Below are 56,025 nucleotides of genomic sequence, written 5' to 3'. Positions count from 1 at the left end.
ACTTCGGACGGTGCCAGCCCGGCCAGGTCCACCTTCGCCCGGACGCGGACCTCGTCGCCGACCACCAGGCGTTCCTGCGCCTCCACGGTCAGCTCGGTGTCCAGCACCCGCACCTGCCGCCACACCGCGTCGGCCCGGCGCCGGTACTCCGCCAGCGACCGGGCGCCGGCGTAGCCGTCCGCGGCCGCGGGCGCGCTGGTCACCGCCGCCGGGTGGTAGGCCGTCTCCACGTACTCGCGCACCATCCGCGACGCCTGCACCCGCGGCCCCAGCACGTCCAGCGTGTGCCACACCATCGACATCCACCCGCGCGGCACGCCCGCGGAGTCCCGCTCGTAGAACAGCGGCGCCACCTGCTGCCCCAGCAGGTCGTACAACGCGGCCGACTCCAGCTCGTCCCGGCGCAGCGGGTCGGTGATCCCGTCCGCGGTCGGGATGGCCCAGCCGTTGCTGCCGTCGTAGCACTCGTCCCACCAACCGTCCTTGATGGACAGGTTGAGCCCGCCGTTGAGCGCCGACTTCATGCCCGACGTGCCACACGCCTCCAGCGGCCGCGTCGGGTTGTTCAGCCACACGTCGCAACCGCGGTAGAGGTAGCGCGCCATCGACATGTCGTAGTCGGGCAGGAACACCATTCGTCGACGGATCGCAGTGTCATCAGTGAACCGCACGACCTGCTGGATCAGCGCCTTGCCGCCCTCGTCGGCGGGGTGCGACTTGCCCGCGACCACGATCTGCATCGGCCGCTCGTCGTCGAGCAGCAGCGCCCGCAGCCGTTCCGGATCGCGCAGCATCAACGTCAGCCGCTTGTACGTCGGCACGCGGCGGGCGAACACGCCGGCCAGCACGTCCGGGTCGAACACCTGGTTCACCCAGCCCAGCTCCAGAGCCGAGGCCCCGCGCTGGAGCCACGCGTTGCGCACCCGCCGCCGCACCTCGAGCACCAGCTTCTGCCGCAGGTCCCGCCGCAGCGCCCACAGTTCCTCGTCGGACACGCCCATCTGGCTGGGCAGCTTGCCCGATTCACCACTGCGCCCCCACACGCTGTTGTCACTGTGTTTGCCGTCGAGCAGCGCGGTCAGCTCCCGCGCCACCCACGTCGGGCCGTGCACGCCGTTGGTGACCGACGAGATCGGCACCTCGGCGTCGTCGAACCCGGGCCACAGCCGCGCGAACATCCGCCGCGACACCCGCCCGTGCAGCTGGGACACGCCGTTGGACCGCTGCGCCAGGCGCAGGCCCATGTGCGCCATGTTGAACATGCCCGGGTTGTCCTCGGCGCCGAGCGCGAGGATCCGCGGCAGCTCCAGCCCGGGCAGCAGGCGGCCGTCGCCGAAGTAGTGCTGCACCAGGTCCACCGGGAACCGGTCGATGCCCGCCGGCACCGGGGTGTGCGTGGTGAACACCGTGCCCGCGCGCACCGCGGACAGGGCCTCGTCGAACGCGAGCCCGTGCTCGCCGATCACCTCGCGGGCCCGCTCCAGGCCGAGGAACCCGGCGTGCCCCTCGTTGGTGTGGAACACCTCCGGCTGCGGGTGGCCGGTCAGCTCGCAGTAGCGCCGCACCGCGCGCATGCCGCCGATGCCGGCCAGGATCTCCTGGCGGATGCGGTGGTCGGCGTCGCCGCCGTAGAGCCGGTCGGTGACGCGGCGCAGGTCCTCGTCGTTGGCCTCCACGTCGGTGTCCAGCAACAGCAACGGCACCCGCCCGACCTGCGCCTGCCACACCTGCGCGTACAGGTCGCGCCCGCGGGGCATCGCGACGTGCACCAGCACCGGTTCGGAGTCCTCGCCGGTCAGCAGTTCCAGTGGCAGCGCGCTCGGCTCGATCACCGGGTAGTGCTCGACCTGCCAGCCGTCCAGCGACAGCGACTGCCGGAAGTACCCCGACCGGTACAGCGGGCCGACGCCGGCCGCCGGCACGCCCAGGTCGGAGGCGGCCTTGAGGTGGTCACCGGCGAGCACGCCGAGGCCGCCCGAGTAGTTCGGCAGCGCCTCGTGCACGCCGAACTCCATCGAGAAGTACGCGATCGCATCCGGCGACTGCTCCCCCTGCGGGCGCTGCTGGTACCACCGGTCCTCAGTGAGGTAGCGCTCCAGGTCCTCGCTCATCGCGCGGACGCGGGTGAGGAAGTCCTCGTCCCCGGCCAGCTCCTCCAGCCGCGCCGGCGGCACCGCGGTGAGCATCCGGAGCGGGTCCCGCACGCGCCGGAACAGGTCGTCGTCCATGGACGCGAACAGGTCGCGGGTCGGCGGGTGCCACGTCCAGCGCAGGTTGGTGGCCAGCGCGCGCAACCCGGCCAGCGGCTCGGGCAGGCTCGCGCGGACGGTGAACCGGCGGATTGCTCTCATGGGGATCGACGATATCGGTAAGGTGCGCTGCGACAAGCGTGACGAACATCGAGGGGGCCGGGGTGCGGCGATCGCTGGTGGCGCTGACCGGGGTGGTGGCGCTGGGGCTGGCCGGTTGCAGCGACGGGAAGAGCGCCTCGGTGTCCGAGGGTGACGTCGCCGGGCTGCCGATCACGCACTTCCAGAGCGGGCTCAAGCCGACCGCGCCCGAGCCGGACCTCGAAGTGACCAACGTCAGCAGCACCGAGGCGGACCGGGTGGCCGTCGCCACCATCGCCGACGTCGAGGACTACTGGGCCGACACCCTCCCGGCGAGCTTCGACATGCCGTTCGAACCGGTGAAGTCGCTGCTGTCCTACGACTCCGAGGGCGAGAACCAGGAGAACGGCTGCGGCGACACCAAGGGCAACGCGAACGCCTTCTACTGCAGCATGGACGACTCGGTGGCGTGGGACCGCGGCGTGCTGCTGCCCACGATGATGGACCAGTTCGGGCCGCTGTCGGTGGTCACCGTGCTGGCCCACGAGTTCGGCCACGCGGTGCAGTACCGGCTCGGCGACAAGGCAGGCATCAGCCGGAACACGCCCACGATCGTGAAGGAGCAGCAGGCCGACTGCTTCGCCGGCGCCTACTACCGCTGGGTCGCCGAGGGCAAGAGCAAGTACTTCGCGGTGTCCACCTCCGACGGGCTGAACTCCGCGCTGTCGTCGCTGTTCCTGGTGCGGGACAGCGCGGGCACCGCGGCGACCGACCGGTCCGCGCACGGCACCGGGTTCGACCGGACCTACGCCTTCCAGATCGGCTTCGAGCAGGGGCCCCGGGAGTGCGCGGGCATGACGCTGGACAACATCCAGCCGCGCCTGACCGAGCGGCCCTTCGACACCGGTGACCGGGACGGCGACATCGAGGTCGACCAGGACGCGATCGACCTGCTGGAGGACAGCCTCGACGCGGCCTTCGCCGGTGCCAAGGTGCAGGCGCCGGAGATCGTCGACGGCGGCGCGTCCTGCCCCGACGGCACGTCCACCCCGCCCGCGACGTACTGCACGAGCGACCACACGGTGCGGATCGACCTGCCCGCGCTGGCCGTGCTGGGGCAGCCGGTGGACCAGGAGGGCGAGTTCACCGGGTCCAGCAGCGGCGGGCATGGCGACTTCGCCGCGTTCTCCGAGGTCGCGTCCCGGTACGCGATGGGCATCCAGAAGGGTGTCGGCGCGTCGCTGGACAACGCCAACGCCGGGCTGCGCACCGCGTGCCTGGTCGGGGCGTGGGCCGCGGTGGCCGCGCAGGAGGGTCAGCAGATGCGGCTGTCGGCGGGCGACCTGGACGAGGCGATCTCGGACCTGCTGCGACCGGATTCGCTGGTCGCGGCCGACGTCGAGGGCAAGCCGGCGGCCAGCGGGTTCAACCGCGTCGAGGCCATGCGCACCGGGTACCTGCAGGGCTCGGGGCCGTGCAGCACCCAATACGGCTGAGCCGTCAGCCGATGAAGTCGCCGGTGGCCTTGCGCACCTTGGTGAGCAGCTCGGACAGCTGCTCGGTCTGCTTCGCGGTGAGGCCGACGAGCCCGAAGTCGATCGCGGTGACCGCCTTCGTCGCCTCCTCCAGCCGGGCGTGACCGTCGTCGGTGATCTCCACCAGCGTGGTGCGCCGGTCGGTCGGGTGCGGCACCCGCTTGACCAGGCCGTCCTTCTCCAGCCGGTCCACGATGTTGGTCACGCTGGTCGGGTGCAGCTGGAGCCGCTCGCCCATCACCCGCATCGGCAGCGCCCCGCGGCGGGCGAACGACAGCAGCACGAGCGCCTCGTAACGGGCGAAGGTCAGGCCGTGGGGCTTGAGCGCGCCGTCGACGGCCGACTGGACGATCTGCTGCACGCGCATCACGCCGGTGACCGCCGCCATCGTCGCGGACGGCCCGATCCGGTCCTCCCACAGCTGCGCGGCGCGGGCGATCGGGTCGAAAGGCAGCGGGCGGTTCATGGCAGGGAAGCTACCAGCGGGTTCTTGACCGAGGGGGCAGGGTAGTGCGCAAAGTGTCGCAAGCGTGAGGAGAGCCGATGATCGTCGCGTTCAGCGTGAGCCCGTCCGGCGGTGACCCGGACGGCGGGGTCAGCGAAGCGGTCGCCAGGGCGGTGAAGGTCGTCCGCGATTCGGGCCTGCCGAACTCCACCAACGCGATGTTCACCAACGTCGAGGGGTCCTGGGACGAGGTCATGGACGTGGTGAAGCGGGCGGTGGAGGCGGCCGGTGAGGGGGCGGCCCGGGTGTCGCTGGTGCTGAAGGCCGACATCCGGCCGGGCTTCGACAGCGGTCAGCTGGAGGCGAAAGTGGAGCGGCTGGAGGAGCACCTCCGGTGAACCGCCGGACAGTACATGCCAGGATGGAAGCGTGACAAATCCACGCGCATCAGCAGCGAAGTCAGCCGCCATGTCCGCCGCGCTGTCCGGCGCGGTGGATCTGTCCGCGCTCAAAGCCAGGGCCGAGGCCCAGCGCAACGCCCCGCCGCCGTCGAGTGGCGCCCCGGCCGGGGGTGGCGGCGCCGGTGCCGCGGTCATCGACGTCACCGAGGCCACGTTCCAGGCCGAGGTGGTCGAGCGGTCGCTGCAGCAGCTCGTCGTGGTGGACCTGTGGGCCGAGTGGTGCGGGCCGTGCAAGCAGCTGAGCCCGGTGCTGGAGCGGCTGGCCGAGCAGTCCGGCGGCGCCTGGGTGCTGGCGAAGGTCGACGTGGACGCCAACCCGCGGATCGCGCAGGTCTTCGGGGTCCAGTCGATCCCGACGGTGGTGGCGATCGCCGGTGGGCAGCCGGTCAACGCGTTCTCCGGCGCGCTGCCCGAGAACGAGATCCGGCAGTGGCTGGACCAGCTGCTGGAGGCGCTGAAGGGCAAGCTGCCGGGCATCCCGCCGTCGGGCGCCGGTGGCGCCGAGGAGGCCGAGGACCCGCGCTTCACCGAGGCCGAGGCCGCGTTCGAGCGCGGTGACTTCGCCGCCGCCGAGGCCGCCTACCAGCGGATCCTGGACACCGAGCCGGCCAACGAGCTGGCCAAGGCCGGTCTGGCGCAGGTGCGGTTCGCCGCCCGCGCCGCCGAGGCCGACCCGGCGGCGGTCGCCCGCGCCGACGCCTCCCCGGACGACCTGGAGGCCCAGTTCGCCGCGGCCGACTACGAGGTGGCGACGGGCAAGGTCGAGGACGGGTTCGCCCGGCTCATCGAGGCGGTGCGCCGCACCGCGGGCCCGGACCGCAACCGCGTGCGCGAGCACCTGGTGAGCCTGTTCGAGCTGTTCGACCCGGCGGACGAGCGCGTCGCGGCGGCACGCCGGAACCTCGCGTCGGCCCTGTTCTGAGACGAGGCGGGCTCCCCGCGCCGCGGGGAGCCCGCCTGACGACAGCACGAAGCGCCGCCGTCACATGTCGTGGCGGCGGCGCTTTCGCGTGGGAGATCAGGCGGAGACGGTGTCCCGCACGATGAGGCCGGTGCCGCCGTAGGTGAGGCGCTCCGGGCCGTCCAGCTTGCCCGTGCGCAGCGCCCACGTCTCGAACCACCAGGTGAACAGCGGCGGGATGCTGGCGAGCAGCGCGGTGATCACCACGCGCGGGCGCCAGCCCAGCGGCTTGAACACGGCCAGCGTGACGATCAGGTACACGACGAAGACGACGCCGTGGACCATGCCGAGCACCGGCACGCCGCCCTCGTTCGGGGCGTCGACGACGTACTTCAGGAACATCCCGATCAGCAAACCCGCCCAGGACAGCGCCTCGGCGACGGCGGCCACGCGGAACACGAGAGCGGCCTTGCTGGTCACTGCTTTCCTCCTTGTGAGAAGCACATGAGAAAACGTCCGACTCCGGTTACGTCAACCACGCTGTCGGACGCTTCGGTACCCAGTGTGAGGCGTGATGGTCCTCACTGGAACTCCGGGGGTCGTGATCATCATCACGAGCGGCCGTCCACAGAGGATTCCGGTAGCCACACCGTCACGTGGAGTCCGCCGGACGGCCGGGCTTCCAGCGTCACGCGTCCGCCGTGGGCGGTGGCGACGGCGTGCACGATCGACAACCCGAGCCCCGCGCCGGATTCGCCGCGCACGCGCGCGCCCGCGCCGCGGACGAACGGTTCCAGCAGCCGCTGCGCATCGTCCGGCGCCACGCTCCCGGTGTTCGAGACGCACAACACAACCTGCCCGTCGGCGCTGCCGGTGGTCACCTCGATCCGGCCGCCGGGGTGGTTGTAGCGGACGGCGTTGTCGACGAGGTTGCCCACCAGTCGTTCCAGCAGCACGGGTTCGCCGTCGGTGAGCGCGGGCGCCAGCTCGGACCGCACGTGCAGCGAGTGGGCGGCCGCCGCGCCGTCGAGCGCGGCGGCCGCCAGAGCGGCCAGGTCCACCCGCTGGCGCGAGTTCGAACCGGTCTGGCTGCGTGCCAGCACCAGGAGGCCGTCGAGGGTGCGCCGGCTGTGCTCGACCGCGGTGGCGATGTCGCCGGTCATCGCCAGCAGCTCGGCCCGGCTGGGGTCGCCGTCGAGTGTGACGTCGATCGCGGTGCGGACGGTGGTCAGCGGGGTGCGCAGCTCGTGCGCGGCGTTCGCGGTGAACATGCGCTGGCTGTGCAGCACCCGGTCGCGCTCGGCGATGCCCTGCTGGATGCGGTCGAGCATCCCGTTGATCGTGGTGGCCAGGCCGGCCACCTCGTCCGCGGGCGCGGAGACCGGGACGCGCTCGGCGAGGTTCTCCGCGGACAGGCGCCGCGCGGTCGCCGAGATGGCGCGGATCGGGCGCAGCACCCGGCCCGCCACCAGCCAGCCGAGCACCGCGGCCAGCAGGACCACCACGGTGAGCGCGATCGCGGCCTGGCCGAGGAACTCGGACAGCGCCACGTCCCGCACCTGGTCGGCGGTTCCGGTGAGGTCGGGCGGGGCCGGCGTGGGATCGTCGGGCGTGCGGATGATGAGCAGCGAGATCCGCCGCTCCAGCTTCGAGCGCAGCAGCAGGTAGGTCAGCGCGGTCAGCACGACACCGGCAGCCAGGACCAGCCCGGTGTAGAGGAGCGTGAGGCGGCCGCGAGCGCTCAGGTGCACCGGCTGATCCGGTAGCCGGCGCCGGTCACGGTCTCGACGACCGGCGGGTCGCCGAGCTTGCGGCGCAACGTGCCCACGGTGATACGGACGGCGTTGGTGAACGGGTCGGCGTGCTCGTCCCACACCTTGTCCAGCAGCGTCTCCGCGCTCACCACGTCCCCGCCCGCGGCCAGGAGCTGTTCGAGCACGCCGAACTCCTTGGGCGTGAGGTGCAGCAGCAGGCCGTCGCCGACGGCGGCGCGGCGCGCGGGGTCGAGGACCACGCCGGCGGCCCGCAGCACCGGCGGGCGGGCCGGGGTGCTGCGCCGGGCCAGCGCCTGGACGCGGGCGACCAGCTCGGCGAAGGCGAACGGCTTGCCCAGGTAGTCGTCGGCGCCGAGGCCGAGCCCGTCGACGCGGTCGGCGACCGAGCCGGAGGCGGTGAGCATCAGGATCCGCGCCGTGCCGTCCTGGGCCAGGCGGCGGCACACGGTGTCGCCGTGCACCACCGGCAGGTCGCGGTCCAGCACGACCACGTCGTAGGGCGTGACCGCGCACTTCTCCAGGGCGGCGGCGCCGTCCGCGGCGACGTCCACCGCGAAGCCGTGCCGGCGCAGGCCGGCGACGAGGTACTTGACCAGGGCCGCCTCGTCCTCGACCACCAGAACCCGCACCCGGCCATCTTGGCCGCGGGTGGATATGGATCGCGTATGGCTCGGGCATCGGCTGATCATCGGGTCCGCTCGGTAGGTGTTGCGGCATGACTCTCCGCCGACGCGATTTCCTGTGGCAGGCCGGTCTGGCCGCCGCGACCGTCCCCCTGATGACCTCCGGGCTCGCGAGCGCCGCCAGCGCCGATCCGGACCAGCTGTTCCGGGCCGGGTCGTTCGACGCCGCCGACCGCGGCTACGCCAAGCTGCTCCGCAAGGACCCCGCGAACGCCAGGGCGGCGGCCCAGCGCGGCTACATCGCCTTGCTGCACAACCGTTTCCCGGACGCCGAGCAGTTCCTCTCCCGCGCGCTGGAACTGAATCCCGGCGACGCCGACACCACCCGGAAGCTGGTGGAGTGCTTCGTGCGGCAGGACCGGCACGACCGCGCCGTGCCGCTGCTGGGTGGCTCACCGTTCGGCAAGCTCTACACGCAGCTGGCCGGCAAGCCGTGGGAAGTCCGCGGCGCGCAGGCGGTCCGGCTCCCGTTCCAGGACCTCGATCCGCTGCCGACGATCGACGCCTCGGTCAACGGCGGCGAGCCGCGCCGGTTCGTGCTCGACACCTACGGCACCCTCGACCTGGACCAGGCGGTCGCCGACGAGCTGGGTCTGCGCTCGGTCGCCACGGTGTCCGGTTTCGCCGGCGGCCAGCCGGTCACCCTCCACCTCGGCATCCTGGAGTCGATCCGCTTCGGCGATCTGGAGATCCGCAACATCCCTATGCAGTGGTCGAACCAGCGCAAGCCGCCGCGGCCGGACGGCACGACACCCGCGGGCGTGATCGGCACGACGGTCTTCTACCACCTGCTGACCACGATGGACTACGCAGGCCGCGCCCTGGTGCTGCGCCGGAAGGACACGGCGTTCCGGCCCCGGGGCGAGCGGCTGCCGCTGTGGCTGGCCGGTGACCACTACCCGTGCTCGATGGGCAGCCTGAACGACTACGGGCCGAAGATCGTCACGCTGGACACCGGCGGCATCGCCCACGGCCTGGACACCACGGTCGAGATCGCCGAGCGCGCGGGCATCGCGGTGGACCACGCCAACCCCGGCGAGCTCAACGGCAGGCCGGTCTACCCGATCGTCGCCGAGCGGGTCTCGATGGGCCGGGCCGTCGCCCACGACGTGCGCGGATCGGCGAGCGACGGTCCCGTCATGGGCACGCCCGGCCCCGGGCAGTCGGCGATGTTCGGGTTCGACATCGTCGCCAACTTCACCCACGAGTTCTTCAAGCCCTTCGCGCTCACCTTCGACTACACCGGCATGAACTGCTACCTGGAGCGGTGACCCCGGCCGGGCGGCGGTTGACACACCGCCGCCCGGTGGTGTGAAATCCACCCGCTATGACAACGTTGTCGCCGGGTCCGGGGAAGGCGTCGCGGCGCGCCACGATGAACGACGTCGCCCGGCTGGCCGGGGTGAGCATCAAGACGGTCTCCCGGGTGGTCAACGACGAGCCGGCGGTGCACCCGGAGACCGCCGAACGCGTGCTGGCCGCCATCGACGAGCTCGGGTTCCGGCGCAACCTCGGCGCCCGCAACCTGCGGCGCGGCTCGACCACCGGCACCATCGGCCTGGTCGTCGAGGACGTGGGCAACCCGTTCTACTCCGAACTCACCCGCGCGGCCGAGAAGGTCGCCACCGCCTTCGGCAGGCACGTGCTGTCCGGCTCGTCGGAGGAGGACTCCGACCGCGAACGCGAACTGACCCTCGAATTCTGCTCCCGCCGGGTCGACGGGCTGCTCATCGTCCCGGCCGGCACCCAGCACGGCTACCTGCTGCCGGAGATGCGCGCGGGCACGCCGGTGGTGTTCGTGGACCGCCCGGCCGGGGACATCGCCGCCGACACCGTGCTGGTCGACAACCTGGGCGGCACCGTCGAGGCGGTCGCCCACCTGGCCCGGCACGGGCACCGCCGCATCGCCTTCGTCGGCGACCGGCCGGACATCTACACCGCCGCCGAGCGCCTGCGCGGCTACCGCGAGGGGTGCGCCCGCGCCGGGCTGCGCTTCGACGAGCGCCTGGCGATCCTGCGCCCGCCCACCCGGCAGAGCGTCGCCGACGCGGTGGCCCGCCTGCTCGCCGATCCCGATCCGGCCACCGCGATCATCGCCGGCAACAACCGCGTCACCGTCCACCTGCTGCGGGCGCTGGCCCACGTCACGCCGCGCCCGGCCGTCGTCGGTTTCGACGACTTCGAACTGGCCGACCTGCTCGACCCGCCGGTGACCGTCGTCGCGCACGACGTGAGCCGTCTCGGGTCGGCGGCGGCCGAGCTGTTGTTCGCCCGCATCAACGGCGATGCCTCCGCACCGAGAAAGGTTGTCCTGCCCGTGCACCTCGTTCCCCGCGGCTCCGGTGAGGTGGCCCCGTGACCGCCCCGATCAAGCTCCCGGCCAACCAGCCGGCCCAGTTCTACCGCGGCGGCGCGGCCATCGCCGAACTCCGCGGAGCATCCACTCAGGACTCGGCGTTCGGTCCCGAAGACTGGGTCGCCTCGACCACGACCCGCTTCGGCCAGGAGGAGGCCGGGCTGACCCGGCTGCCCGACGGCCGCTGGCTGCGGGACGCCGTCCGCGACGACCCGAAGTCCTGGCTCGGCGCCGAGCACGTGGCCGCGTTCCACGACTCCACCGCGCTGCTGGTCAAGCTGCTCGACGCGGGCCAGCGGCTGCCGGTGCACTTCCACCCCACCGACGCCTTCGCGCGCGAGCACTTCGACTCGCACTTCGGCAAGACCGAGGCCTGGATCGTGGTCGGCACCAGCGGCGACGACCCGCGCGTCCACCCCGGCTTCCGGGACACCGTCAGCCCGGCCACGGTCGGCGAATGGGTGCGCGAGCAGGACACCGACGCGATGCTCAGCGCGCTGAACAGCGTCCCGGTCCGCCCCGGCGACACGGTCTACATCCCGGCCGGTCTGCCGCACGCGATCGGCGCGGGCGTGTTCGTCGTCGAACTCCAGCAGCCGACCGACTTCTCGCTGACCATCGAGTGGCGGAACTTCCTGGACGACCCGGACCAGGGGCACCTCGGCCTCGGGTTCGACACCGCGCTGCGGGCCCTGGACACCTCCGGCTGGGACGACGACCGGCTGGCGAGCATCGTCAAGCACACCGCGGACGAGCCCGGGTCCACTGTGGACCTGCTGGCCGCCGGGTCGGCGGAGTTCTTCCGCGCCGACCAGCTGCGCCCGTCCCCCGCCCTCGCGCTCGACCCGTCGTTCGCCGTGCTGGTGGCGCTCGACGGCCGGGGCACGCTGCGCACCGAGCACGGCGGGGAGATCGCCGTGGCGAAGGGCGAGACGCTGGTGGTGCCGCACGCCGCCGGGCAGCTCGAACTGGCCGGCGACCTGACCGTCATCCGCTGTCGTCCCCCGGCGCCCGGAGCGCGCTGATGAGCGACACCGTCCTGCTGGACGCGCGGAACCTGGTCAAGCACTACGGCTCGGTGGAGGCCCTGCGCGGCGCCTCCTTCCAGGCCCGCGCGGGTGAGGTGACCGCACTGATCGGGGACAACGGCGCGGGGAAGTCCACCCTCGTCAAGTGCCTGTCCGGTGCGGAGCAGCCGACCTCCGGCGAGATCCGGCTGGACGGCAGGACGGTGTCGCTCGACTCACCGGTGACCGCGCGGCGGCTGGGCATCGAGACGGTGTACCAGGACCTCGCGGTCGCCCCGGAACTCGATCCGGCGGCGAACCTGTTCCTCGGCCGGGAAATCCGCCGGAAAGGCATCCTCGGCCGGCTCGGCATGCTCGACAAGGCCGAGATGCGGCGGCGCGCGGTCGAGGAGTTCCAGCGGCTCGGGGTGACGTTGCAGAGCACCGACGTGCCGATCGGCTCGCTGTCCGGCGGGCAGCGGCAGAGCGTCGCGGTGGCGCGGTCGGTGGTGTGGGCGTCGAAGGTCGTGTTCATGGACGAGCCGACCGCCGCGCTCGGCGTGGTGCAGCGCGAACGGGTGCTGGACGTGATCCGGCGGGTCCGCGACGAGGGCATCGCGGTGGTGCTGATCAGCCACAACATGCCCGAGGTGCTGTCGGTGGCCGACCGGGTGGAGGTGCTGCGGCTGGGCACGCGCGTGGCCCGGTTCGTGGCGGCCGAGACCAAGCTCGAGGACCTGGTGGCGGCGATGACCGGCGCACTGACCCACGAGGAGGCGGCATGAGGACTGCTTGCAGGTCCGAATCATCGAACACCACGCTCGCCGACGCAGAAACACCGCCGCGGCTTGCCGCGTCCGCCAAGGAGGCGGCGTGAGCACGGCGGTGCAGACCGAGGTGAGCGGCGGGATCGGCAAGCGGTCCCTCGGGCAGCGGCTGATCGGCGCCAACACGTTCTGGATCGCGCTGGTGCTGCTCGCGCTGATCGCGGTGTTCACCGTGCTCGCGCCGAACGAGTTCGCCACCGTGTTCACGTTCCAGACGCTGCTGATCGAGACGTCGGTGCTGCTCGTGCTGTCGGTCGGGATGACGTTCGTGATCATCACCTCCGGCATCGACCTGTCCGTCGGCTCGGTGCTGATCTTCTCCGGCATGGTCTGCGGCAAGACGATGGAGGCGCTCTCCGGCGGCAACGCGAGCGCCGCCGGCTGGGGCGTGATCACCGTCGGGCTGATCGCCGCGGTGCTGGCCGGGACGGCGTGGGGGCTGATCAACGGGTTCCTCATCGCGGTGGCGAAGATCCCGCCGCTGATCGTGACGCTCGGCTCGATGGGCGCCGCGCTGGGTGCGGCGTACCTGCTCAACGGCGGTTCCGACGTGCGCAGCGTGCCCACCACGCTGAACCGCACGCTCGGCTACGGCACGTCGTTCGGCGGCATCCCGAACCTGGTGCTGGTGGCCGCGGTGATCACGCTGATCGGCGCGTGGCTGCTGCACACCACCCGCTTCGGCCGCTACACCTACGCCGTCGGGTCGAACGCCGAGGCCGCGCGCCGGGCCGGGATCGCGGTGACCGCGCACCTGCTCAAGGTGTACCTGCTGACCGGGTTCCTGGCCGGGGTCGCGGGCTTCCTGTCGCTGGCCTACTACGCCTCGACCACGATCACCGCGCACACCAACGACAACCTCAACGCGATCGCCGCGACCGTGATGGGCGGGACGAGCCTGTTCGGCGGGGTGGGATCGGTGCTGGGCACGGTGATCGGGGTGTTCATCCCGGCCGTGCTGAAGAAGGGCTTCAACATCACGCACGTCCAGGACTTCTGGCAGATGATCGCGGTCGGCGCGGTGCTGGTGGCCGCAGTGTGGTTCGACCAGCGGCGCCGCCGCGCACGCAATTCCCGGTGACATCCCAATACAGCGAGGTAGGGAGAGGGATCGGATGAGGTTCGCGAGGATCGCCGGACTGGCGGCGGCCGCGGTGTTGCTGGCCGCCTGCGGGTCCGGCCAGGTCGGCGGCTCCGGCGGCGCGCCGGTGGAGAACAACAAGCGGCTCACGCTCATCCCGGGCGTGCAGGCGGAGCCGTTCTACATCTCGATGCAGTGCGGCGCGCAGGCCGAGGCGCAGAAGCTGGGCTACACGCTGGACACCTCGGCGCCGCAGAAGTTCGACGCCGCGCTGCAGACGGAGAAGGTCAACGCGCTGGGGTCGAACCCACCGGCCGCGCTGCTCATCGCGCCGACCGACGACACGGCGATGCTCGCGCCGATCCAGCAGGTCGCCGCGCGCGGGGTGAAGATCATCGAGGTCGACACGTCGTTGAAGGACACCAGCGTGGCGCAGTCGTCGATCTCGTCGGACAACACGGCGGGCGGTCAGCTCGCGGCGGACACGCTGGCGCAGCTGGTCGGCGGGAAGTCCGGATCGGTGCTGGTGCTGGACACGATCGCGGGCACCTCGACGACGAACGCGCGCGCGGCCGGGTTCTCCGAGCAGCTGAAGAAGTACCCGAACCTGAAGTCGGTGGGCATCCAGTTCACGCAGAACGAGCCGGGGGAGGCCATGTCGAAGGTGACCGCGGCCCTGGCGTCCACTCCGGACCTGGTGGGGATCTTCGCGACCAACCTCAACACCGGCGAGGGCGCGGCGGCGGGCCTGCGCGGCGCCGGCAAGGCGGGCCAGGTCCAGCTGGTCGGGTTCGACGCGAGCCCGTCCGAAGTGGAGGGTCTGCGCAACGGCGAGTACCAGGCGCTGATCGCGCAGGACCCGGCGATGATCGGGCAGCAGGGCGTCCAGCAGGCGGTCGCCGCGCTGGAGGGCAGGCCGGTGACGCGCAACCTCACGGCGCCGCTGCACTCCCTCACCAAGGCGAACATGGACGCCCACAGCCAGTACTTCTACAAGCAGTCCTGCTGAGGGAGCCGGGGAGGTGCGCCCCTGGGGGTACGCACCTCCCCGGCGTCACCGCAGCGTCTTCAGGTGCTGGGTCAGCCACCCGCGGGTCGCGCGCCACAGCCCGGCGCCGAGCGAGACCCGCGCGACGCCGAGCCCGGCCAGTTCGGCGACGGGACCGTTGGCGTTGACCGCCGCCGGGCTCACCGCCCGCACGAACTCGCCCAGGACTTCGCGGTCCCGCAACAGGATCGGGTACACGCAGTCCGCACCCGCCGCGAGATACGCCCGCGCCCGCTCGATCGCCTCGGGCAGCACGGCACGCGGGTCGGCGGCGCCCAGGAACACGTCGATGCGGGCGTTGATCACCAGGTCCCGGCCCGCGGCCTCGCGCACCGCCGCCAGCCGGGCCGCCTGCTCGTCCACCGGTCGCAGGCCGCCGCGCGGGTGGTCGGTGTCCTCGTAGTTGCAGCCGACCGCGCCGGTGTCCAGCAGCCGCGCGGCGAACTCGGACCCGGACAGCCCGTAGCCGCTCTCGGCGTCCACCGTCACCGGCACCGACACCGCGCGGGCGATGCGCGCGGCGGCGGCGAACATCTCCCCGGCGGGCGCGGCCTCGCCGTCCGGATAGCCGAGCGCGGCGGCGACCGCGACCGAGGACGTGGCCACCACCGGGAACCCGGCCTCCTCGACCAGCCGCGCCGTGTCGGCGTCCCACGCGTTCGGCAGGATCAGCGGGTCGCCCGGGACGTGCAGCGCCCGCAGCGCCTCGGCGGTCACCGGGGGTTCGCCGGGAGCGGCTTGTGGCTGGTGACCCCGAGCCGGTTGAAGGCGTTGATCACCGTCGCCGCCCAGGCGACCGCGACGTACTGCTCCTGCGTGAACACGCTGGTCGCCTGCTGGTAGACGTCGTCGGGCACGTCCTGGTGCTGCGGCAGCCGGGTCATCGCGTCGGTCAGCGCGAGCGCGGCCCGCTCCTGCTCGGTGTAGAGGTCGGTCTCCCACCACGCGCTGAGCATGAGGATCCGCCGCTCGCTCTCCCCCAGCTTGCGGGCGTCCCGGGCGTGCAGGTCGAGGCAGTAGGCGCACCCGTTGAGCATCGACGCGCGGATCTTCACCAGCTCGATCAGCCGCTGGTCCAGTCCCGCGTCCGCGGCCGCCTTCTCGACGACGGTGTGCAGGTGGAGGATCGACTGGTAGGCCTCGGGCAGCGCGGCGGACAACTGGATTCGCTCGGTCATACGACCAAACTAACCCGCGCTGGCCCACGGGTATGGTCCAGTTTCGTGACAGGTTCGTGGTCCAGTTCCGATCTGCATCTCGACTGGTCGCCGTCCGAGGGGCGGCGCGGGCTGGCCGACGCGTTGCGGCGCGCCGTCCGCGAAGGCCGGCTCGCCCCCGGCACGGCGCTGCCGTCCACGCGCGCGCTCGCGGCCGACCTCGGCATCGCCCGCGGCACCGTCACGCGCGTCTACAACGACCTGACCGCCGAGGGGTACCTGCGCACCAGGCAGGGCGCGCCGACCCGGGTGGCCGCGGACACGCGCACCCCGGCCGAACCACGCGAGAAGTCCGGGCCGCCCACCTCCGCCTGGTTCCGGGACGCGCGCTGGGACCTGTTCCCCGGGCGGCCGGACCTGTCGGCGTTCCCGCGTGCGGCGTGGGCGTCCGCCACGCGCCGGGTCGTGCAGTCGATGCCCGCGGGCTCGTTCGACTACGGCGATCCGGCCGGGCCGGCCGCGCTGCGCGAAGCACTGGCCCGGTACCTCGCGCGCAGCCGCGGCGTGCTCGCGGAGCCGGACCGGATCGTGGTGTGCGGCGGCTACTCGCACGCGATCGGCGTGCTGGGCCACCTGTTCGACGAGATCGCCTTCGAGGACCCGTCGCTGCCGGAGTTCCGCGAGGGCGCGGCCCGGGGCGGCGCGAAGATCGTGCCGGTGCCGGTGGACGAGCGCGGGATCCGGGTGTCCGACCTGGACAGTCCGGTGGCGGTCGTGACGGCCGCGCACCAGTACCCGCTCGGGGTCACGCTCGCGCCGGAACGCCGCTCCGCGCTGGCCGGCTGGGCGGCGGCGGGCGGCCTGGTGATCGAGGACGACTACGACGGCGAGTTCCGGTTCGACCGCCAGCCGGTCGGGGCGGTGCAGTCGCTGGCGCCGGAGCGGATCGTCTACGCGGGCGGGGTCAGCAAGACGCTCGCGCCGGCGTTGCGGATCGGGTGGCTGGTCCTGCCGCGGCGCCTGGTCGGCCCGGTGCGCGACACGATGGCGGCGCTGGGCTGGCGGTCGCCGGTGGTGGACCACCTGGTCCTCGCCGACCTGCTGAACTCCGGCGCCTACGACCGGCACGTCCGGCAGCGCCGCGTCGCCTACCGCCGCCGCCGGGACCGGCTGCTCGCGGCACTGCCGCCGGAGTTCGTGCCGGAAGGCATCTCCGCCGGGCTGCACCTGGTGCTGCGCGTGCCCGGCGAGGCTGCGGTGCTGCGCGCGCTGCGCCGCCGGTCGGTGGCGGTGGACCACCTGAGCCGCTACTGGATGGGCTCCGGTCCCGGCGGGCTGGTGATCGGCTACGCGACCCCGGCCGAGCACGCGTTCGGCCCCGCGGTGGAGGCGCTGGTGGACGGGCTACGCGCGGTCGGACCGTAACGCGGCCAGCAGCTCGTCCGCGGCGGTGTAGGGGTCCAGCTCGCGGTCGACGACCTTCTTCGCCACCGACGGCAGGTGCCCGCCGCCGTGCAGGTCGGTCAGCCGCGCCTGCAGCTCGCGCAGGGCGATCGCGGCCACCGCGGCCGCGGCCCGCTCGGCGCGGCGGCGGGCCAGCTCCCCGTGCGCGGCGAGCCAGTCGTGGTGCTCGGACAGCGCCTTGACCAGGTCCGGCACGCCCTCGCCGCGGGCGGCGACCGTGCGCACGATCGGCTGCCGCCAGCTCTCGCCGCGGATCTCCCGGCGCGCGAAGGCGATCATCTGCTTCAGGTCGCGCACCACGATCTCCGCGCCGTCGCGGTCGGCCTTGTTCACCACGAACACGTCGGCGATCTCCAGCACCCCGGCCTTGGCCGCCTGGATCCCGTCGCCGAGCCCGGGCGCCAGCAGGACCACCGTGGTGTCGGCCAGCTTCACGACGTCCACTTCGGACTGTCCAACACCGACGGTCTCGATCAGCACGACGTCGAACCCGGCGGCGTCGAGCACCCGCACCGCCTGCGGCGTCGCCCAGGACAGCCCGCCCAGGTGCCCGCGGGTGGCCATCGACCGGATGAACACGCCCGGATCGGTCGCGTGCTCGGTCATCCGGATCCGGTCGCCGAGCAGCGCGCCGCCGGAGAACGGCGACGACGGGTCGATCGCCAGCACCCCGACCCGCTTGCCCTCCGCGCGCAACGCGGACAGCAGCATGGACGTCGAAGTCGACTTGCCGACCCCGGGCGGTCCGGTCAGGCCGATCACCCGCGCCCGCCCGGTGTGCGGCGTGAGCGCCGCGGCCACCTCGCGCAGGCGCGGGTGCGCGTCCTCGACCAGCGAGATCAGCCGGGCGACCGCGCGCGGCTGTCCCTCCCGCGCGCGGTCGACGAGCTCCCCGACGTCCAGTGGCACTACAGCGCGGGCACCTTGATCAGCAGCGCGTCACCCTGGCCACCGCCACCGCACAGCCCGGCCGCGCCGAGACCGCCACCGCGGCGGCGCAGCTCGTGCACCAGGTGCACGGCCAGCCGGGCGCCGGACGCGCCGATCGGGTGGCCGAGCGCGATGGCGCCGCCGTCGACGTTCACGATCTCCGGGTCGATGCCCAGCGCCTTGGTCGACACCAGGCCGACCGCGGCGAACGCCTCGTTGATCTCCACCAGGTCCAGCGCGCTCGCGTCCAGCTTCGCCTTCGCCAGCGCGGCCTTGATCGCGTTGGACGGCTGCTCGTGCAGGCTCGCGTCCGGCCCGGCGACCACGCCGTGCGCGCCGATCTCGGCCAGCGGCTCCAGACCCAGCTCCTCGGCCTTGGCCCGGCTGGCGACGATCACCGCGGCCGCGCCGTCGGAGATCTGCGACGCCGAACCCGCGGTGATGGTGCCGTCGGCGGCGAAGGCCGGGCGCAGCTTGGCCAGGCTCTCGGCCGTGGTGTCGGCACGCACGCCCTCGTCGGTGTCGAACACGACCGGGTCGCCCTTGCGCTGCGGGATCGACACCGGCGCCAGCTCGGCCTTGAACCGCCCGGCCTCGGTCGCGGCGACCGCGCGCTGGTGCGAGCGGGCCGCGAAGGCGTCCTGGTCCTCGCGGGTGATGCCGTAGCGGGAGTTGTACTTCTCCGTCGACGCGCCCATCGCGCACTGGTCGAAGGCGCAGAACAGGCCGTCGTAGGCCATGTGGTCGAGCAGCGTGGTGTCGCCGTACTTGAAGCCGGAGCGCGACTTGGGCAGCAGGTGCGGCGCCTGGGTCATCGACTCCTGGCCGCCCGCGACCACCAGGTCGAACTCGCCGGCGCGGATGAGCTGGTCGGCCAGCGCGATCGCGTCCAGGCCGGACAGGCACACCTTGTTGATGGTCAGCGCGGGCACGTCCATCGGGATGCCGGCGGCCACCGCGGCCTGCCGCGCCGGGATCTGGCCGGCGCCTGCGGTGAGCACCTGGCCCATGATCGTGTACTGCACCTGGTCCGGGGAGACCCCGGCCTGCTCGAGCGCGGCCTTGATGGCGATCCCGCCGAGCTGCGCCCCGGTGAAGTCCTTCAGTGAACCGAGCAGACGCCCGATCGGGGTACGCGCCGCACCCAGGATGACGGAACCGGACACAACAGCCTCCAACAGACGAACGACGGCGGTCGATCCGACGATACCCGGAGCGGCCGTCCAGTACAGGTGTGAGCCGCGGCACCCACGCACCGCGGTGCCAAGCCTTATCCTCACCACTATGAATGACGCGCTGAAGCCGTTCGTGACGACCATCGACCACGTCGGCATCGCCGTCGCCGATCTGGACGCCGCGATCGACTTCTACGCGGACAACTTCGGCATGATCGCCACGCACTCCGAGGTCAACGAGGAGCAGGGCGTGCGCGAGGCGATGCTGCACGCGCCGGGCGACGAGAACGGCCCCGCCGTCCAGCTGCTCGCGCCGCTGCGGCCGGACTCGACGATCGGGAAGTTCCTCGACACCAAGGGCCCCGGTCTGCAGCAGGTCGCCTACCGCGTCACCGACGTCGAGGCCGCCGCCGAGGCGCTGCGGGCCAAGGGGCTGCGCCTGCTGTACGACAAGGCCAAGCGCGGCACCGCGAACAGCAAGGTCAACTTCGTGCACCCGAAGGACGCCGGCGGCGTCCTGGTCGAGCTGGTCGAGCCCGCCGCGTCGCACTAACCCGGCGCGGGCCGGGCCATCAGCGCGTCGGCGATGAAGTTCAGCTCCCGCTCCATCAGGTCCGGCGGATCGTCCCCGCCGTGCCGCGCCACCGAGTGCCGGTAGCTGACCGCGAGCGCCAGCAGCCCGGCCGCGCTGTCCACGTCGGCCACCGGCAGTGCGCCGTCCCCGGCGGCGATGATCACCGTGCGCACCTGGCGGACCAGCTGCTGGAACCGGTCGTGCAGCGCGTCCCGCACCGCGCGGTGGGTGTCCGCCTCCCGCCACAGCAGGTGGGACAGCATCCGCGACCGGGCCAGGCGCGCGTCGAGCTCGGACACCAGCCGCCGCAGGCTCTCCGCGATGTCCCCGGGCACGACGACGCGGGTGGCGTCGATCTGCTCGTCGGGCAACCGCTTGATCAGCGCGCTCAGCAGGTCGGACTTGCGGCGGAAGTAGTAGTGCACCAGGCCCTTCGGCACGCCGGCGCGCTCGGCGATCCGGGAGGTCGGAGTGGCGTCGAAACCGCTTTCCGCGAACAGGTCCTCGGCCGCGCGGAGGATCCGCTCCTTGGCCGGGAGGTCGTCCCCGTGTTCGGTCCGCGCCACTCCGCCCGCCTCTCGTACAGCTCGCCGGCCCACAACGCTAACCGAAAACCGGCTCGTCGTGGGCCGACCGGTGTGACTGCCCTCAGTGCGCGGTCGTCATCCCACCGCGGTGCACCGCGTTCGCCACCGGCAGGGCCGCCAGCCCGGCGATCGCGGTCAGGGCGCCGATGATCCACGAGGACCACGCCGCCACGTCCAGTGCCGTGTAGGTCATCACCCACGGCGCGATGAACAGCAGCGCCCCGAGGATGACCTGGACCCCCTCGCCGTAGACGAGGCCCGGCATGGACAGCGAAAGCAGGCCGTCCAGCGCGATGAGGGCGCCCAGCACGATCATCGTCCACATGGTCGCGGTGTCGGTGTCGGCCCACAGTGGCGTCAGCACCGCCACCACCCCGAGCACGACCTCGGCCCAGTCGTGCGGACGGGTCCACGCCCGCTTCGAACGATCAGCCATTCGTGATCACCTCCGAACCCGATCCGGGAGACCACGCGGCGCGGTCTCCGCACTGCCATGGTGCGCCTTGATTGGCCGGCCGGTCAATCACACCCGGATTACGGTCAAATCGGACAGTGGCGGAGGACGTTACTGGCCAGTAATGTCATCTCCTCCGACCCAGCGCAGGGAGACCGACATGACGATCACGGACATCCGGGACGCGATCCTCACCGGCGAGACCGCCGAGGTGGGCGCCCTGCCGGTGCCCGAGGCCTACCGCGGCGTGACCGTGCACGCGGACGAGGTCGCCATGTTCGACGGGATCCCCTCCCGCGACAAGGACCCGCGCAAGTCGCTGCACGTGGACGAGGTGCCCACGCCCGAGCCGGGGCCCGGTGAGGCGCTGATCGCGGTGATGGCCAGCGCCATCAACTACAACACCGTGTGGACGTCGATCTTCGAGCCGATCCCGACGTTCAAGTTCCTGCAGCGCTACGGCAGGCTCTCGCCGCTGGCCAAGCGCCACGACCAGCCCTACCACGTGGTCGGCTCGGACGCGGCCGGCGAGGTGCTGCGCACCGGGCCGGGCGTGCACCGGTGGCAGCCGGGCGACGAGATCGTCGCGCACTGCCTCAACGTCGAGCTGGAGGGCCCGGACGGGCACAACGACACGATGCTCGACTCCGACCAGCGGATCTGGGGGTTCGAGACGAACTTCGGCGGGCTGGCCGAGCTGGCGCTGGTCAAGGCCAACCAGCTGATGCCCAAGCCGGACCACCTGACCTGGGAGGAGGCCGCCTGTCCCGGGCTGGTCAACTCCACCGCCTACCGGCAGCTGGTGACCACGAACGGCGCGAACCTGAAGCAGGGCGACGTCGTGCTGATCTGGGGCGCCTCCGGCGGGCTCGGGTCGTACGCGACGCAGTTCGCGCTCAACGGTGGCGCGATCCCGGTGTGCGTGGTGTCCAGCCCGGAGAAGGCGGCGATCGTCCGCCGGATGGGTGTCGAACTGGTGATCGACCGGACCGCGGAGGGTTACCGGTTCTGGCGGGACGAGAACACGCAGGACCCGAAGGAGTGGCAGCGCTTCGGTGCGCGGATCCGGGAGCTGACCGGCGGTGAGGATCCGGACATCGTGTTCGAGCACCCGGGCCGGGAGACGTTCGGCGCGTCGGTGTACGCGGCACGCAAGGGCGGCACGATCGTCACGTGCGCCTCCACCTCGGGATACCTGCACCAGTACGACAACCGGTACCTGTGGATGAACCTGAAACGGATCATCGGGTCGCATTTCGCGAATTACCGCGAGTCGTGGGAGGCCAACCGGTTGATCGCGAAAGGCCTGATCCACCCGACGCTGTCGAAGACGTATCCGATGACCGAGACCGGGCAGGCCGCGCTGGACGTGCACCGCAACGCCCACCAGGGCAAGGTCGGTGTGTTGTGTCTCGCCCCCGAGGAGGGTTTGGGCGTGCGCGACGCGGAGAAGCGGTCGAAGCACATCGACCGGATCAATTTGTTCCGCGGCGCCTAAGTAGTCTGGGCCGTATGAGCCTTGGCGACGAACGAGAGCTTGTACCGCTCGGCGCGGGTTTCGACCTGGCCAAGCGCGGTTACGACCGCCACCAGGTCGACGAGCACCTCGAACGGCTGGACAGCGACCTGAAAATGCTCGCCGCCGACCGGGATGCCGCCATCTCGCAGGCCGGCGACCTCGCCCGGCAGCTCGAGCAGGCTCGCGGGGAGATCGAGAACCTGCGCGGCCAGGTCGAGCGGCTGGGCCAGCCGCCGACGACGGTCGAGGGCCTGTCCGAGCGGTTGCAGCGCATGCTGCGGCTGGCGCAGGAGGAGGCGGCCGACACGCGGGCCCGCGCGGAGGCCGAGGCCGGGCACATCCGGGCGAAGGCCGAGTCGGACGCCAGCGCCATGCGCGCCCGCTACGAGCAGCTGCTGGCCGAGCTGGACGCGCGGCGCAAGGAGATGGAGGCCGAGCACCGCACGGTCCTGGAGACCGCGCGCGCCGAGGCCGAGTCGATCACGACCAAGGCCAAGGAGGAGCGCGACCGGCTGAATCGCGAGGCCGAGCAGCGCCGCACCCAGGTCGAGGAGGACTTCGAGATCGCGATGGCGGCGCGCCGCACCGAGGCGATGCGGGTGCTGGCGGAGCAGGAGGCGACGAGCAAGGCGGAAGCCGAGCGCCGCGTCCGCGAGGCGACGGACGAGGCCGCGGCGATCCGCAAGAAGGTCGCGGAGGAGGAGGCCGCCGCGAAGGCCGAGATCGAGCGCCGCCGCCGCGAGTCGATCGAGGACGCCAACCGGCGCAAGACGGAGTCGATCACCGAGGCGAACGCCCGCCTGGCGGAAGCGTCGGACGAGGCGGCCCGCCGCGTGCGGGAAGCCACGGAGGAGTCGACGCGCCGCATCAACGCGGCGGCCGACCGGGTCGAGGCGTTGCGGAAGCTGCGCGCCGCAATCGCCGAACAGGTCAAGGCAGCGCGCGAAGTGCTGGTAGAGGCCGACTCAGTCCTCGGCGAGGCCGAACCGGTGATCGAGCCGCTGCCGGAGGAACGCGAGGCCGCCCCAGCGGGAAAACCGTCGGGACGGCAGTGAAGCCCGGCGGAGGAGCCACTGCCGAGCGGCAGTGACACCTCGGCGACGAGCCACTCCCGAGCGGCAGTGACACCTCGGCAACGAGCCACTCCCGAGCGGCAGCGACACCTCGACAGGGATCCGGACGGGCGTCCCTCTTCGGCCGGAACCCCTCCCTCCCCGCAGGGAGTGAGGCCAGGCGGGGACTGAGCCACTGCCTGAGCCGGCCTGCCGTCATGCAGGTCCCGCCGGTGGTCAGGATGCGCCCCACTCGCAGCACAGCGCGGCCCGGAAGAGCTGGCGCCTCGGCCGGACCCACACAGCGCCCCGCTCCGGTCAGCACCGGACCAGCTGGACTGGCCCTCCGGCCCCGCCGCCCACCAGCCCTCCGCTGTCGAGCACCTGTCACCGGGGCGGTTGTCCCCAGGTGACGAGGCGCGCGGGGCATGCTGTCACGGCCCGCCGAAGAACGGGCAAACCTCACCGGTGGCGGGGCTGCGCAGAAACCGACTGGCGAGTAACCTAGGGCGCCACTTGCGAAAGCGCACAGGCGCGCACCCTTGCCGGAGGTATTGGGATGGCTGCATACCGGACCGTGGTTGTCGGTACGGACGGGTCTGATTCATCGTTCCGCGCGGTCGACCGGGCGGCGGCCGTGGCCGCGGACTCCGGCGCCACGCTCGTCATCGTGTGCGCCTACTACCCGGCGAGCAGGCAGGACGTGGAGAAGGCCCAGGACGTCCTGGGCGAGGAGGCCTACCAGGTGGTCGGCTCGGCGCCGGCCGAGGACACCCTCCGCAGCGCCCGCGACCGCGCCCTCAAGGCAGGCGCGGGCTCGACCGAGACCATCGCCGTGGTGGGCGAGCCGGTCGAGGCGCTGCGCAAGGTCGTCTCCGACAAGTCGGCCGACCTGCTGGTCGTCGGCAACCGCGGGCTGAACACGCTCACCGGGCGCCTGCTCGGGTCGGTGCCGTCCGAGGCGGCGCGCAAGTCGGGGGTCGACGTCCTGATCGTGCACACCACGTAGGCCGGCGTGGACTCCGAGCGCCTCGAGAGCATCCTGCTCGGCGGCAAGCGCCGCTACACCCGGCTCGAGGTGGCCGACAAGGCGGGTGTGCCCATCGAACGGGCCACCCGCCTCTGGCGTGCGCTGGGGTTCGCCACGGTCGGCGACGACGAAGTGGTCTTCACCGACGCCGACATCGACGCCGTGCGCACCGCCGACCAGCTGATCTCCTCCGGGCTGCTCGACCAGGGCCTGGAGGCGCCGGTGGCCCGCACGCTCGGCCTGCACCTGTCGCGGCTCGCGGAGTGGCAGGTGCGGATGCTGTGGACGCTGATCACCGAGAACGAGGGCCTCGGCCGGGACGACGCGCAGATCGTCACGCTCGTCGAGCGCCTGCTGCCGGAGTTGCAGCGGGTGCAGGACTTCGTGTGGCGGCGGCACCTGGCGGCCTTCGCCGGGCGGGCGCTGGCGTCGCCCGAGGAGGACCTGGAGGCGCGGACCGAGGTCGTCGGGTTCGTCGACATGGTCGGCTACACGCGGCTGACCCGGCGCCTGGCCGAGAGCGAACTCAGCGCCGTGCTGGAAAGCTTCGAGCTGCTCGCGACCGAGGTCATCGCCGACCACCACGGCCGCGTGGTGAAGATGATCGGCGACGAGGTGCTGTTCGTGGCCGACGCGCCGGCCGACGCGGCCGGGATCGCGCTGACGCTGACCGAGCGCACCGCGGCCGACGCCGAACTGCCGGAAGTGCGGGCCGGCCTGGCGGCCGGCCGGATCCTGAGCCGCTTCGGCGACGTGTACGGATCGGTCGTGAACGTGGCCGCGCGGCTCACGTCGGTAGCGCGCCCCGGAACGGTGCTGATCGACCGCGAACTGGCGGGCGAACTGGCCGACCTGCCGGGTTTCGCCGTGCGCTCCCGCCGCCCGGTGACCGTGCGCGGCTACACGCGGCTGCACCCATACGTGCTCCGGCGCGGCTAGCCAGGGCCGAAAGCCCGCACTTGCCAGCCGCGTAGAGCCGTCCTCGAATGCGAACAGCCGTGATCATGGATAACGGTTCGAGGACATCGTTCAATGATGCGTCACACCAGAGGCCCGACCACCGATACCGCCCGGGAGAACATCAGCGAGGAGTCACCGAATGACCCAGCCCTACGGCCAGTGGCCGCCGCAACAGCAGCAGCCCTACCAGGCGCCCTACCCACCACAGGGCTGGCAGCAGCAGTATCCCCAGTACCAGGTGTACCCGCAGCAAGCGCCGGTGTTCGTACCGCAGAACAGCATGGGTACCGCGGCGTTGGCGCTGGGCATCATCGGGTTGTTCGTGATGCCGTTCCTCGGTGTGCTGGCGATCGTGTTCGGCTCAATCGGAATCAGCCGGGCCAATCAGCGGCTCGCCACGAACGGTGGCGCCGCGACCTGGGGCTTGATTCTCGGAATCTTCGAGGTCGTGGTGCTCGTCGTCTACCTCGCCGTCTGGGTGTGAAGACCATGAACGACTGATCGGGTTCCTTGACGCCCGATTCACTGACGACAGCTTCGAGGCCCGCACGAAGATGCTCGTAGAGCTTGACGAGCCTCCCCGGTTGTCCGCCGTGAAGCCGGGGGACGGCCGTGGACCGCCCTCGACAACCAGCCGTCCTCAGACGCTCGGCCGATGTGCGGCGGATATCGCCTGAGCTGCGACAACAGTTCCGGAAGCCCCTTTGGCTCCCACGCCCCCCCCCCGATTCGGGTTTCCCGAGGTCAACGCCCGTCGGGCAGGACCGCGTACTGGCGCACGTACAGGTCGGTGTAGGTGACCGGCCCGCGGGGGCCCGGCACCCGGTCCAGGTTGATGCCGGTCTCCGGCACGGCGAGGAGCTTGAAGCCGTCGAGCAGGCGCGTCGGGGCGTTCCAGAACACGCCGGTTCCGGTGTAGCCGTCGAGGAAGGCCGTCGCGGTCTCGGCGTTCTCGGTGGCGATGCCCGCCGCCAGGCCGGAGGTCTGCTCGTTGGCGATCGAGACCGCCTCGGCCACGCCGCTGACCTGCGCGACGGTCACGGTGGCCTCGTGGTCGGAGTCGAGCGCCCACTCGTAGCCGATGGCGTGCTCGTGCGGCGGCAGGGACGGCGTCACCTTCCGCGCGGCCAGCGCCTCGGAGATGACCGGCCACAGCTGGTCGTGCACCGCGGAGTGGATGAGCAGCAGGTTCAGCCGGTTGCAGACGCCCAGCCGGTCCAGGCTGTTGAACACCAGGTCGCGGACCTTGTCGGCGTCGGCGGCCTCGTCGACGTACAGCACGCCACCGCCGTCGGCGTGGGCGAGCGTCCGGACGCCGTGCTGGGCGGCCTCCAGCGCGAGCGCGCGCGTGCTCTCCCCGCTGCCGCGCAGGATGACCAGCGGCACCAGGTCCGGGAACCGGACCAGGGCCGCGGCGGCCCCCCGCTCGACGCGCGGCACCAGCTGCACGACGGCGGGGTCGATACCCGCGTCGGACAGCGCCGGGGCGATGACCACCTCGAGCAGTCGCTGCGCGGAGCCCAGCGCGGCCGAACCGGTGCGCAGCACCCCGCCATTGCGGGACTTGACCAGCTGCGACGCGACGTCGACCGTCACGTTGGGCCGGGCCTCGTAGTTCGCGCCGATGACGCCCACCGGGCGGCGCCGCTCGACCAGCCGCAGGCCGTCGGGCAGCGCCTTCACCGGGATCGCGCGCTCCGGGTGGGGCGAGCCGGCCAGCAGGCGCAGCTGCTCGGCCATGCCGGTGAGCCGCTCCTCGGTGATCGTGAGACGGTCGAGCAGTCCGGCGCTCATGCCTTCCTGCTCCGCGCGCGCCACGTCGGCCCGGTTGGCCTCCAGGACGCTCTCGCGGGCGTCGAGGAGACGGCCGGCCATGGCGGTCAGCGCCGCGTCGATGGCCTCGTCCGACGCGGTGGCCAACGACGGGGCCGCCGCCTTGGCCGCCCGTGCGCACTCCTCAACAGCCTTCGCCACCTCGTCGGACACCGCTACCTCCACGCTGGAAACTGGGAGCCTCCAGTGTGCCGCACGGGCAGGTCAGGGCTGCAGTGCGGGTTCGAGCAGCCAGACGCCGCCGACGAACAGGCACGTGACCGCGATCACGCCGAGCATGAGCATCCACAGCGCGGCCGGGACGCCGGTCAGCCGGGCGAGCTGGTCCGCGTCGGAGTCCCGCGCCGCGCCGCGCCGCCGTTTCATCTGCAGCTCGATGACCGGCCGGAGCCCGCCCAGCAGCAGGAACCACGTGATCAGGTAGATGAACCACGCTTGCACCTGCGGCCCGGCGACCAGCGCGACCACCGCGAGCCCGCCGGCGGTGAGGACCACGGACAGCACGCCGTAGGCGTTACGGACCATGACCAGGACGCCGAGCAGCAGCAACGCGGCGAGCGCGAGCAGCACCGTGATGCGGCCCGCGGCCAGCAGGCTCGCGAAGGCCAGGCCGAGGATCCCGGGCGCCGGATAGCCCGCGAGGGCGGTCAGCACCATGCCCGGGCCCTCGGGCTTGCCCCGGGAGACCGTGACGCCCGAGGTGTCGGAGTGCAGCTTGATCCCCTGCAGACGACGCCCGGCCAGCACCGCGACCAGCGCGTGACCCGCCTCGTGCACGATCGTCACCACGTTGCGGGCCATCCGCCAGGGCGCGCCGGACAGCACCAGCAGGAGCGCCACACCGCCGGTCACCAGCGGCACCGGAATGGACGGATCCGGCTGCGCCCCGAAGAGACCCGCCAGCACGTCGAACTCTGCCGTCGCCTCGTTCACGCGCGAAGCTCACCACATGTGGGGTGCACTCCCTGTAATCACCCCCATCGCGTTCACAGCTCCTTCACTGGTAGTTGGGTGCGGGACCGGACCCGCCTCGCAACACGGCCGCACGCCGCAGCTCCGCCCGGCCGTGTTGACAGAGCGGCGCCCCATCAGACCCCGCGCGGCAGCTCCGCCCGGGCGTGTTGACAGAGCGACGCCCCGCCGGGCCGCGTGCGACGGCTCTCCGGGCCGAGGTGACAGAGCGAGGCCCCGTCAGGCCCCACGCGTCAGTTCCCCGCCCGAGGGGACAGAGCAAGGCCCCGCCACCTCACATGCAGCGGCTCCTCCCCAACCGAGGTGAGAGAGCGAGGCCCTGCCATCCCCGCACGCGGCGGCCCCTCTCACCGAGGTAGCAGCGTGGGCGCTCTGCCAGGCACGGTGGCAGCTCCCGCCCACGTGACGGTGCGGGCGATGTGTCAGGCGGCTTGCGTTGGCGCCTCCGTCGCTGCCCCGGCCGCGCTGGGCATCGGGTGGTGGGTGCGGTCCACTCGGAACAGGAGGGCTGCCCAGCTGCGGTACGGGGCCCACGCATCGGCGATCGAGGCGAGTTCCGTGGTCGATGCGGCGGGGCGGTCGTAGGCCCGGCGCATCTCCTCGAGCAGGTATCGCTCGTCCGTGGGGAAGACGTCCGGGTGGCCGGCGCCGCGGATCAGGATCAGCTGCGCCGAGAACGCCCCCACACCAGGCAGGGCGCGCAGTGCGTCCAGGGCATCCGCGGGATCCGCCGCGCGCAAGGCATCCGGGTCGAGGACGCCGGTCAGCGCGGCTTCGGCGACCACGCGCAGACGGTCCACTTTGATCTCCGGCAGCCACGACGGCGCGGGCATCTCCAGCAACTCCGCCGGCGCCGGGAACGACCACAACGGACGCCCGTCGACATCGAGCTGCTCACCGTGCCGTTCAGCGATGCGTTGTTTGAACAACGCCGCCTGCGTGAACCGGATCCGCTGGCCGATGATCGCCCAGCAGGCGGCCTCGTACGGCGACGTGAACAGCACCGGCCGCAACCCGGGATACCGCGCCTGCAACGCACCCACCACCGGATCTCGCTCACCGACCGCCGCGAAACCGGAGCCGTCCACGTCCAGTGACAGGATCCGCGCCACGTGCCGCGCCGCCTCCTCGACATCCGCTTGCCCCGCCACCACAGTGACTTCGACGGACCCCGGCGCCCGCTGCCGCACCCGCACCCCCGTATGCACCCACCTGCCCGGCAACGGGAAGGCCAGCCGGAGCGTGCCCGGCTCCTCCGCCGCGTCCGGGCGCGACGCCGGCGCGAACCCCTCCAGGAAACCGGCCGCCGCCGCGAGGTCGAACGGCCCCGGCACAGCGATCTCGACGGTGCCCGTCACACTGCTCGTCATCGTTGCTCTCCTTCGGTTCGACGATGATGGGATGACGGTAGCGGGACCCACCGACAATTCCGGGAAAACCAGTTGCCCGCCTCGCTACGGTGGGGCCATGGGTATGTTCTCGCAGTCCTGCATGGTGTTCGCCCGCTTGCGGCGCGCCTGACGCAGTGGCTGCCCTTCCACACCGAGTTCCCCACCGCCGGCCGCTGCGTCATGAGCTTCCTGCCCGCTCTCATGACGTGGAGTTCCCATGCCCTCGGCACCCCGTGCCGGGCGATCCGCCGGCGTGCATTTCCTTGCCACACCGGCGATCGCCGCACAACTCGTCCAATCCTGCACCGTCGGCGGTGACGATCTCGTCCTGGAGATCGGCGCCGGACAGGGCGCCCTCACCCGTCACCTCGCCGCCACCGGCGCGCGCATTCTCGCCGTCGAGCGAGATGACCACTTCGTGCGCCGCCTGACCACCCATTTCGGTGATCGGCCGAACGTTCGCGTCGTGCACGGCGACGCCCGCGACATTCCCCTGCCCCGAAGGAAGTTCCTGCTGGTGGCCAATCTCCCGTACGCGCTGTCGACCACGATCCTGCGTCGCATGCTCACCGCCCGCACCGCGCTCCACCGTGCCGCGGTGATCGTCGAATGGGGCTTCGCCAAACGGATCTGCGCGACCGTGCCCCGCCAGCTCGAACAGGCGTGGTGGGCCGCCCGCTTCGACCTCGAACTGGTGACCCGGATCGGCCCGCACCACTTCTCCCCGCCACCGCGCGTCGACTCCGCGCACCTGGCGATCCGCCGCAACTCGTTCCCCCGCTCGGCCGAACGAGCACTGTGGACAGTCCTGTCCAGCGCCTACCGCCACCCCACCGCACCGGCGGACCGGCTGTTCGACCGGCGCGCCCTGCGCCGCGCCGGAATCCAGCCGACCGAACCCGCCGCCACCGTCCCGCCCCACGCCTGGGCACGCCTGGCGCGCGACCTGTCCCCCGGCCGCACCTGGCCGGCCCTGCCGAAACGGCTCCGGGAGTGACGAACTCTCAGGAAAATCTTCTCAGGAGATTTCCGGGTCGCTCCACAGGATTCTCACAAGAACGCGGACCAACCTCATGAGCATGAACGAGAACGAGTTCCGGGCGAGCCAGGCCGGCGGGGTCCCGCCGACCTACAGCCACCCCCACTACCAGCAGCCGGTCGCGGCCGCGCCGGTGCTCACGCCCCCGCGGCCCAAGAAGAAGCGCGTCGCCGCACTCGTCACCGCCGGCACCCTCGCCGCGGCCGTGATCGGCGGCGCCAGCGGAGCCGCCGTCGTGGCCCTCGACAGCGGCACCTCCACGGGCACGGCCACGTCCGCGACCACGGTGTCCAGCACCACGAACACCGACGTCAGCGCCGTCGCCGCCAAGGTCCTGTCGAGCGTCGTGCAGGTCAACGTCACGACCCGCCAGGGCGAGGCCATCGGATCCGGCGTGATCCTGACCGCCGACGGCAAGATCCTCACCAACGCGCACGTTGTGTCCGACGCCGTCGGCGACGTCACCATCACCCTGTCCGACGGCACCGAGTACCAGGCCAGCGTCCTCGGCGCGGACACCAAGGCCGACATCGCCGTCCTGCAAGCCAAAGGCGCCAGCGGCCTCACCGCCGCCACCCTCGGCGACTCCGGCAAGGTGCAGGTCGGCGAACAGGTCGTCGCCATCGGCTCCCCCGGCGGACTGCAGAACACCGTCACCTCGGGCATCGTCAGCGCCGTCGACCGCGACCTCTCCGACATCTCCAGCGGCGAGCCGGACACCCCGTTCGGGCAGACCGCCAACACCGCCAGCGACAGCCCCAGCTACACCGCCATCCAAACCGACGCCTCCATCAACCAGGGCAACTCCGGCGGACCACTCGTCAACATGAACGGCGAGGTCATCGGCATCAACTCCGCCCTCTACAGCCCGTCGGCCACCTCCACCGGATCCGTCGGCATCGGCTTCGCCATCCCCATCGACGACGCCAAGACGATCATCGCGCAGATCGAGAACAGCTGACACACCCGGAACGGGCCGCGGTCGGGGCGGCCCGTTCCGCTGTGCCGGACGGTCCCCGCGCGCGGCCCGCGTTAGGGTTTCCCGGTGACCGACCGTCTTGTCTGGATCGACTGCGAGATGACAGGGCTGGACCTCGCGAAGGACGCCCTGATCGAAATCGCCGCCCTGGTGACCGACGCCGACCTCAACATCCTCGGCGACGGCCTCGACCTCGTCATCCACGCCGATGACGACGTGCTCGCCGGCATGCCCGACGTCGTGCGCGAAATGCACGCCAAATCCGGGCTCACCGACGAAGTCCGCCGCTCCGTCACCACCCTCGAGGAAGCCGAACAACGCGTCCTCGACTACATCCGGACCCACGTCCCCGAAGCCAACAGCGCCCCCCTCGCCGGCAACTCCATCGCCACCGACCGCGGATTCATCGCCCGCGACATGCCGGCCCTCGACGCCCACCTGCACTACCGCATGGTCGACGTGTCCTCGGTCAAGGAACTCGTGCGGCGCTGGTACCCCCGCATCTACTACGCCAAGCCCGAGAAGGGCCTCGCGCACCGGGCACTCGCCGACATCAAGGAATCCATCAGCGAACTCGACTACTACCGGCGCACCGCGTTCGTGCCCCTGCCCGGCCCCAGCACCGACGAAGCCCGCGCCGCGGCCGCCGAAGTGCAGCTCAAACACACCAAGTGACCCCCCGCGTGCCCCCGCTCGCGGGCACGCTACGATATCCCGGCTGGTGGCGATCGCAAGACGCCCCACGTGGTGGGTGTAGCTCAGCTGGTAGAGCACCTGGTTGTGGTCCAGGAAGTCGCGGGTTCAAGTCCCGTCACTCACCCCATGGCCCCACCCTGCTCGGTCGCTTCGCGGCCTCGCCGGGTGGGGTTCGTCATTTCCTCCGGGGGCCGAGCCCCCGGGCCCCCACGGTGCGAGCTCCTCGCCCTGGCGAGCCCTGGGCACGAATGGCGGGGACCAGCGTTGCCCGGACGAGGTCGCTGGGGCGACCTCATCGGGCCTCGGCGGGCGCGGGTGCGAGTGGCCTGGGGCTGGTCGCTTCGCGGCCTCGCCGGGTGGGGTTCGTCATTTCCTCCGGGGGCCGAGCCCCCGGGCCCCCACGGTGCGAGCTCCTCGCCCTGGCGAGCGCTGGGCACGAATGGCGGGGACCAGCGTTGCCCGGACGAGGTCGCTGGGGCGACCTCATCGGGCCTCGGCGGGCGCGGGTGCGAGTGGCCTGGGGCCGGTCGCTTCGCGGCCTCGCCGGGTGGGGTTCGTCATTTCCTCCAGAGGCCCCCGCAGCCCCAGGGCGCGAGCTTCCTCGCCCTGGCGAGCGCTGCGCGACCTCGTCGGGGCGTCGCGCCTTTAGCTGCTTGTGGGGGTTGTCCAGGCTGTCCAGGGGAGTTGCCAGACCGACCAGCCGTCGGTCGGTTCCAGGGGCTGGCCGCCGCTGTTCGTGACCGTGAACAGGTCGCCCTTCTTCGACAGGTCCATCAGCCACTTCGCGTTCGCGTCCGACAGGTTGATGCAGCCGTGCGACACGTTCCGGCGCCCCTGCGAACCCACCGACCACGGCGCCGAGTGGTAGAAGATCCCGCTGTTCGACAAGCGCACCGCGTACTTCACGAACGTCCGGTAACCGCCCGGAGTGTCGGCCGGGACACCGTACGTGCCGGAATCCATGGTGTAGCCGTTGTGCTCACTCATCACCGTGTACGTGCCCACCGGCGTCGTGTTACCCGGCTTGCCCATCGAGATCGGCAACGTCCGCACCTCGGCGTCGTTCACCATCACCTTCGCCTGGTGCGACGCCCCATCGGCGACCACGACCACCTTGTCACCCACTGTGATCTTCGCCGCACGGTCCTCCAGCCCGTACGCGCCGCCACCCAGCGGCTTGCCGTAGATCGCGGCCTCCACGGAGATCTTCGTGCCCGGTTGCCAGTAGTCCTTCGGCCGCCAGATCACCATGCTGTCGCTCATCCAGCGGAACGCGCCCTCGGTGACCGGCTCGGTCACCACCTTCAGCGCCCGCTCCGCCGCCGCCCGGTCGGCCACCTTCGAGTTGAACGTGAAGATCAACGGCATCCCGACGCCGACCATCTCCCCGTCCTGCATGTTCAACGAGACGGAGATCGTCTTCCGCGGCTTCGCCACCGTGGTGAACGTCGAGGTCGAGGTGACCTGCTTGCCGTCCCCGCCCACCGCGACCGCCGTCAGCGTGTACTGCTTGCCGTAGCCGAGACCGTCGGCGAACTCCCACGACGTGCCGTCCGCCGACAAGGCACCCGGGACGGCCTCACCCTCGGGGTTGCGCAGCGTGACCTCGGTCAACCTGCCGCCGGTAGCCGTCACCGAAACGGGTTCACCTGGCGCGACGTCCGCGGCACCGGACGACGGAACCACGGCGATCGACGCCGGCCGAGCAGCTTCCGCCGAAGCCGAGGCTGACGCCCCTGAACCGCTGGTACCGCCGTTGCCAGCCTCCGCCGTGCAGCCGGCCAGCAACCCGGCCGCCAGCACCAGGCAAGCCCATCTGCCCGCAACCACCGAACGCCGCATGATGCCCCCAATCCGGTGAAGATCGCCCGCTTCGTTCTCCTGCGCCCAGTCTGCCCGATCTCGCCGAGACGAGGGGCAAAGACCTGCCGAAACGCGAGAGGGGACCCCCGTGAACGGCCTCCCGCGGGCGTGCTAATCTTTTCTCCGTCGCCAGGGAGACCAGGCGGCCGAGGCCAGCGCCATTAGCTCAACTGGCAGAGCAGCTGACTCTTAATCAGCGGGTTCGGGGTTCGAGTCCCTGATGGCGCACAGTCACCCCAGGTCCTAGGGCCTGGGGTTTTTGCTTTCTGATCTTGGTGCCGTTTTACTGCCGTTTTTGGCGACGTCCAGCACGCCGAGCACTACTGCCGGGCGCCGGGACGGCAGGTTGCGGCCGATGTAGGTGTCTGTGGTTTGCGACACACGCGAGTGGCCGAGAAGGTCACTCGCTTCCCGGGCCGGAAGCGCGTCAGTGACCAGTGTCGCCACCGTCCGGCGGAACGTGCGAGGCGTGAACCAGTCGCCGATGCCGTGACGCTTGCGGAATGCCCGCCAGTCACGTCGAAGGTTGCTGGCCTCGCGGAGCCCGCCGAGCGTGTTTGGGAAGACCCAGCCGGTCAGTTCTTCGGGCCTGATGCCCTGCCTGGCGGCCACCCGGGCACGACGATCGAGCAGCATGTCAACGAGCCAGTCGGCCAGCGGAACGCCACGAAGCGCGTTGGCGCTCTTGCCCTCGTTGATCTTGGCGCCGTCCGCCTTCGTGCGGACCATGTTGCCCTCGACCCAGGCGACCTTCTTGCCGAAGTCGATGTTCTCCCAGCGGACGGCGATCCCTTCCCCGGTCCGCTCCCCAGTCCCGCCGTAGAACCGCATGATGTCGGCCAGGTCCTGCCGCTGTGCGATCTCGTCCGCGTCTGCCTTCGCGAAGATGTCCAGGACTTCATCAGCCGTGAGCGCCCTGGCCGGCTTCTTGCGCTTCCGATTCTCGACCGGCCGCGCGTCACGAACCGGGTTCACTTTGAGCGCCTCGTGCCGGACGGCCAGGCCGCACACTCCGGACAGGATCGCTCGGACAGTTCGCGCTGTACTGGCCGAGTACTCCTTGTTGATCGTCTGAACGATCGCGTCGACACGCCCCGCAGTGAGTTCGGAGATCGACAGGCCCTCGATCCGCGGCCTCACGAGCGTGCGCCAGCGCTGCTCGTAGGTGTCGAGTGAAGTCCCGCTCCGATTGCCCAGATCGACTTGCTCCCGGAACTCCTCCAGCCACTTCTCCCCCACCACCACGGCTTTGGTGTCGGGTTTGATCTGCCCTGACCCGATCTGACGATCAAGGAGCCGTTCTCGGAGCTTGTTCTCCGCAGCAGCCTTGGTAGCTGCCCAGCAGCGCACCTTACGCACACGTCCATCGACGTCCCGGTACTGGCACGAGGCCATGAAGCTCGATCCGTCCTTCTTGGCACTGATCTTGCCGTACGTCCCGACCGGCAGCCGCGGTCGCGCCATCCCGTCTGTTCCCCCTTAGGCAGCGTCGTCGAGCGATTCGAACCAGGCAATGACGTCGGCAGTCTTGTAGCGCAGGTACTTGCCGACGCGCTTGCCCTTCGGCCGTAGCCACGGGTCCGCCAGTCATACAGCGTGTTGACTGGGACGCCGAGGTACTCGGCGACGTCTTCCACCGTCCAGAGCCTTTCCATGTCTCGTGTCCTTTCACTTACAGGGCAAGGGTTTCCTCCGCCTCTTCGCATGCGATGCGTTTCCGCTCCCGCGCCTTGGCCGCGGCCGTGTTCGCCAGGGCGGCGTCACCGATGGTCAGCCAACCGATGCCGTCGAAGATCCAGTTGAGAGTGACGGCGGACTCGTCGCCGTCCTGGTCCGCATCGGCCGGCAGTGCGTCTTCGGGGCGTTCGCCGCGCTGGAATGCCTTACGGACGGCCCTCAGCGCTGTGAGAGTGGTGGAGTAGCGGCGGCTCTTGGTGGAGAAGTGACCGCCGAAGCCGAGCATGTGCGCCCATTTCCGGAGCTTGCCCCAGCCTTCGGCCCACTCGGTGCGCTGCTGCTTGCTGGTGTAGTAGAAGGGCCGCTGCCCGAGCCGCCAGCAGGCGACGAGCTGCCGGGACTGGTGGTTGTCGCGCTCGGCGTGCATGTTGGCGTCGAGCTGCGTGAGCCGCCGGGAGACGTGCCCGGCTTCCTCGGTGGCCTTCGTGGCGTACTTCGCGAGATAGGCCGGCACCGCCGTAGTTGTCAGCGCACCGCGGTCATCGTGATCACTCGCGTGAAGGTGAACGGGGCGGATGTCGCGCTGCTTGCCCCAGGTGAGGGTCCAGCCGGTGCGTCGCCGAGGGTGGGGTGCCGTGGTGAAGCGCGTGACGGTCGCAGCAGTGTCGATAAGGCTGCTCAGCAGCTCCGGCGTGATACTCGGGTCCGGCGCGATGATGGTATCCGGATCGTTCGGGTCAAGGCCATCGAGCCTGATCAGGGCGTGGAAGTGCACGACGCCGCGCCGCTGGTACTCGGCGACTTTGGCGTACGAGAGCCGGACCTGGACGCCTCGGTCCTTGGCCGCAGCCTTGAGGTACCGAGTGAACGTGATCGTGGTGCGCCGCCACAGCTCCCCGGCATGAAAGTTCCAGACGGCTTGGGCTTCATAGTCGTAGCAGTCCCGGCAGATCGGCTCCCCCACGCACGAGTCATCCTCGCCATGCCGCACGCGGCGCTCAGTGGAGCGACCGTGCGGGCAGAGCGGCGCGTACCGCCGAGGGCGACAGGGCTTGACCTGCCCGTTGCTGACCACGCGGGTGTGCACGGCCCCAAAGGCCGGCGCGGTGAGCGTGACGAAGAAGCACGGATGCTCGGTGACGGTCTCCGGCACGCCCTTCCCGCCGACGAGACCCGCTTTCACGAGCTGGTAGGTGTCGGCCCGGTAGGTCTCCGCACACGCGGGGCAGACCGAGGCCCGCCGGTTCTTGCAGGCGACGTAGAGCAGCCCGTCCGGCATGTCGTCGGTGACCCGCTCGACGTCACCGCCGCCCCATTCCGCTTCCACGCGCAGGCGGACCGGCCGGGAGCAGGCAGCCGCGGGCATGACGTGCGCGAGCCACCAGCGATACTCCGAGCTGGTGGCGCGGCGGAGGATGTCCGGCTCGGCGACGGCTCCCAGCCCCACCACGGTCTTGGTGGTGGGGCTGAGGGTCATGGTCGAGACGGTCACGGATGCTCCGGTCAGGCGAACAGGTAGGCGTAGGTCTCGACGTCGCGGGTGGTGGCCCAGCGCCAGCCCGCTAGAAGTTCGCCGGTTGGCGCGTAGGCGGGCAGCAGCGCGTAGGGGTCGAACGCGGAAATCGGCAGGGCGATGAAGCCGCCGATCTCGGGCGCGTGCGCGAGGCGGGCGACGTCGACGGCGTTGTTGTCGCCGGTGACGAAGACCCACAGCTGCTCGGGAGTGAGAGCCATCGGTTTGGTCGCGGTCAGCATGAGGGCAGTCCTCTCCTGCGAATCGAATTGCGAATGGGGATTAAGCGGTCTTGCGAGTGCGGATTTGGCGCGCGTATTCGACGAGCGAGTGAATGTGCGCGTCGGTGAGATAGGCGGTCTTCATCCGGCGTGGGATGCCGCCTTCGGCGAGCAGCAGGGCGACGCCCCGTTCCTCCGGCGCGATGTTGGAGGCGTCGAATCCCTGCGCGGCCCAGCCCCGGCCGAGGATGATGTCCGAGCTGGAATCAGTAGTGCAGCGATAAGCCATGCGGTACCCGAACAGGTCCCGCAGCGAAGTAGGGATGATGTCGGCAGAAGGCCGCTGAGTCGCGGCTACCACGATGATCCCGGCAGCCCGGCCCCGCGCCACGAGGTCGCGCAGCAGGCGGACGAACTGTTCTTGCTGGTCCTTGGTGCCCATCGTGGCCGAGAACAGGGCCAGTTCATCGATGACAACCATGATCACGTCGATCGGGTCGTGGCGGTCGATCTTGCGCCGCCGGACCCGGTCCAGCTCGACGTAGCGGCGGTCCATCTCCGCCTGCAACCGCTCCAACGCGGTCAACGCGCGCTCGATGTCGGGACCGACGAACAGGTCGGCCACCTCGCGCCACAGGCCCAGCTCGACCTGTTTGCCGTCGAAGAGCCACAACGACAGGTCCGGGCACAACGCCCCATGAGCAACGATGTTGTTCAACCCGACCGACTTCCCGGCACCGGGCTCACCAGCGAGCAGAATGTTGCGCCAAATCAGCTCGATACCGACGCCGTAGCCGTCTTCGTAGATACCCAGGTGCACCGGGTCGTAGATCGACAGCCCAGCCACCGGAATCGTGTTCTTCCGCATGACCGGCCCCCTCAGTCGATGTAGTCGGACAGGTCGTCAGCGACCACCGCAGCCGACCGAGGCGCAGGCTTCTCCTGAACAGGCAGCGGCGTGACCGTGGCAGCCGCGATGGGCTCGGTCCCCTCACCGCGGGACTTGCGAACAAGAGACGCCACCTTCGCCAGGGGCGAGTCAATCGGCGTCGAGCGGTCCAACGGGTCACGACGGATGACCTCGACCGCGAACAGGGTGGACAGTTTGCGCACCCGGTGCACCCGCGCATCACGGGCATAGCAGGCGGGCGCGATGTACTCGAGGACCGCTTCCAGATCACCGGCCGAGGAGCCCGCACGGCTCCACAGCCAGATCCGCTCCCCGGTCTTCGTGGGCCGCGCCCAGAGCATGAACGGCAGCGCGCCGTCCAGGTTCATCGTCCGAGCGCGAGCCTGCCGCAGGCAGGTCCGCAGCCGGTGCCGGTCGACCAGGCACCAGAACCGGGAGAACACGAACCAACGGGTCTGCGGCACCAGCACCACGACCACCACGGTCCCGGTGAAGATCAGCCAGGCGTAACCCTCGCCGACCTGGTGGTACAGCCACGCCATGCCCATGAGGAACACGGCGGTCAGAAAGATCTCTGCGCGCCAGCGCAGCAGCACGCCCAGGCCCACGACGAACCAGTGCTGCTTCGGCGCGTGCCAGAACTCCATGACATCGATACGGCGCGCACCACGCGCCCGGCGGATAGACTTCGCCACGACTCCTCCAAGGTGGAGACGAAAGAGGCACGGGTCCGGACAGGAACCGCCAAGAACCAGACCGGTCCCGTGCTTCTCTTCGAGGGGAATGACTAGCGGCCGAGGGTGTTCCGCTCGACCAGGTCCCGGCTGTCATGCCGGGTGAGCACTTCAGACGTTCGTCGCAGTCAGGAAGCGGAGTTCGCCGACGTCTTCGAACCGGAGACAGCCTTGATGTCGACTGCACGGAAAGCCACGCCGTTGCGGCCGTTCTGTGCCCACGGAATCGCCTGCAGCTCAACGGGCGTCACGACAGTGCCAGTGGTGACCTTGGGGGCCTGCGGGGCCGCGACGGTCACACTGATCACCTCCGCACCCGAGCCATCCATGGCAACCAGCTGCACAGTCCACATCGGAACGTTCGTGCTGCGCTCGACCCGCTGAATCCCGTTCTGATCCGTCTTCGGCTGAGCCTCCCGGCCCACCGTGAACGTCACCTGCGAAGTGTCGATGACCAGACGCATAACCTGTCCTCCAAGGGTGATCAGTTCCGCACCGCTCCATAGCGCTCTTCGGTGCGTCCCTGACGATGCCGCCGAGGACGGGGACGGCTTCACCGCACGAAAGGACATCTAGGGACGTCTCTGGTAGCGTGAAGACGTCCCTAGGCGTACTTGGGGGAGGGTCGATGGCCAACGAGCGTTTGCGTGACGCCCTGCTGTCGCGGGGGCTCACCCCGGACGAGCTCGCCGCGCGTATCGCAGTGGACCCGAAGACGGTCGAGCGCTGGATCACCAAGGGCCGCACGCCCTATGCGAAGTCGCGGCACAAAATCGCCGCGATCTTGCAGGAGAGCGAGAGCTACCTGTGGCCGGACGCGCTGTCCGAGGCTAAGGCGAGCGAGGTCAGCAACTCCGAGATCGTGAAGGTCTACGCCCACCGCAATTCGGTGCCGGCCGATCTGTGGGACAAGCTGCTGGCGCGAGCCACGACGTACGTGGACATGCTGGTCTACGTGGGCATGTTCATGACCGAGAAGCCCGGCCTGCTGGAGCTGCTGCGGAGCAAGGCCGAGGCAGGCGCGCGAATCCGGCTGTTGTTTGGCGACCGGGACGCCCCGGCGGTGATCCAGCGCAGCACCGACGAGGGCATCGGACCGCACACGATCTCGGCGAAGATCGACCACGCGCTGGCCTACTTCCGCAAGCTCGACGGCGTACCCGGAATCGAGATCCGGACGCACGGAACGGTGCTGTACAACAGCATCTTCCGGTTCGACGACGAGATGATCGTCAACCCGCACGTTTACGGCAAGATGGCCGCGCACGCCCCCGCGCTGCACCTGCGGCGGTTGTCGGCGGGCGACCTGTTCACCACCTACGCGGACAGCTTCACCGCCGTGTGGGAGCACGCTCAACCGCACAAGTGGGAGGACTGAGGCTCGTGCCGAAGAAGGACTACTACGACGACCCCGACGCCCCGGCCGCCAACAGCATCGTGCCCGCGGTCGCCGCTGTGGTGCGTAACGAGGCCGGCGACATCCTGATGATCGAGCGCACCGACAACGGTCTGTGGGCGCTCCCCGGCGGAGCCCAGGACCTCGGCGAATCGGTGGTGGACGCCGTGCGGCGCGAGGTCGAGGAGGAAACCGGGCTGACGGTCGAGGTGACCGGGATCAGCGGCATCTACTCCGACCCCAAGCACGTGATCGCCTACGACGACGGCGAGGTCCGGCAGGAGTTCTCGATCTGCTTCCACGCCCGCCCGCTCGCAGGGTCGCTGCGGCCCAGCTCGGAGTCACGGCAGGTGCACTGGGTCGCGCCGGAGCGCCTGGACGAGCTGGACATCCACCCCTCGATGCGGCTGCGCATCGATCACGCGATCAAGAACCCGCAGGACGTCCATTTGGGTTAGCCGCCGAGACGGCGGAAAGACGGCCCTTCGTGCGCTCGACGGCTGCCAGCAGCTCAGGAGTGGCACCGGTGATGAACCGAGTCACGAGATGGTCAGGGCCGTAGCGCCGCTTGATCTCCGCAATGCGGTCTTCGGCGTCGACGGTCTCGCCATCGGGCGAGGTGGTGAGGTCGCAGTACCAAAGTGCGTCGCGGATCGAGCCGCGTTCGTCGTGGAAGTCGGCCAGCTCGTCAGTCAGCCCCCGCAGTTCGGCTTCATAGACGGCGTAGGAGTGATGTGCGACGAGGTGCACAAGCCGTTCGGGGGCATCGACCTTGGCCAGGTAGGTAGCGCCGTCGATGGGGTGAAAGCCAGTGTCAACCAGGTCAGGGGCATACCCGATGTCGTGAAGGACGGCCGCGGCTTCCAGCAGTTCAGCGTCCGATCCGGCAATCGACGCGAGGGTGCGCGCCTGCCGGGCTACGCCCTGGACGTGGGCCCATCGTCGAGGCAGCGCGTCACGCAGCTTCGCCTCGGAGAGGTCATATGCCCACGAGATCAGCGACATCCGCCCACCGTAACGTCAAGATTCAGCGGACGCACGAGGCCCGCGAACGAAGGTGCCCTTGGAGCGGACAGTCACGACCAAGCCCAGGTCCCTCAGGATGCTGGTCGCGTGGCGGGCGGTGCCCAGCGAGACGCCGTACTCGGCGGCCAGCCGCCGTTCGGCCGGCAACGGCGTGTTGGGCTTCAGTCGGCCCGCAGCGATGAGCCTGGCCAGATGATCGGCCAGCTGCTCGTAGATGTACTTGTCCGGGTTGCTGCCCGGATCAAAGACGATGCGTTGGTCGACGGCTTGGCTGCCATCGAGGTCATCGCTCATGCTCCCTCCTGCCTGTCGGCGATACAGGTCGCGCCCCGCCGCGTGGCAGTGCCGCACGTAGCAGCGGGGCACGAGCGCCAGGATATCCGATTTTGGGATATCCGTGGGCTCTCCGGTCGCCTTGACAGGTGGAGAAGTCGATCTACTCGGCCGAGTACCAGCAACTCTGCCGCCTCCTGCGCGAACTACGGCAGGAAGCCGGCCTCACACAGGTGCAGCTAGCAGAGCGCCTAGGGGTACCGCAGTCGTTTGTGAGCAAGTATGAAACCGGCGAACGACGGTTAGATGTAGTCGAGTTGCGACACATTGTGGAATCTATCGGGGCTTCTTTTGCAGACTTTGTCAGCAAAATCGACTCCCACCTGAGGCCATGAACAAGACGCACAACTGATTGAGAGGGCAGGCACGTTCGCGTTCACCCGCGCTACTTGTCACGGCAGGCGGGTGAATAAAACCGCCATACACGTCGAACAAAGCTCTCCAGCCGCTCACACGATCCGACGAGCGAGCCTACTTCGAGGTCTACTTAATATTTCGCGCGAAATTCAGGAAAATTTAGGAAGATCCAACGGTTGATCGCTTCGATAATTGCAGGGTGATGGCGAGTCGCATTTCTATTCATACTTGGCGCATTGCCAAACCCTTCAATAAACGGACCATCGTAGGTACGTCCAAATATACGGTTTCTCCTGTCACCACCCGAATCAAGGTACGCATTCGCCTCCTCAAGCGTGCGGCCAGCTGCCAAGAATAGTCCGGTAACAAAGGTCGCAACAAAGCGGCCCGCTAGCTTACTAGGCGCGTTCTGTTCAATCTTCCCGAGGACCCTGGCACAGGTGCTCCTTATTAGCTCGGGATCTTGCTCAGCGAACCCCGCGCACATAATGCAGCTCCACACTAGTTCAGCCACTTCTGGGACCAAAAGCTTTTCAAACCGACTAGGGTCATCCTGGGCAAAAACCCATGAGGTTGCCGCCTCCAGAGACGCCAGCGGCCAGACTTCAAGATAGCCTACCGAGATCATGCGCAGCTGGATACAGAGCAAGACAGCCAAAGCATCTCGCAGCGGATGTCGATTTCGCTCCGAATCGAGCTCGGCATAATCAGAGATAATCCCATTGATCCATTCTATTACTACCTCTGCAAAATCTGCCGTATTTTCCTCCGTTAGACGCACTTCGGTCCAAAGAACGTCTTGCAACCCCTTGAAGCCAATTCCAATACCAGGAAGGATCAATTCCGTGGGGTCGTTGAAAGAAATGCGAACTAGCGGATGAACAGCGATAAGAGGGTGCACACCCTCAAAAAATGCTTGCAGAAGCTCTTGTCGTGCATACTTGTTCCCCACTCGAACAGTCGGCGCAAGCGCTCCCACAAGCTGTTCAGTCGCCGCCAAAGAGATATGCGGGCGTCCAGTCTCTAGCGCCTTAACGATCAATGATCCGAGCATGTCAATGCAATCTTGCGCGTCGGAAATAGCGCCAACCTGAAGGTATCTGTGCACCAGTTTGCCGATGTTGCTGCACGCAGCCGCAGGAATCAACGATTCGTCATTATTCCACATCATCTCAATTATTTGCTCATAGGTGCGGACTATCAGGCTCCTCACGGCGGAGTACTGCCGAGACCGCGTGTTAGAAGTGGCAACGTCGACCAATTTCTCTAGGCAGTGTCTCGCAGCCTGATCGAAGTCCGCCCCTCGATCATTCGCGACACGAGCGAGATCCTTATGCGCTTGTAGTACAACCTGAATCGGTCCGTTCTGGCCTCCGACTTTTCCGTCGCAGTCATCGACATAAGCTCGAAAGAGCTTGACCATTTCACTAGCGAATGCGGCAGAAAGCGACGGCTTGTGCTCAGTGAACCCAGCCCGCATCCCGGCTTCCAGATGTCTGAGTGATCCTGCCAGCCACCTCAGAACTGCCTCTTGCGAAAGAAGATCGATGTTCTCATCGCTCTGATCTTCGAGCTTTAGCCAGGCTCGAGCATTCCTGCGATGAACTTTCCTTCCCGTCCAGAAGGCCTTAGAAATGAAGGTCGCTTGCCGTTCCGCAATGGCCAGGTAATCGGCCGACTTAAGCAAGATCCTTGCGTACAACCAAACAAGCGAAAACCCGCCCGCAGTGATCAGACCAGCGCCAATCGCAACTTGAGGTTCAGGGCGAATACTGCTTAGACAGAACAGTCCTGCAGAAATAAGTACCAGAAGTAAGCAGACAAGCCAAGGCCCGCGTCGCCGCATGGTATCCGCCGTGTAGCCCGGAGCAATTGACGCAGACCGCTCTTGAGGGATTGCCATGGCTGCAAAAACCAAGCTACTGAATACATTTGCAGCACCAATAGTCGCAACGATCTCGCCGACATCGTCCACACCATCTGCTACCCACGGATAGCTGATAACGAATACCGCAACACCAGCACACGTAAGCACAATGGCGAAGGTGGCGAACGCGATCTCCATCATCGAAGCGGACGCCTGCATTATTAATCTATTGAAAGCCAGTCGAATTTTCGGCTTCCGCTTACGTATCAGTCTCCGGAGTGCTGCTTGATGAGCTATGCTTCCCAAATCGCGGAACATACTTTCTGCGAGTGGGTCCCAACCGTCGAGATTCGACTCATCTCCGCCGTGTTTTGATGGCAATTCTGCTCATTTCCGAGTAGCGCGACCTTGTGAGAACTTTCTTTACGTCTTCAAGCCGCCCTGGCGGGCGGGCGCGCGGGCCGAACTGGCGCGCGGCCGCGCTGGGCCGCTCCGCTCTGCACGGCCGCGCTGAACGCCGTCGGCCGGCGCGCGCACGCCACGGGGGCGCAGAACACGTGAGGAAGTACCCAGCGTCGGCGGCTGGCGGAGGATGCACCTTCCCCGCGATCGCCGCATGGTCAAAGCCGGGCCGGGCGCTGTCAACCCCGCTTCGCGCCGATCACGCCCGCGGTGGTCGGCTTGAGCACGCACAGTCACGGGACGTACGTCGCTTGTCGGGCGTGATCGGTTACAGGGTTGACAGCACCCGTCCCGGCTGTGGGCGGCTGTGGATCGCGGGGAAGGTGCTGCGTGGTCGGTGCCCGGCGTCGGGTTGGCGGCCGCAGCCCGCTCGGGTGCCCGTTAACTGCCGCTAATGAGCCGTGGACAGCCGGATCGGATCCAGTCCGACCAAGAGTCCCATCCGGAGAAGTGCCAGGTCAGCGGCATCAACCAGGAGCAACCAGCACCACCGGGATCAGTCGATCCAAGATCAGCGGGTTCGGGGTTCGAGTCCCTGATGGCGCACAGTCACCCCAGGTCCTAGGGCCTGGGGTTTTCTGCTTTTCTGGATCGGGCGCGCCTTCGGGTGGTGACCGCAGCCGGCTCCGTTCTCACTGTCGTGCCGACAGGCTGCGGGGCGATCTGACAGCTGGTCCGGCGGTGCCGCCCCGCTGCGGCGGTCGTACGCCACCGTCCTGCCCGACCGTCGCTCTGCCGGACAGCCTGTCCCAGCCCAACGTCGGCGAGTTGGCGTGCCAGCGGCTCATCGCCCGCATCCCCTCGGCGCAGGGGGCTCGCCGAGGTCGGCGCGTTCGCGCGGTGGTCCGGGCTCCTCACTCGATGACGCGCAACGGGTGTTCGAGCAGGCCGGTGAGCGTGGCCAGGAACTGAGCGGCGAGCGCGCCGTCGATGATGCGGTGATCGGCGGTGATCGTGTACCGCATGCGCCACGGCTCACCGAGTGCGGCGCCGAACGCGAGGATGGCGCCCTGGCGCGGGTTGATGATGGCGGGGAACTGGTCGACCCCGAACATGCCGAGGCTGCTGACCGTGACCGTGACCGGGGACCGGTCGGCGACGCGGACCACCGGCACCACCAGGCCGCTCGGCGACGACACCGCGATCCCGACGTGGATTCCCTCGTGCAGCACGGTTTCGCCGCGGCCCTCCGGGGAGTACGAGGCGTCGATCCCCGGGTGCGCCCGCAGTGGGGCACGGTGGCGCTGTCGGCAAGACGGGTCGCCACGGCGTGGCGGACGGCGTCGGCGTCGGCGACGGGTTCGGCGGGAGCGGTAGCGGTCTTCGATGTCGGACCGCACGATGCGTCCCCGCGGTCCGCTGCCGGTGATCCCGGCGAGGTCGATCCCGTGTTCGCGGGCGAGCCGCCGCACGAGGGGCGTGGCCGCCAGGCGGCTGTTTCCCGCGCGACGCGGCCGGTGCTGCGGGGCACCGGTGCCGGTGTGTCGCGTGTGGTCGGTGGCTGGTCGCCGCTGCCGTCGTCGAGGCGGGCGATCGGGGCACCGATGGGCACCGCGCTGCCTGCGGGCACGAGGACCGCGCAAGCGACCGTGGCGAACCTGCGGGGTAGCCGCGGGCTTCGGCCCACCGGATCCCGCTCTGCGGAACCTGGTGGCCGAACTCAGCGAAGGCAACGCGCACTTCCGCGCCTTGTGGAGGCCCGCCAGGTGAGCGGCAAGTCCCGCGAACCCAAACACCTCGTGCACCGCCACGCGGTGCCGCGCCCACGCGAGCCGACCGCACGCCCACCCAGGCGCAGCGCGACCGGTTCGCGCGCTGACCCTCCCCCTTCCCCTCCGGTTCCGGCTGCCGCGGATCAGCTCGCGTCGGAGCGGGCGTAGGCCTTGCATTCGCCGAGTGGCGCGCCGCCGCCGTCCAGCAGGCAGACCGAGACGATGGCGGCGCCGCCGGCGACGTCGGCGGTGAGGTCGATCTGGAAGGGTTTGATCTGGTCTCCGCACTGGGCGCTGGTGCTGCGCTCGTCCAGTTGGGCAAGGTCAGCGGTGTAGGCGACCGCGTAAGCCCTGCGACAGCCGCTGCTGCTCAGCGATCGCAAGTTGCCGTCGAGCCGCACGGCCCGTGCGTACCAGGTCATGGTGCCGGCGGCGTAGGTGGCGCCGTAGGAGACGTTGAACGGGTTGGTGGGGTAGGTCGCGGCGGTCGCCTGCGGCGTGGCCAGCGCCAGCCCGGCCAGGGCGACCGCGCACAGGGCAGCCTTCGTTCGTGTCGGCATGGGTGGGTCCTTCCCCAGTGGTGGCCCGCCCGGGTGGCGAGACTCGGTTGCAGCGTGGGCGCCCGGCGAGGATTGGGCACGAGAATCGACCATCTTCACCCGACCGGCCTAGGGAGTGTCCGGTAAGTCTTCGGGGCGAGAGGACGATGGCGGCGGTGGTGAGTTCGGTCTGGTGGCAGGCGGCGGGTGTGGCATCGCGGGTGGCCAGGCCGGGGAACTGTTTGAGCCGGTTGAAGCAGTGTTCGACCACGTTTCGCTGCCGGTAGGCCTCGGCATCGGAAGCAGGAGGACGCCCGCCGCCATCCAGCAGCGGCAGCAGTGGCGGGTTGTCGCCGGCCTGGCCGCCGGTAAGCAGCATCCGCATCGGCAACCCGCACCCATCGACCCGCACGATGGATCTTCGTGCTCAGTCCGCCCCGGGACCGGCCGCCAGATGCCATCCGCGGTCCGCAACCGCAACGGTTCATGCGCGGGCGGTCTTCCAAAGACCGTAACTCAGGCAGGTCACGCCATGGCGCCCCGATCCGTCAACTCACCCCGACCCACCACCACCCAAGATCAGCCATGCCTACAGGTAGATCAATTACCGAGACTCCCTAGGCGCGCTGCGCGGCGGCAGCCCCGGACCGCCGGCTGGTGGGGCTCGACCAGGTCCTGGCGGCCCGAACGGCCGGGAGCGGATCGGCCGGTCAGGGCCTGCTGATGGTGCTCGCCCTCCCGGCCGCCATCGCGAGCGCGGCCGACAGGCTCGGTCAGCCGATCTGTGGTGCCAGGTATTCCAGCGCATAACCGTCGCCGGAAGGGGTTACGCGCGCGATGCCCGGTGAGTCGAGGTGGGCGCCGGCTACGAAGTGGTCTGGTTGGGTCAGTCGTTCGAGGAGCGCCGCCCGCGCGGCGCGGGCCTGGGACTGGTCGCCGTCGAGCTCCCAGGACACGTTCGGCTGCTCGAATTGGAGCGTGGGCACGTGCACGGTGTCGCCCCAGGCGAGCAGGTGGCCGGCGTCGCTCCTGACCTCGTAGACGGTGTGCCCGGGCGTGTGGCCCGGTGTCGGGATCGCGGTGGTCCAGTCGTTGATCGCGACCTGCTCCGACACGGGCACGACCCGGTCGCGGATCGGCGCGAGCCGTCCCGTGAACACCGAGGTGTCGCCCGCGCCGATCCACACGCGCTCGAGTCCGGGGAACGCCTCTGCACCATCCGGCGCGATCAGGCCGCTCACGTGGTCTTCGTGCCTATGGGTGATGGCGACATCGGTGACATCCGCGCGGTCGATTCCCGCTTCGTCGAGCGCGTCGTAGATCAACCCCATCGTGGGGTCGTGCCAGACGTTGGACGCGCCGGTGTCGATGAGAACCGATCGCGTGCCGTCGGTGACGTAAAAAGCGTTGACCGACAGCCGCAAGTTGTCGCCGGCCAGCGGGACGGCGGCCGGCAGCTCATCGAGCGCGCACCCGTCCTCGTCGCGGAGCCGGGTCGGCGGCATGTCGATGTACCCGTCCCGCAACGAGATCACCTGCAGATCACCGAAATCAAAGGTGGCGTGGTGGCGGCCACTCGAGATCAAACGCATGAAACCCCCATGTCTCCAATAGAAGAATCTGTCTTCTTTAGAAGAGACCCTACACTGTCCGCAGCGAAGTAGCCATGGATCGAGGAGCACGGTGGTCGAGCAAGACGGAAACGCGGCCGGACCACAGCACGGTGACGACCTGGCCGGCGCGTTCGGCGGCAACGTGCGGCGGCTCCGCGAGGAGGCGGGCCTGACGCTGGAGCAGCTGTCCGCGCAGTCATCGGTCAGCCGGGCGATGCTGTCCAAGGTCGAACGCGGTGAGAAGAGCCCGACGATCGGCGTCGCGTCGAGGATCGCCCACGCGCTCGACGCGTCGCTCTCGGACCTGGTCGGTGCGCCGGCTGCCGCCTCGTCCGGCGTGGCCGTCGTCATGCGCAAGAACGAACGCCCCGTGTTCCGTGACCCGGAAACCGGCTTCGAGCGGCACATGGTGTCAGCGGCCCCGGGCGCGGGAGGAGCCGAGATGATCGTCCACCACCTCCCCGCGCAGGTCTCCACCGGGCTGCTGCCCGCGTATCCGCCGGGCACGGAGAAACAACTCGTGGTGCTCGACGGCACCCTCACGGTCGCGATCGGCGGGATCAGCGAGACCCTGCACAGCGGCGACTCCCTGTTCTTCCAGGCCGACGCGGACCACGGGTTCGCCAACCGGACGGACGCTCCCTGCGAATACCTCATGGTCATCACGCGCCGGAGCTGATCGAGATTCCCGGGCGGGCCCGCCTGTCACAGCGGTATCGTGCGGCTGCGGCGGGCCCGGGAGTCCACATCGGACCGTGGCAATCAGCCGCCGAGGTCGGCCGCCAGTCCGTTCAGGATCAGTGCCACGTCCTGGTCCCACAGCCGTCCCAGGCACTCGGCCGGGATCGTCTGGTGCAGCTCGTCCTGTTGCGCCAGTTGCCAGCACAGCGCGCGGACCGCCCGTCGCGCCACCTCCGGCGCCCGCGACCGGATTCCGGCTTCCTCCAGCGCCACGACCAGCGGCACCCCGATCGCCGGCGGCGGGCCGTTCCGCGCGGTCTGCAGCGCGATTTCGCAGGCCACCCCGGGATACCGGCCCAGCACCGAGTGGATTTCCCGGGCCAGATCGGCCAGGCAGCACCGCCAGCCGCGACCGCCGGGCGGGACCAGCACCAGCCCGGCGATCCGTTCGACCACGGCGGCCGTGATCGCGCCGCGAGCGCCCACGTGGTGGTAGACCACCGCCGGGTACACGCCCAGGCGGTCGGCCAGCTCGCGCATCCGCCAGCCACGCAGGCCCTTGTCCGCGGTCAGCGCCACCGCCTCGTCGAGCACCAGCTCCGGGGTGATCCCCGCCCGGTGCAGCGAGACCCGCTGCCTGTTCATCCGCGCGTTCCCGGCCAGTGTCATCGCACCGCGGCCGTGATCCCCTGGCCCGGCGCGAGGATCAACGCCGGATCGAACAGCCGCTTGGCCCGCACCACGTCCTCCCAGTCGTCGCCGTAGTGGCGCTGCCAGTCCGCGGCCGTGAAACCGTGCGTGCCGATCGGGTAGACCACGCCGCCGGCCGCGGTCGCGTCCGCGATCCACTCCCGGTTGCGCACCAGCATCGCCTCCGCGTAGCCGGCGTCCGCGTCGTGCTCGGCGGCGTTGAGCACGTCGAACAGCCACACCAGCCCGTCCGGCTCGGGCCGCGGCAACCGCAGCCGGGGCCGCCGGAACGCGCTCGCCCGGTGCGGGAACAGCAACACGAAACCCTCGCCGTGCGGTGCGGACCAGTCCAGCGGGGTCATGCGGTCGAGGGTGGCGCCGACGAACTCCCGGACCCGCGAACCGGGCAGGAACACGTCGAACCACGGCTTCCGCCGCTCGTCCCAGCCGGCCTGCCGCCACTGGTCGATGATCGCCGAATACTTCAGCACGTGGTCCAGGTAGCCGGACACCTCGTGCTGCACCGGACCGGCCCAGCCCAGCCGGCCGGGCACGTCCGGCGGCGGCGCGCCGTCCGCGTACTCGTACCAGGCCGCGTGCACCAGGAACGTCGGCCCCGGCGGCACGATCATGCAGTAGACCTCGGTCGCCAGCCCGCCGGAGATCAACGCGCGCATCGCGGCGAACGCCCCGTCGATGCCGGGATGCGGCAGCACCCAGGAGTGCACCCACGCGGGCATCGGCGCCACCACCAGCTCGGCGCGGGTGATGATCCCGGCCTGCCCGAGCCCGCCGAGCGCCGCCGCGAACAGCTTCCGGTTCTCCGCCTCCGACGCCCACACGACCTCGCCCCGGCCGGTGACGACCTGGATCCGCTCGACGAAGTCGATCTGCGCCCCGGCCTCGAAGTTCGGGCTGATCCCGCCCGCGCTGAGGGTGCCGCCGACGGACAGCGGCACGTACCCGGTCAGCCCGCCCGCGAAGCGCAGCCCCGATCCGGCGAGCGTGGCCGCCAGATCCGACCACAGCACCCCGGCGTCGGAGTCGGCGCGGTCCCCGTCGGCCCGGTGGATCGTGTTCAGGCTGGTCATGTCGATGACCAGACCGTCCGGCGCGAGTGCCTGCCCGTTGGTCTGGTGGCGGGTGCCCTGGGCGGCGACCGGGATGGCGTGGTCGTGGCAGAGCCGGACCATCTTGGCGATGTCGTCCACCTCGGCCGGCCGCAGCACCGCGCTGGGCCGTCGGGTCACGAGCCGGCCCAGGTCACGGGAGGCGGCCTCGCGCGCGGCGGCCACGACGAGCAGGTCACCGGCCAGCGGAGGCGCCGGGACCGCGGCCCCGGACGGGCGGGTGGTCCACTCGCGGCCGCCGGGGTCCCAGCCGATGGCTGTGTGGGTCATCGGTCTTCCTCTCGCGTCGTCCGGAACTCCACCGTGGCGCGGCGGCGGCTCCGGCACATCCGGGCGTTCCACAAACCTGGCCCGGCCTCACGTACGTGAGGCCACGAGGGGTGACAGCGACCGCGGGCGTCCCTTACAGTTCACCGCGACCGGTTGAACGGCGTTTAACCTTGTGGGGCGGCGGTGATCAGGCGAGCGGAGCTGGCGAGCGCTGGGCTGACCAGTCTGGTCGGGCGGGACGAGCTGCTGCGCTCGCTCGCCGGGCTGCTGCGGGACGACGTCCGCCTGATCACGCTGACCGGCCCGGCCGGGGTGGGCAAGACCCGGCTGGCCGTGACGCTGGCCCAGCGCACCGGCAGCGCGTTCGACGTCACCGCCGTGGTCCACCTGGCCGACCTCAATCCCGCCAGCAACGCGGCGGAGGCGGTCGCGCAGTCGATCGTCACGGCGCTGGGCATCACCGACCACCACTCGCAGCGGCCGGCGCTGCAGGTGCTCGTCGAGCGGTTGCACGAGCAGCGGGCCCTGCTGGTGGTGGACAACGCCGAGCACCTGCTCGACGCGGTCGCCGACGTGGTGGTCACGCTGCTGGACGAGGTCCCGGGCCTCAGCGTGGTGGCCACCTCGCGGCACCGGCTGGAACTGGTCGGCGAACGGATCATCACCGTGCCCCCGGTGAGCATCCCCGAGGTCCACGCCTCCCCGGAACGGGCGCACACCAGCGAGGCCGTGGTGCTGCTGCTGGAGCGCGCCACCGCCGCCGGCTACCCCGCCATCCCGCACGACGGGCCGGTCTTCGCCGCGGTGGTCGAGCTCGCGCGCTGGTCCGGCGGCCTGCCGCTGGTCATCGAACTCATCGCCGCGCAGATGGGCTCCGGCCTGTCCCCGGACAAGATCCTGCAGCGGCTCGACGGCGGCAGGCTGCTGACCGCGACCGCCCGCCGCACGCAACCGCACCACCGCACCCTCACCCAGGCCCTGGACGTGTCGTGGGCGCTGTGCAGTCCCGCGCAGCAACGGCTGTGGGCCCGGCTGGCGGTGTTCTCCGGCGGGTTCGACCTGGAGGCGGCCGAGGAAGTCTGCGGCGGCGACGACGCGGTCGGCACCGGTGAGGTGATGACGCTGGTCAAGGGCCTGGTGCGGCAGTCGATCGTGCTGATGAGCCCGGACGGGCGCTACACGCAGCTGCAGCCGTTGCGCGAGTACGGGTTGCGTCACCTGGACGCGCTCGGGGAGACCCGGCGGGTGCGCGACGCGCACTGCGGGTGGGTGCGGCGGCTCGTGGCGGACGCGGCCGCGCAGTGGTTCGGGCCGCAGGAGCTGGAGTGGCTGGCCAGGGTCTACCGCGAGATGCCCAACATCCGCGCCGCGGTCGACTGGTGCGCCGGCTCCGGCGAGGTGGAGACCGGGCTGGCGATCGTGACCGACGTGATGCGCACGCGGATCCCGTTCTTCTACGCGCAGCAGGCCACGACGTGCGCCTGGATCGAAAACCTGCTGCGCGCCGGGCCCGGTGAACCGAGCATGGTCCGGGTCGCCGCGCTGGCCTCGCTCGGGTTCACGCTGACCGCGATCGGCGACCGGTCCCGCGGCGAGCACTACCGTGACGCGTGCCTGGCGATGGCCCGGGAACTCGGCGCCGAGGACGCGCCACCGGTGCTCTACGTCGAGGGCACCTACCGGGTGCTCAGCCTGGGCGACACCGCGGGCCTGCCGCTGCTGCGGCGGGCCCGCGACGGGTTCCGCGCGGCCGGCATGGCCGGGGACGGGCAGATGGCGGCGCTGATCCTGTCGGTGGCGGCGGGACTGCTCGGGCCGTCCGAGATCGCCGACGCCGCCTCCGACGAATGCCTGGCCGACGCCGAAGCGCACGAGTCGCCGTGGGCGGCCAGCTGGGCACTGTGGACACAAGGGCTCCCGGCGCGCACGCACCCCCGGTACGTGCTGCACGAGTGCCTGCGCCCGCAGGTCGAGATGGGCGATCGGTGGGGTTCGACGTGGACCGTCGAGGCCGGGGCGTGGTGGCGGTCGCGGGCCGGGCAGCCCCGGGAGGCCGCCCGGTTGCTCGGCGGTTGTCTCGGCCTGCAGCAGCGCCACGGCGTCGGGCTCGGCGGGCTGGTGCCGTTCCGGCGGCAACGGCGTCTGGCCGAGGAGCGGATCGTGGCCGCGATCGGGGAGGCCACCTTCCGCGCCGCCTACGCCGAAGGCACCCAGCTCAGCACCGAGGAGGTCTACGACCTCGCGTTGCGGCCGGTGGAGGTGAACACCGTCGACGTCCGTCCGGACGTGACGCTGCGGGCGCTCACCGCGGCCGAGACCAGGGTCGCCGCGCTCGTCGCGGATGGGCTCAGCAATCCGCAGATCGCCGCCGAGCTGGCCGTCTCGCGGCGGACCGTCGAGACGCACCTGACGAAGATCTTCGCCAAGCTGCGCATGAACCGGCGGGCGCAGCTGGCCACCTGGTACACCCAGCAGACCGCCGCGCCCGCTAGACGGGCCACGTGACGGGAAGCGCTTTCACCCCGCGGATGACGCCGTAGGTGCGTTCGGCCACGAAGCCCTCCGGCAGCGCGAAGTCCGGGATCGCCGCGAGGAACTCCTCGCAGATGACCCGCAGTTCGACGCGGGCGACGTGCAGGCCGAGGCAGCGGTGCGCGCCCGCGCCCCAGCCGAGGTGCGGCCGGCGCGGGCGGCCCAGCCGGAACTCGTCGCCGTCCGGGAAGTGGTCCTCGTCGCGGTTGCCCGAGCCCCAGGTCAGCAGCATCCGGTCACCGGGGCGGAGCGGGACGCCGGCCAGTTCCGTCTCGCGCACCACCGTGCGGCCGGTCGCCGCGACGGCGGACTCGTGCCGCACGCTTTCCTCGACCAGCTGCGGGATCAACCCGGGATCGGCGGCCACGCGCCGCCGCAGATCCGGCCGCTCGGCGAGTTCCAGCAGAATGCTGGCCAGCTGGTCGGTGGTGGTCAGGTTGCCGGCGGCGATGAGCAGGAACGTGAACTTGAGCAGTTCGTGGTCGCTCGCGAGCCTGCCGTTGATCTCGCTGTTGACCACCGAGGTGAGCACGTCGGACCCGGTCTTCCCGCGGCGGGACCGGATGTGGGCCAGCAGGAACTCGGTGTACTCGCGGCCGATCGCCTCCGCCGTGCGCGGGTTGTCGGCCGCGGCCAGGCCGTGCACGAGCGCGGCCAGCGTCGGGCGCTGTTCCTCCGGCAGGCCCAGCAGGGACGCGATCACCAGCGGCGGGATCTTCGCGCACAGCTCCGGCACCAGGTCCGCCTGCCCGCGTGGAGCCAGCCCGGCCACGACTTCCCGGGACACGCGGCGGATGTAGTCCTCGTGGGCCGCCGCGGCGGGCGGGGTGAAGAACGGCTGCAGGTGCCGTCGCCAGCCGGCGTGCTCGTGCAGGTCCTGCTCGAACAGCGGCGCGATCACCTCGCCGGTCTCCGGCGCCACGACGACCGCGCCGACCTCCGCGGCGGAGGAGAAGGTGTCCCCGTGCTTGGCGACGTGCCGGAGGTCGTCGAACCGGGTGACCACGAACATGCCGCCGTGCGCCTCGCTGTGCGCCACCGGGCAGGACTTCCGGAACTGCGCCAGGGTTTCGTGGATGGTCGCGGCCTGGGCGGGGTCGAGGTGGTCGAAGGTGCGGGCCCGCTCCCGCACCGGATCGGCGACGGCCGGGTCACTGATCTGGCTCACGTCGGTCAACAATCCACACTCGCCCAGCTCGGGGCAAGGAAAAGCCTCCGTCCGGCCTAGTGTGATCCACCACTGGGCACGCAGCGTGACTGGTATTACTATACCGGAGGTGTGCTAGGGTGGCGGTATAATAATACCGAACACCGTGACGTGAGGTTTTTCGTGATCGAACTGAAGACGCCCGCCGAGATCGACCGCATGCACGTGGCCGGGCGGTTCGTCGCCGAGGTGCTCACCGAGATCGGCCGGCTCGCCGATGTGGGTGTCAACCTCCTGGACCTGGAGCACCACGCGCGCGGCATGATCAAGCGGCGCGGGGCGGAGTCGTGCTACTGGGACTACGCGCCGTCCTTCGGCAAGGGCCCGTTCCGCAACGTGATCTGCCTGTCGGTCAACGACGCCGTCCTGCACGGCCTGCCCCACGACTACACGCTGCGTGACGGGGACGTGCTCACCGCGGACCTCGCGGTCGGCATCGACGGCTGGGTGGCCGACTCGGCGCGCACCATCGTCGTGGGGACCGCCGCCGAGGAGGACCTGCGGCTCATCCGGGCCACCGAGGAAGCACTGGAGGCGGCCATCGAGGCGGCCCGCCCGGGCAACCGCCTCGGCGACATCTCGGCGGCGATCTGGGCGGTGGCCTCCGGCTACGGCTACCCGGTCAACACCGAGTTCGGCGGTCACGGCATCGGCCGCACCATGCACGAGGACCTGCACGTGCCCAACAAGGGCCGGGCCGGCCGCGGCCTGAAGCTTCAGCCGGGCCTCACCCTCGCGCTCGAACCGTGGTTCGCCCGCACCACCGATCGGATCGTGTACGACCCGGACGGCTGGACGATCCGCTCGGCCGACGGCTCCCGCACGGCCCACTCCGAGCACACGGTCGCCATCACCGAGGACGGCCCGCGGGTGCTCACCCGGCGGGAATCGGAAGGCGGCTAGCTGTACTTGGCCGTTAGGTTGGTGGCAGTCGGCTGGTGGGTGGGTGGCCGCCGAGTGCGTTGTGGCGGCGTTGAGTGTTGTAGTGCTCGAGCCAGGGCGCAAGCGCGGCGGCTCGTTCGGTGTTGCTG

57 protein-coding genes, 2 tRNA genes and 2 pseudogenes (1 of these 61 only partly in view) are annotated in these 56,025 nt (G+C 70.3%); 28 read left to right on the top strand and 33 right to left on the bottom strand.

All coding sequences use genetic code 11. The features are described from left to right. Positions 1-2,351, bottom strand: partial view of an alpha-glucan family phosphorylase gene (glgP, locus tag D0D28_RS17035; protein WP_116111251.1) — the 5' portion only. 208 nt of this gene lie to the left of the window's left edge; only the first 2,351 of its 2,559 coding nucleotides appear in the window; it begins with the start codon at positions 2,349-2,351; its stop codon lies off the left edge, out of view. Between the two features lie 38 nt (positions 2,352-2,389). Between glgP and D0D28_RS17030 the strand changes: the two genes are divergently transcribed. Continuing rightward, positions 2,390-3,826 (top strand): neutral zinc metallopeptidase, encoded by a 1,437-nt coding sequence (locus D0D28_RS17030; protein WP_116111250.1) that lies wholly within the window; start codon positions 2,390-2,392, stop codon positions 3,824-3,826. Positions 3,827-3,830: 4 nt separating this feature from the next. Here the strand turns inward: D0D28_RS17030 and D0D28_RS17025 are convergent, their stop codons facing one another. Beyond that, positions 3,831-4,331: a MarR family winged helix-turn-helix transcriptional regulator gene (locus tag D0D28_RS17025; RefSeq protein WP_094006173.1), complete on the bottom strand. Its 501-nt coding sequence runs from the start codon at positions 4,329-4,331 to the stop codon at positions 3,831-3,833. Between the two features lie 77 nt (positions 4,332-4,408). On the opposite strand from D0D28_RS17025, the gene D0D28_RS17020 reads away from it, so the two are divergent. Continuing rightward, positions 4,409-4,708, top strand: coding sequence for a thiamine-binding protein (locus D0D28_RS17020; RefSeq protein ID WP_020420187.1), 300 nt, complete (start codon positions 4,409-4,411; stop codon positions 4,706-4,708). Positions 4,709-4,778: 70 nt separating this feature from the next. Then, positions 4,779-5,693 carry a thioredoxin gene (gene trxA, locus D0D28_RS17015; protein WP_198958260.1) on the top strand — a complete coding sequence of 305 codons (915 nt, stop codon included), beginning with the start codon at positions 4,779-4,781 and terminating at the stop codon, positions 5,691-5,693. Between the two features lie 96 nt (positions 5,694-5,789). Here the strand turns inward: trxA and D0D28_RS17010 are convergent, their stop codons facing one another. From D0D28_RS17010 to D0D28_RS17000, 3 genes are all read right to left on the bottom strand, one after another. Further along, positions 5,790-6,152 carry a DUF3817 domain-containing protein gene (locus D0D28_RS17010; RefSeq protein WP_094006171.1) on the bottom strand — a complete coding sequence of 121 codons (363 nt, stop codon included), beginning with the start codon at positions 6,150-6,152 and terminating at the stop codon, positions 5,790-5,792. 131 nt (positions 6,153-6,283) lie between these two features. Beyond that, a complete protein-coding gene (locus tag D0D28_RS17005) occupies positions 6,284-7,423 on the bottom strand; it encodes a sensor histidine kinase (RefSeq protein ID WP_240323244.1) in 1,140 nt (379 codons plus the stop codon). Then, positions 7,414-8,076: a response regulator transcription factor gene (locus D0D28_RS17000; RefSeq protein ID WP_116111249.1), complete on the bottom strand. Its 663-nt coding sequence runs from the start codon at positions 8,074-8,076 to the stop codon at positions 7,414-7,416. Before D0D28_RS17000 ends, D0D28_RS17005 begins: the two co-directional genes overlap by 10 nt. A gap of 86 nt (positions 8,077-8,162) precedes the next feature. Between D0D28_RS17000 and D0D28_RS16995 the strand changes: the two genes are divergently transcribed. The 6 genes from D0D28_RS16995 to D0D28_RS16970 all read left to right on the top strand — a co-directional run bounded on the left by D0D28_RS16995 (position 8,163) and on the right by D0D28_RS16970 (position 14,410). Further along, on the top strand, positions 8,163-9,401 hold the full coding sequence (locus D0D28_RS16995) for a retropepsin-like aspartic protease (protein ID WP_116111248.1): 1,239 nt from the start codon (positions 8,163-8,165) through the stop codon (positions 9,399-9,401). Between the two features lie 104 nt (positions 9,402-9,505). Further along, the gene (locus tag D0D28_RS16990; RefSeq protein ID WP_116111247.1) at positions 9,506-10,489 is read left to right on the top strand and encodes a LacI family DNA-binding transcriptional regulator; all 984 of its coding nucleotides are present in this window, start codon (positions 9,506-9,508) and stop codon (positions 10,487-10,489) included. Further along, on the top strand, positions 10,486-11,511 hold the full coding sequence (locus D0D28_RS16985) for a class I mannose-6-phosphate isomerase (protein ID WP_116111246.1): 1,026 nt from the start codon (positions 10,486-10,488) through the stop codon (positions 11,509-11,511). The genes D0D28_RS16990 and D0D28_RS16985 overlap by 4 nt, the downstream gene beginning before the upstream one ends. Then, positions 11,511-12,278 carry an ATP-binding cassette domain-containing protein gene (locus D0D28_RS16980; protein WP_094006166.1) on the top strand — a complete coding sequence of 256 codons (768 nt, stop codon included), beginning with the start codon at positions 11,511-11,513 and terminating at the stop codon, positions 12,276-12,278. The genes D0D28_RS16985 and D0D28_RS16980 overlap by 1 nt, the downstream gene beginning before the upstream one ends. An 88-nt stretch (positions 12,279-12,366) precedes the next feature. After that, complete coding sequence (locus tag D0D28_RS16975; RefSeq protein WP_116111245.1) at positions 12,367-13,401, top strand: ABC transporter permease; 1,035 nt, start codon at positions 12,367-12,369, stop codon at positions 13,399-13,401. A 34-nt stretch (positions 13,402-13,435) separates the two neighbouring features. Further along, on the top strand, positions 13,436-14,410 hold the full coding sequence (locus tag D0D28_RS16970) for an ABC transporter substrate-binding protein (RefSeq protein ID WP_094006164.1): 975 nt from the start codon (positions 13,436-13,438) through the stop codon (positions 14,408-14,410). 45 nt (positions 14,411-14,455) lie between these two features. On the opposite strand, the gene D0D28_RS16965 is transcribed toward D0D28_RS16970, so the two are convergent. Next, positions 14,456-15,166 carry an isocitrate lyase/PEP mutase family protein gene (locus tag D0D28_RS16965; RefSeq protein WP_116111244.1) on the bottom strand — a complete coding sequence of 237 codons (711 nt, stop codon included), beginning with the start codon at positions 15,164-15,166 and terminating at the stop codon, positions 14,456-14,458. Then, the gene (locus D0D28_RS16960; RefSeq protein ID WP_116111243.1) at positions 15,163-15,627 is read right to left on the bottom strand and encodes a carboxymuconolactone decarboxylase family protein; all 465 of its coding nucleotides are present in this window, start codon (positions 15,625-15,627) and stop codon (positions 15,163-15,165) included. The genes D0D28_RS16965 and D0D28_RS16960 overlap by 4 nt, the downstream gene beginning before the upstream one ends. A 45-nt stretch (positions 15,628-15,672) precedes the next feature. On the opposite strand from D0D28_RS16960, the gene D0D28_RS16955 reads away from it, so the two are divergent. After that, positions 15,673-17,031 carry a PLP-dependent aminotransferase family protein gene (locus D0D28_RS16955; RefSeq protein ID WP_116111242.1) on the top strand — a complete coding sequence of 453 codons (1,359 nt, stop codon included), beginning with the start codon at positions 15,673-15,675 and terminating at the stop codon, positions 17,029-17,031. Here the strand turns inward: D0D28_RS16955 and meaB are convergent. Continuing rightward, a complete protein-coding gene (gene meaB, locus D0D28_RS16950; protein ID WP_116111241.1) occupies positions 17,011-17,979 on the bottom strand; it encodes a methylmalonyl Co-A mutase-associated GTPase MeaB in 969 nt (322 codons plus the stop codon). The genes D0D28_RS16955 and meaB overlap by 21 nt on opposite strands. Continuing rightward, a complete protein-coding gene (locus tag D0D28_RS16945) occupies positions 17,979-19,166 on the bottom strand; it encodes an acetyl-CoA C-acetyltransferase (RefSeq protein ID WP_094006159.1) in 1,188 nt (395 codons plus the stop codon). Before D0D28_RS16945 ends, meaB begins: the two co-directional genes overlap by 1 nt. A gap of 118 nt (positions 19,167-19,284) precedes the next feature. Between D0D28_RS16945 and mce the strand changes: the two genes are divergently transcribed. Continuing rightward, positions 19,285-19,728, top strand: a complete 444-nt coding sequence (mce, locus tag D0D28_RS16940) for a methylmalonyl-CoA epimerase (protein ID WP_094006158.1) — start codon at positions 19,285-19,287, stop codon at positions 19,726-19,728. Here the strand turns inward: mce and D0D28_RS16935 are convergent. Together D0D28_RS16935 and D0D28_RS16930 are read right to left on the bottom strand one after the other, a co-directional pair. Continuing rightward, the gene (locus D0D28_RS16935) at positions 19,725-20,315 is read right to left on the bottom strand and encodes a TetR/AcrR family transcriptional regulator (RefSeq protein WP_094006157.1); all 591 of its coding nucleotides are present in this window, start codon (positions 20,313-20,315) and stop codon (positions 19,725-19,727) included. The genes mce and D0D28_RS16935 overlap by 4 nt on opposite strands. Before the next feature lie 82 nt (positions 20,316-20,397). After that, a complete protein-coding gene (locus D0D28_RS16930; RefSeq protein WP_094006156.1) occupies positions 20,398-20,772 on the bottom strand; it encodes an SPW repeat protein in 375 nt (124 codons plus the stop codon). A 178-nt stretch (positions 20,773-20,950) separates the two neighbouring features. On the opposite strand from D0D28_RS16930, the gene ccrA reads away from it, so the two are divergent. The 5 genes from ccrA (at position 20,951) to D0D28_RS16905 (ending at position 25,835) form a co-directional block, all read left to right on the top strand. Further along, positions 20,951-22,288, top strand: a complete 1,338-nt coding sequence (ccrA, locus tag D0D28_RS16925) for a crotonyl-CoA carboxylase/reductase (RefSeq protein WP_116111240.1) — start codon at positions 20,951-20,953, stop codon at positions 22,286-22,288. Between the two features lie 14 nt (positions 22,289-22,302). After that, positions 22,303-23,364, top strand: coding sequence for a chromosome segregation protein (locus D0D28_RS16920; protein ID WP_116111239.1), 1,062 nt, complete (start codon positions 22,303-22,305; stop codon positions 23,362-23,364). 556 nt (positions 23,365-23,920) lie between these two features. Next, complete coding sequence (locus D0D28_RS16915; protein ID WP_017984484.1) at positions 23,921-24,370, top strand: universal stress protein; 450 nt, start codon at positions 23,921-23,923, stop codon at positions 24,368-24,370. Between the two features lie 6 nt (positions 24,371-24,376). Further along, positions 24,377-25,330, top strand: a complete 954-nt coding sequence (locus tag D0D28_RS16910; RefSeq protein ID WP_094006153.1) for an adenylate/guanylate cyclase domain-containing protein — start codon at positions 24,377-24,379, stop codon at positions 25,328-25,330. A gap of 160 nt (positions 25,331-25,490) precedes the next feature. Then, positions 25,491-25,835 (top strand): DUF4190 domain-containing protein, encoded by a 345-nt coding sequence (locus D0D28_RS16905; RefSeq protein ID WP_116111238.1) that lies wholly within the window; start codon positions 25,491-25,493, stop codon positions 25,833-25,835. Between the two features lie 260 nt (positions 25,836-26,095). Here D0D28_RS16905 and D0D28_RS16900 read toward each other — a convergent pair whose 3' ends face one another. The 3 genes from D0D28_RS16900 to D0D28_RS16890 form a co-directional block, all read right to left on the bottom strand. Then, entirely contained in the window at positions 26,096-27,337 is a 1,242-nt protein-coding gene (locus D0D28_RS16900) for an aldehyde dehydrogenase family protein (protein WP_116111237.1), read from the bottom strand. 51 nt (positions 27,338-27,388) lie between these two features. Further along, entirely contained in the window at positions 27,389-28,117 is a 729-nt protein-coding gene (locus D0D28_RS16895) for a M50 family metallopeptidase (protein ID WP_094006151.1), read from the bottom strand. 461 nt (positions 28,118-28,578) lie between these two features. Beyond that, the gene (locus D0D28_RS16890) at positions 28,579-29,526 is read right to left on the bottom strand and encodes a DNA-3-methyladenine glycosylase family protein (RefSeq protein WP_094006150.1); all 948 of its coding nucleotides are present in this window, start codon (positions 29,524-29,526) and stop codon (positions 28,579-28,581) included. Positions 29,527-29,764: 238 nt separating this feature from the next. Between D0D28_RS16890 and D0D28_RS16885 the strand changes: the two genes are divergently transcribed. The 4 genes from D0D28_RS16885 (at position 29,765) to D0D28_RS16870 (ending at position 32,388) form a co-directional block, all read left to right on the top strand. Beyond that, entirely contained in the window at positions 29,765-30,544 is a 780-nt protein-coding gene (locus tag D0D28_RS16885; RefSeq protein WP_233157313.1) for a ribosomal RNA small subunit methyltransferase A, read from the top strand. 82 nt (positions 30,545-30,626) lie between these two features. Further along, positions 30,627-31,547: a S1C family serine protease gene (locus D0D28_RS16880; protein ID WP_429728072.1), complete on the top strand. Its 921-nt coding sequence runs from the start codon at positions 30,627-30,629 to the stop codon at positions 31,545-31,547. Positions 31,548-31,631: 84 nt separating this feature from the next. After that, positions 31,632-32,240, top strand: coding sequence for an oligoribonuclease (orn, locus tag D0D28_RS16875; protein WP_094006148.1), 609 nt, complete (start codon positions 31,632-31,634; stop codon positions 32,238-32,240). A 72-nt stretch (positions 32,241-32,312) separates the two neighbouring features. Then, positions 32,313-32,388: transfer RNA gene (locus D0D28_RS16870), tRNA-His, on the top strand. Positions 32,389-32,906: 518 nt separating this feature from the next. Here the strand turns inward: D0D28_RS16870 and D0D28_RS16865 are convergent. Beyond that, positions 32,907-33,896: an Ig-like domain-containing protein gene (locus D0D28_RS16865; protein WP_430732395.1), complete on the bottom strand. Its 990-nt coding sequence runs from the start codon at positions 33,894-33,896 to the stop codon at positions 32,907-32,909. Between D0D28_RS16865 and D0D28_RS37665 the strand changes: the two genes are divergently transcribed. Together D0D28_RS37665 and D0D28_RS16860 are read left to right on the top strand one after the other, a co-directional pair. Then, a complete protein-coding gene (locus tag D0D28_RS37665) occupies positions 33,862-34,122 on the top strand; it encodes a hypothetical protein (protein WP_429728476.1) in 261 nt (86 codons plus the stop codon). The genes D0D28_RS16865 and D0D28_RS37665 overlap by 35 nt on opposite strands. A 157-nt stretch (positions 34,123-34,279) precedes the next feature. Next, positions 34,280-34,352 (top strand) — tRNA-Lys (locus D0D28_RS16860). A gap of 15 nt (positions 34,353-34,367) precedes the next feature. Here D0D28_RS16860 and D0D28_RS16855 read toward each other — a convergent pair. The 6 genes from D0D28_RS16855 to D0D28_RS16825 form a co-directional block, all read right to left on the bottom strand. After that, a complete protein-coding gene (locus D0D28_RS16855) occupies positions 34,368-35,588 on the bottom strand; it encodes a site-specific integrase (protein ID WP_116111234.1) in 1,221 nt (406 codons plus the stop codon). A gap of 208 nt (positions 35,589-35,796) precedes the next feature. Next, complete coding sequence (locus tag D0D28_RS16845; protein ID WP_240323243.1) at positions 35,797-37,293, bottom strand: replication initiator; 1,497 nt, start codon at positions 37,291-37,293, stop codon at positions 35,797-35,799. Positions 37,294-37,304: 11 nt separating this feature from the next. Further along, on the bottom strand, positions 37,305-37,556 hold the full coding sequence (locus tag D0D28_RS16840) for a hypothetical protein (RefSeq protein WP_240323242.1): 252 nt from the start codon (positions 37,554-37,556) through the stop codon (positions 37,305-37,307). Positions 37,557-37,596: 40 nt separating this feature from the next. Further along, a complete protein-coding gene (locus tag D0D28_RS16835; protein WP_116111233.1) occupies positions 37,597-38,403 on the bottom strand; it encodes an FtsK/SpoIIIE domain-containing protein in 807 nt (268 codons plus the stop codon). An 11-nt stretch (positions 38,404-38,414) separates the two neighbouring features. Then, the gene (locus D0D28_RS16830) at positions 38,415-39,053 is read right to left on the bottom strand and encodes a hypothetical protein (RefSeq protein ID WP_240323241.1); all 639 of its coding nucleotides are present in this window, start codon (positions 39,051-39,053) and stop codon (positions 38,415-38,417) included. Between the two features lie 254 nt (positions 39,054-39,307). Then, complete coding sequence (locus tag D0D28_RS16825; RefSeq protein ID WP_094004792.1) at positions 39,308-39,643, bottom strand: hypothetical protein; 336 nt, start codon at positions 39,641-39,643, stop codon at positions 39,308-39,310. A 164-nt stretch (positions 39,644-39,807) separates the two neighbouring features. On the opposite strand from D0D28_RS16825, the gene D0D28_RS16820 reads away from it, so the two are divergent. Both D0D28_RS16820 and D0D28_RS16815 read left to right on the top strand, forming a co-directional pair. Further along, on the top strand, positions 39,808-40,557 hold the full coding sequence (locus tag D0D28_RS16820) for a helix-turn-helix domain-containing protein (protein ID WP_116111231.1): 750 nt from the start codon (positions 39,808-39,810) through the stop codon (positions 40,555-40,557). Between the two features lie 5 nt (positions 40,558-40,562). Continuing rightward, positions 40,563-41,033, top strand: a complete 471-nt coding sequence (locus D0D28_RS16815; protein ID WP_094004790.1) for an NUDIX hydrolase — start codon at positions 40,563-40,565, stop codon at positions 41,031-41,033. Here D0D28_RS16815 and D0D28_RS16810 read toward each other — a convergent pair. Beyond that, positions 41,002-41,580 (bottom strand): HD domain-containing protein, encoded by a 579-nt coding sequence (locus D0D28_RS16810; RefSeq protein WP_094004789.1) that lies wholly within the window; start codon positions 41,578-41,580, stop codon positions 41,002-41,004. The genes D0D28_RS16815 and D0D28_RS16810 overlap by 32 nt on opposite strands. A gap of 15 nt (positions 41,581-41,595) precedes the next feature. Beyond that, positions 41,596-41,895: a winged helix-turn-helix domain-containing protein gene (locus D0D28_RS16805; RefSeq protein ID WP_233157174.1), complete on the bottom strand. Its 300-nt coding sequence runs from the start codon at positions 41,893-41,895 to the stop codon at positions 41,596-41,598. Positions 41,896-42,023: 128 nt separating this feature from the next. Between D0D28_RS16805 and D0D28_RS16800 the strand changes: the two genes are divergently transcribed. Further along, positions 42,024-42,269 carry a helix-turn-helix domain-containing protein gene (locus D0D28_RS16800; RefSeq protein WP_116111230.1) on the top strand — a complete coding sequence of 82 codons (246 nt, stop codon included), beginning with the start codon at positions 42,024-42,026 and terminating at the stop codon, positions 42,267-42,269. Positions 42,270-42,421: 152 nt separating this feature from the next. Here D0D28_RS16800 and D0D28_RS35710 read toward each other — a convergent pair whose 3' ends face one another. The 6 genes and pseudogenes from D0D28_RS35710 to D0D28_RS16775 all read right to left on the bottom strand — a co-directional run bounded on the left by D0D28_RS35710 (position 42,422) and on the right by D0D28_RS16775 (position 48,463). Beyond that, the gene (locus tag D0D28_RS35710; protein WP_162831105.1) at positions 42,422-44,359 is read right to left on the bottom strand and encodes a hypothetical protein; all 1,938 of its coding nucleotides are present in this window, start codon (positions 44,357-44,359) and stop codon (positions 42,422-42,424) included. Between the two features lie 1,115 nt (positions 44,360-45,474). Then, the gene (locus D0D28_RS37660; RefSeq protein ID WP_233157320.1) at positions 45,475-45,792 is read right to left on the bottom strand and encodes a 2-oxo acid dehydrogenase subunit E2; all 318 of its coding nucleotides are present in this window, start codon (positions 45,790-45,792) and stop codon (positions 45,475-45,477) included. A gap of 198 nt (positions 45,793-45,990) precedes the next feature. Then, positions 45,991-46,509, bottom strand: a pseudogene (locus D0D28_RS37655) (E3 binding domain-containing protein); the annotation flags it as partial. Continuing rightward, entirely contained in the window at positions 46,476-46,892 is a 417-nt protein-coding gene (locus tag D0D28_RS16785; protein WP_094006146.1) for a hypothetical protein, read from the bottom strand. The pseudogene D0D28_RS37655 and the gene D0D28_RS16785, both read right to left, overlap by 34 nt. A gap of 196 nt (positions 46,893-47,088) precedes the next feature. Further along, positions 47,089-47,320, bottom strand: a pseudogene (locus D0D28_RS36815) (hypothetical protein); the annotation flags it as partial. Positions 47,321-47,644: 324 nt separating this feature from the next. Next, a complete protein-coding gene (locus D0D28_RS16775; protein WP_116111229.1) occupies positions 47,645-48,463 on the bottom strand; it encodes an MBL fold metallo-hydrolase in 819 nt (272 codons plus the stop codon). A 91-nt stretch (positions 48,464-48,554) separates the two neighbouring features. Between D0D28_RS16775 and D0D28_RS16770 the strand changes: the two genes are divergently transcribed. Next, positions 48,555-49,163, top strand: coding sequence for a helix-turn-helix domain-containing protein (locus D0D28_RS16770; RefSeq protein WP_116111228.1), 609 nt, complete (start codon positions 48,555-48,557; stop codon positions 49,161-49,163). An 83-nt stretch (positions 49,164-49,246) separates the two neighbouring features. Here D0D28_RS16770 and D0D28_RS16765 read toward each other — a convergent pair whose 3' ends face one another. Continuing rightward, positions 49,247-49,834: a TetR/AcrR family transcriptional regulator gene (locus D0D28_RS16765; protein ID WP_094006143.1), complete on the bottom strand. Its 588-nt coding sequence runs from the start codon at positions 49,832-49,834 to the stop codon at positions 49,247-49,249. Beyond that, on the bottom strand, positions 49,831-51,255 hold the full coding sequence (locus D0D28_RS16760) for an FAD-binding protein (RefSeq protein WP_116111227.1): 1,425 nt from the start codon (positions 51,253-51,255) through the stop codon (positions 49,831-49,833). The genes D0D28_RS16765 and D0D28_RS16760 overlap by 4 nt, the downstream gene beginning before the upstream one ends. Positions 51,256-51,438: 183 nt before the next feature. Here D0D28_RS16760 and D0D28_RS16755 point away from each other — a divergent pair, with 183 nt between their 5' ends. Further along, positions 51,439-53,760, top strand: coding sequence for an ATP-binding protein (locus D0D28_RS16755; RefSeq protein WP_116111226.1), 2,322 nt, complete (start codon positions 51,439-51,441; stop codon positions 53,758-53,760). Here the strand turns inward: D0D28_RS16755 and D0D28_RS16750 are convergent. Then, the gene (locus tag D0D28_RS16750) at positions 53,744-54,955 is read right to left on the bottom strand and encodes a cytochrome P450 (protein WP_116111263.1); all 1,212 of its coding nucleotides are present in this window, start codon (positions 54,953-54,955) and stop codon (positions 53,744-53,746) included. The genes D0D28_RS16755 and D0D28_RS16750 overlap by 17 nt on opposite strands. A 162-nt stretch (positions 54,956-55,117) precedes the next feature. On the opposite strand from D0D28_RS16750, the gene map reads away from it, so the two are divergent. Continuing rightward, complete coding sequence (map, locus tag D0D28_RS16745; RefSeq protein WP_116111225.1) at positions 55,118-55,897, top strand: type I methionyl aminopeptidase; 780 nt, start codon at positions 55,118-55,120, stop codon at positions 55,895-55,897. Between the two features lie 13 nt (positions 55,898-55,910). On the opposite strand, the gene D0D28_RS16740 is transcribed toward map, so the two are convergent. Beyond that, a partial coding sequence (locus D0D28_RS16740) for an integrase core domain-containing protein (protein ID WP_162831103.1) occupies positions 55,911-56,025 on the bottom strand: 115 nt, incomplete at its 5' end.

Source organism: Amycolatopsis ruanii (assembly GCF_003385175.1).
GTDB lineage: Bacteria > Actinomycetota > Actinomycetes > Mycobacteriales > Pseudonocardiaceae > Amycolatopsis_E > Amycolatopsis_E thermalba.
The sequence above is the reverse complement of the archived record's forward strand: the minus strand, read 5'-3'. Positions and strand labels throughout refer to the sequence as shown.

Excerpts from the sequence above, each read along its gene's own strand:
- D0D28_RS17025 (WP_094006173.1), bottom strand. The coding sequence starts at position 4,331 with ATGAACCGCCCGCTGCCTTTCGACCCGATCGCCCGCGCCGCGCAGCTG.
- D0D28_RS17020 (WP_020420187.1), top strand. The coding sequence starts at position 4,409 with ATGATCGTCGCGTTCAGCGTGAGCCCGTCCGGCGGTGACCCGGACGGC.
- trxA (WP_198958260.1), top strand. The coding sequence starts at position 4,779 with ATGTCCGCCGCGCTGTCCGGCGCGGTGGATCTGTCCGCGCTCAAAGCC.
- D0D28_RS16995 (WP_116111248.1), top strand. The coding sequence starts at position 8,163 with ATGACTCTCCGCCGACGCGATTTCCTGTGGCAGGCCGGTCTGGCCGCC.
- D0D28_RS16990 (WP_116111247.1), top strand. The coding sequence starts at position 9,506 with ATGAACGACGTCGCCCGGCTGGCCGGGGTGAGCATCAAGACGGTCTCC.
- D0D28_RS16980 (WP_094006166.1), top strand. The coding sequence starts at position 11,511 with ATGAGCGACACCGTCCTGCTGGACGCGCGGAACCTGGTCAAGCACTAC.
- D0D28_RS16970 (WP_094006164.1), top strand. The coding sequence starts at position 13,436 with ATGAGGTTCGCGAGGATCGCCGGACTGGCGGCGGCCGCGGTGTTGCTG.
- D0D28_RS16960 (WP_116111243.1), bottom strand. The coding sequence starts at position 15,627 with ATGACCGAGCGAATCCAGTTGTCCGCCGCGCTGCCCGAGGCCTACCAG.
- mce (WP_094006158.1), top strand. The coding sequence starts at position 19,285 with ATGAATGACGCGCTGAAGCCGTTCGTGACGACCATCGACCACGTCGGC.
- D0D28_RS16930 (WP_094006156.1), bottom strand. The coding sequence starts at position 20,772 with ATGGCTGATCGTTCGAAGCGGGCGTGGACCCGTCCGCACGACTGGGCC.
- ccrA (WP_116111240.1), top strand. The coding sequence starts at position 20,951 with ATGACGATCACGGACATCCGGGACGCGATCCTCACCGGCGAGACCGCC.
- D0D28_RS16920 (WP_116111239.1), top strand. The coding sequence starts at position 22,303 with ATGAGCCTTGGCGACGAACGAGAGCTTGTACCGCTCGGCGCGGGTTTC.
- D0D28_RS16915 (WP_017984484.1), top strand. The coding sequence starts at position 23,921 with ATGGCTGCATACCGGACCGTGGTTGTCGGTACGGACGGGTCTGATTCA.
- D0D28_RS16905 (WP_116111238.1), top strand. The coding sequence starts at position 25,491 with ATGACCCAGCCCTACGGCCAGTGGCCGCCGCAACAGCAGCAGCCCTAC.
- D0D28_RS16890 (WP_094006150.1), bottom strand. The coding sequence starts at position 29,526 with ATGACGAGCAGTGTGACGGGCACCGTCGAGATCGCTGTGCCGGGGCCG.
- D0D28_RS16885 (WP_233157313.1), top strand. The coding sequence starts at position 29,765 with ATGCCCTCGGCACCCCGTGCCGGGCGATCCGCCGGCGTGCATTTCCTT.
- D0D28_RS16880 (WP_429728072.1), top strand. The coding sequence starts at position 30,627 with ATGAACGAGAACGAGTTCCGGGCGAGCCAGGCCGGCGGGGTCCCGCCG.
- D0D28_RS16855 (WP_116111234.1), bottom strand. The coding sequence starts at position 35,588 with ATGGCGCGACCGCGGCTGCCGGTCGGGACGTACGGCAAGATCAGTGCC.
- D0D28_RS16840 (WP_240323242.1), bottom strand. The coding sequence starts at position 37,556 with ATGCTGACCGCGACCAAACCGATGGCTCTCACTCCCGAGCAGCTGTGG.
- D0D28_RS16835 (WP_116111233.1), bottom strand. The coding sequence starts at position 38,403 with ATGCGGAAGAACACGATTCCGGTGGCTGGGCTGTCGATCTACGACCCG.
- D0D28_RS16825 (WP_094004792.1), bottom strand. The coding sequence starts at position 39,643 with ATGCGTCTGGTCATCGACACTTCGCAGGTGACGTTCACGGTGGGCCGG.
- D0D28_RS16820 (WP_116111231.1), top strand. The coding sequence starts at position 39,808 with ATGGCCAACGAGCGTTTGCGTGACGCCCTGCTGTCGCGGGGGCTCACC.
- D0D28_RS16810 (WP_094004789.1), bottom strand. The coding sequence starts at position 41,580 with ATGTCGCTGATCTCGTGGGCATATGACCTCTCCGAGGCGAAGCTGCGT.
- D0D28_RS16805 (WP_233157174.1), bottom strand. The coding sequence starts at position 41,895 with ATGAGCGATGACCTCGATGGCAGCCAAGCCGTCGACCAACGCATCGTC.
- D0D28_RS35710 (WP_162831105.1), bottom strand. The coding sequence starts at position 44,359 with ATGATGGAGATCGCGTTCGCCACCTTCGCCATTGTGCTTACGTGTGCT.
- D0D28_RS16785 (WP_094006146.1), bottom strand. The coding sequence starts at position 46,892 with ATGCCGACACGAACGAAGGCTGCCCTGTGCGCGGTCGCCCTGGCCGGG.
- D0D28_RS16775 (WP_116111229.1), bottom strand. The coding sequence starts at position 48,463 with ATGCGTTTGATCTCGAGTGGCCGCCACCACGCCACCTTTGATTTCGGT.
- D0D28_RS16765 (WP_094006143.1), bottom strand. The coding sequence starts at position 49,834 with ATGACACTGGCCGGGAACGCGCGGATGAACAGGCAGCGGGTCTCGCTG.
- D0D28_RS16760 (WP_116111227.1), bottom strand. The coding sequence starts at position 51,255 with ATGACCCACACAGCCATCGGCTGGGACCCCGGCGGCCGCGAGTGGACC.